At 63.8% G+C, this 54597-nt stretch carries 57 protein-coding genes and 1 pseudogene (1 of these 58 only partly in view); 25 read left to right on the top strand and 33 right to left on the bottom strand.

From position 1 onward, the window contains the following. A protein-coding gene (locus tag VK792_RS14930) for an alpha-D-ribose 1-methylphosphonate 5-triphosphate diphosphatase (protein ID WP_326298458.1) crosses the window boundary here: on the bottom strand, positions 1 to 946 show its 5' portion. It extends 197 nt beyond the left edge of the window; only the first 946 of its 1143 coding nucleotides appear in the window; its start codon is at positions 944 to 946; its stop codon lies off the left edge, out of view. On the opposite strand from VK792_RS14930, the gene VK792_RS14925 reads away from it, so the two are divergent. Next, positions 945 to 1670, top strand: a complete 726-nt coding sequence (locus VK792_RS14925) for a DUF1045 domain-containing protein (protein WP_326298457.1) — start codon at positions 945 to 947, stop codon at positions 1668 to 1670. The genes VK792_RS14930 and VK792_RS14925 overlap by 2 nt on opposite strands. On the opposite strand, the gene phnN is transcribed toward VK792_RS14925, so the two are convergent. The 8 genes from phnN to phnG all read right to left on the bottom strand — a co-directional run bounded on the left by phnN (position 1652) and on the right by phnG (position 7273). Next, entirely contained in the window at positions 1652 to 2194 is a 543-nt protein-coding gene (gene phnN, locus VK792_RS14920) for a phosphonate metabolism protein/1,5-bisphosphokinase (PRPP-forming) PhnN (RefSeq protein WP_326298455.1), read from the bottom strand. The genes VK792_RS14925 and phnN overlap by 19 nt on opposite strands. Continuing rightward, the gene (gene phnL / locus VK792_RS14915) at positions 2191 to 2874 is read right to left on the bottom strand and encodes a phosphonate C-P lyase system protein PhnL (protein ID WP_326298479.1); all 684 of its coding nucleotides are present in this window, start codon (positions 2872 to 2874) and stop codon (positions 2191 to 2193) included. Before phnL ends, phnN begins: the two co-directional genes overlap by 4 nt. A 60-nt stretch (positions 2875 to 2934) precedes the next feature. Beyond that, complete coding sequence (gene phnK, locus VK792_RS14910) at positions 2935 to 3789, bottom strand: phosphonate C-P lyase system protein PhnK (RefSeq protein WP_326298453.1); 855 nt, start codon at positions 3787 to 3789, stop codon at positions 2935 to 2937. After that, positions 3786 to 4643 (bottom strand): alpha-D-ribose 1-methylphosphonate 5-phosphate C-P-lyase PhnJ, encoded by an 858-nt coding sequence (locus tag VK792_RS14905; protein WP_326298452.1) that lies wholly within the window; start codon positions 4641 to 4643, stop codon positions 3786 to 3788. Before VK792_RS14905 ends, phnK begins: the two co-directional genes overlap by 4 nt. After that, on the bottom strand, positions 4640 to 4987 hold the full coding sequence (locus VK792_RS14900) for an endonuclease domain-containing protein (RefSeq protein WP_326298450.1): 348 nt from the start codon (positions 4985 to 4987) through the stop codon (positions 4640 to 4642). Before VK792_RS14900 ends, VK792_RS14905 begins: the two co-directional genes overlap by 4 nt. Before the next feature lie 164 nt (positions 4988 to 5151). Beyond that, positions 5152 to 6240 (bottom strand): carbon-phosphorus lyase complex subunit, encoded by a 1089-nt coding sequence (locus VK792_RS14895; RefSeq protein WP_326298448.1) that lies wholly within the window; start codon positions 6238 to 6240, stop codon positions 5152 to 5154. Next, positions 6240 to 6818 carry a phosphonate C-P lyase system protein PhnH gene (phnH, locus tag VK792_RS14890; RefSeq protein WP_326298446.1) on the bottom strand — a complete coding sequence of 193 codons (579 nt, stop codon included), beginning with the start codon at positions 6816 to 6818 and terminating at the stop codon, positions 6240 to 6242. The genes VK792_RS14895 and phnH overlap by 1 nt, the downstream gene beginning before the upstream one ends. Then, complete coding sequence (phnG, locus tag VK792_RS14885) at positions 6818 to 7273, bottom strand: phosphonate C-P lyase system protein PhnG (RefSeq protein ID WP_326298444.1); 456 nt, start codon at positions 7271 to 7273, stop codon at positions 6818 to 6820. The genes phnH and phnG overlap by 1 nt, the downstream gene beginning before the upstream one ends. 82 nt (positions 7274 to 7355) lie before the next feature. Between phnG and phnF the strand changes: the two genes are divergently transcribed. Next, complete coding sequence (gene phnF, locus VK792_RS14880; RefSeq protein ID WP_326298442.1) at positions 7356 to 8066, top strand: phosphonate metabolism transcriptional regulator PhnF; 711 nt, start codon at positions 7356 to 7358, stop codon at positions 8064 to 8066. 13 nt (positions 8067 to 8079) lie between these two features. On the opposite strand, the gene VK792_RS14875 is transcribed toward phnF, so the two are convergent. The 5 genes from VK792_RS14875 to phnC all read right to left on the bottom strand — a co-directional run bounded on the left by VK792_RS14875 (position 8080) and on the right by phnC (position 12815). After that, positions 8080 to 8727, bottom strand: coding sequence for an LbetaH domain-containing protein (locus VK792_RS14875; protein ID WP_326298441.1), 648 nt, complete (start codon positions 8725 to 8727; stop codon positions 8080 to 8082). Beyond that, entirely contained in the window at positions 8727 to 10046 is a 1320-nt protein-coding gene (gene phnE / locus VK792_RS14870; protein ID WP_326298439.1) for a phosphonate ABC transporter, permease protein PhnE, read from the bottom strand. Before phnE (VK792_RS14870) ends, VK792_RS14875 begins: the two co-directional genes overlap by 1 nt. Next, positions 10043 to 10915: a phosphonate ABC transporter, permease protein PhnE gene (gene phnE / locus VK792_RS14865; RefSeq protein WP_326298438.1), complete on the bottom strand. Its 873-nt coding sequence runs from the start codon at positions 10913 to 10915 to the stop codon at positions 10043 to 10045. Before phnE (VK792_RS14865) ends, phnE (VK792_RS14870) begins: the two co-directional genes overlap by 4 nt. A 132-nt stretch (positions 10916 to 11047) precedes the next feature. Further along, positions 11048 to 11953 carry a phosphonate ABC transporter substrate-binding protein gene (gene phnD / locus VK792_RS14860; RefSeq protein WP_326298436.1) on the bottom strand — a complete coding sequence of 302 codons (906 nt, stop codon included), beginning with the start codon at positions 11951 to 11953 and terminating at the stop codon, positions 11048 to 11050. 52 nt (positions 11954 to 12005) lie between these two features. Next, the gene (gene phnC / locus VK792_RS14855; protein WP_326298434.1) at positions 12006 to 12815 is read right to left on the bottom strand and encodes a phosphonate ABC transporter ATP-binding protein; all 810 of its coding nucleotides are present in this window, start codon (positions 12813 to 12815) and stop codon (positions 12006 to 12008) included. 277 nt (positions 12816 to 13092) lie between these two features. On the opposite strand from phnC, the gene VK792_RS14850 reads away from it, so the two are divergent. Further along, a complete protein-coding gene (locus VK792_RS14850; protein ID WP_326298432.1) occupies positions 13093 to 13350 on the top strand; it encodes a hypothetical protein in 258 nt (85 codons plus the stop codon). Position 13351: 1 nt separating this feature from the next. Here VK792_RS14850 and VK792_RS14845 read toward each other — a convergent pair whose 3' ends face one another. Further along, the gene (locus tag VK792_RS14845; protein ID WP_326298430.1) at positions 13352 to 15199 is read right to left on the bottom strand and encodes a bifunctional metallophosphatase/5'-nucleotidase; all 1848 of its coding nucleotides are present in this window, start codon (positions 15197 to 15199) and stop codon (positions 13352 to 13354) included. Between the two features lie 6 nt (positions 15200 to 15205). Next, on the bottom strand, positions 15206 to 15595 hold the full coding sequence (locus VK792_RS14840; protein ID WP_326298428.1) for a RidA family protein: 390 nt from the start codon (positions 15593 to 15595) through the stop codon (positions 15206 to 15208). A gap of 248 nt (positions 15596 to 15843) precedes the next feature. On the opposite strand from VK792_RS14840, the gene VK792_RS14835 reads away from it, so the two are divergent. The 9 genes from VK792_RS14835 to VK792_RS14795 all read left to right on the top strand — a co-directional run bounded on the left by VK792_RS14835 (position 15844) and on the right by VK792_RS14795 (position 24121). Beyond that, positions 15844 to 16845, top strand: coding sequence for an ABC transporter substrate-binding protein (locus VK792_RS14835; RefSeq protein WP_326298426.1), 1002 nt, complete (start codon positions 15844 to 15846; stop codon positions 16843 to 16845). A 110-nt stretch (positions 16846 to 16955) separates the two neighbouring features. Then, positions 16956 to 17657, top strand: coding sequence for an ABC transporter ATP-binding protein (locus VK792_RS14830; protein ID WP_326298477.1), 702 nt, complete (start codon positions 16956 to 16958; stop codon positions 17655 to 17657). Continuing rightward, entirely contained in the window at positions 17654 to 18520 is an 867-nt protein-coding gene (locus VK792_RS14825; RefSeq protein ID WP_326298424.1) for an ABC transporter permease, read from the top strand. The genes VK792_RS14830 and VK792_RS14825 overlap by 4 nt, the downstream gene beginning before the upstream one ends. Next, positions 18520 to 19782: a cytosine deaminase gene (locus tag VK792_RS14820; protein ID WP_326298422.1), complete on the top strand. Its 1263-nt coding sequence runs from the start codon at positions 18520 to 18522 to the stop codon at positions 19780 to 19782. Before VK792_RS14825 ends, VK792_RS14820 begins: the two co-directional genes overlap by 1 nt. 3 nt (positions 19783 to 19785) lie before the next feature. Continuing rightward, positions 19786 to 21198, top strand: coding sequence for an FAD-binding oxidoreductase (locus VK792_RS14815; RefSeq protein WP_326298420.1), 1413 nt, complete (start codon positions 19786 to 19788; stop codon positions 21196 to 21198). Then, positions 21195 to 21776: an NAD(P)H-dependent oxidoreductase gene (locus VK792_RS14810; RefSeq protein WP_326298418.1), complete on the top strand. Its 582-nt coding sequence runs from the start codon at positions 21195 to 21197 to the stop codon at positions 21774 to 21776. The genes VK792_RS14815 and VK792_RS14810 overlap by 4 nt, the downstream gene beginning before the upstream one ends. Position 21777: 1 nt before the next feature. Then, entirely contained in the window at positions 21778 to 22419 is a 642-nt protein-coding gene (locus VK792_RS14805) for an NAD(P)H-dependent oxidoreductase (RefSeq protein WP_326298417.1), read from the top strand. Beyond that, positions 22416 to 23336 carry an isopenicillin N synthase family dioxygenase gene (locus tag VK792_RS14800; RefSeq protein ID WP_326298415.1) on the top strand — a complete coding sequence of 307 codons (921 nt, stop codon included), beginning with the start codon at positions 22416 to 22418 and terminating at the stop codon, positions 23334 to 23336. The genes VK792_RS14805 and VK792_RS14800 overlap by 4 nt, the downstream gene beginning before the upstream one ends. Next, entirely contained in the window at positions 23333 to 24121 is a 789-nt protein-coding gene (locus tag VK792_RS14795; RefSeq protein ID WP_326298414.1) for a creatininase family protein, read from the top strand. The genes VK792_RS14800 and VK792_RS14795 overlap by 4 nt, the downstream gene beginning before the upstream one ends. A 31-nt stretch (positions 24122 to 24152) precedes the next feature. Here VK792_RS14795 and VK792_RS14790 read toward each other — a convergent pair whose 3' ends face one another. Further along, the gene (locus VK792_RS14790) at positions 24153 to 29141 is read right to left on the bottom strand and encodes a calcium-binding protein (RefSeq protein ID WP_326298412.1); all 4989 of its coding nucleotides are present in this window, start codon (positions 29139 to 29141) and stop codon (positions 24153 to 24155) included. A 12-nt stretch (positions 29142 to 29153) separates the two neighbouring features. Next, a complete protein-coding gene (locus VK792_RS14785; protein WP_326298410.1) occupies positions 29154 to 29693 on the bottom strand; it encodes a hypothetical protein in 540 nt (179 codons plus the stop codon). Positions 29694 to 29906: 213 nt separating this feature from the next. On the opposite strand from VK792_RS14785, the gene VK792_RS14780 reads away from it, so the two are divergent. From VK792_RS14780 to VK792_RS14765, 4 genes are all read left to right on the top strand, one after another. After that, entirely contained in the window at positions 29907 to 30584 is a 678-nt protein-coding gene (locus VK792_RS14780) for a response regulator transcription factor (protein ID WP_326298408.1), read from the top strand. Continuing rightward, entirely contained in the window at positions 30571 to 31947 is a 1377-nt protein-coding gene (locus VK792_RS14775; protein ID WP_326298406.1) for a HAMP domain-containing sensor histidine kinase, read from the top strand. The genes VK792_RS14780 and VK792_RS14775 overlap by 14 nt, the downstream gene beginning before the upstream one ends. Before the next feature lie 77 nt (positions 31948 to 32024). Beyond that, positions 32025 to 32669 (top strand): YfdX family protein, encoded by a 645-nt coding sequence (locus VK792_RS14770; RefSeq protein WP_326298404.1) that lies wholly within the window; start codon positions 32025 to 32027, stop codon positions 32667 to 32669. A 303-nt stretch (positions 32670 to 32972) separates the two neighbouring features. Beyond that, positions 32973 to 34343, top strand: a complete 1371-nt coding sequence (locus VK792_RS14765) for an aspartate aminotransferase family protein (protein ID WP_326298403.1) — start codon at positions 32973 to 32975, stop codon at positions 34341 to 34343. Positions 34344 to 34400: 57 nt separating this feature from the next. On the opposite strand, the gene VK792_RS14760 is transcribed toward VK792_RS14765, so the two are convergent. The 7 genes and pseudogenes from VK792_RS14760 to VK792_RS14730 all read right to left on the bottom strand — a co-directional run bounded on the left by VK792_RS14760 (position 34401) and on the right by VK792_RS14730 (position 40527). After that, a complete protein-coding gene (locus VK792_RS14760) occupies positions 34401 to 34601 on the bottom strand; it encodes a YgaP family membrane protein (RefSeq protein WP_326298401.1) in 201 nt (66 codons plus the stop codon). A 130-nt stretch (positions 34602 to 34731) separates the two neighbouring features. Further along, complete coding sequence (locus tag VK792_RS14755) at positions 34732 to 35376, bottom strand: Crp/Fnr family transcriptional regulator (RefSeq protein ID WP_326298400.1); 645 nt, start codon at positions 35374 to 35376, stop codon at positions 34732 to 34734. Further along, a complete protein-coding gene (gene mmsB, locus VK792_RS14750) occupies positions 35376 to 36248 on the bottom strand; it encodes a 3-hydroxyisobutyrate dehydrogenase (RefSeq protein WP_326298476.1) in 873 nt (290 codons plus the stop codon). Before mmsB ends, VK792_RS14755 begins: the two co-directional genes overlap by 1 nt. Before the next feature lie 33 nt (positions 36249 to 36281). Then, positions 36282 to 37295, bottom strand: a pseudogene (locus VK792_RS14745) (enoyl-CoA hydratase/isomerase family protein); the annotation flags it as partial. Between the two features lie 49 nt (positions 37296 to 37344). Then, positions 37345 to 38484: an acyl-CoA dehydrogenase family protein gene (locus VK792_RS14740; RefSeq protein WP_326298398.1), complete on the bottom strand. Its 1140-nt coding sequence runs from the start codon at positions 38482 to 38484 to the stop codon at positions 37345 to 37347. A 90-nt stretch (positions 38485 to 38574) separates the two neighbouring features. Continuing rightward, entirely contained in the window at positions 38575 to 39318 is a 744-nt protein-coding gene (locus tag VK792_RS14735) for a hypothetical protein (RefSeq protein ID WP_326298396.1), read from the bottom strand. Positions 39319 to 39399: 81 nt separating this feature from the next. Further along, positions 39400 to 40527, bottom strand: coding sequence for a carboxylate-amine ligase (locus VK792_RS14730; protein ID WP_326298395.1), 1128 nt, complete (start codon positions 40525 to 40527; stop codon positions 39400 to 39402). 163 nt (positions 40528 to 40690) lie between these two features. Here VK792_RS14730 and VK792_RS14725 point away from each other — a divergent pair, with 163 nt between their 5' ends. Further along, positions 40691 to 41122 (top strand): YkgJ family cysteine cluster protein, encoded by a 432-nt coding sequence (locus tag VK792_RS14725; protein WP_326298393.1) that lies wholly within the window; start codon positions 40691 to 40693, stop codon positions 41120 to 41122. Between the two features lie 7 nt (positions 41123 to 41129). Here the strand turns inward: VK792_RS14725 and VK792_RS14720 are convergent, their stop codons facing one another. After that, entirely contained in the window at positions 41130 to 41549 is a 420-nt protein-coding gene (locus VK792_RS14720; protein WP_326298391.1) for a hypothetical protein, read from the bottom strand. A gap of 203 nt (positions 41550 to 41752) precedes the next feature. On the opposite strand from VK792_RS14720, the gene VK792_RS14715 reads away from it, so the two are divergent. After that, positions 41753 to 42199: a DsrE family protein gene (locus VK792_RS14715; protein ID WP_326298390.1), complete on the top strand. Its 447-nt coding sequence runs from the start codon at positions 41753 to 41755 to the stop codon at positions 42197 to 42199. Positions 42200 to 42269: 70 nt separating this feature from the next. On the opposite strand, the gene VK792_RS14710 is transcribed toward VK792_RS14715, so the two are convergent. Further along, on the bottom strand, positions 42270 to 43769 hold the full coding sequence (locus tag VK792_RS14710; RefSeq protein WP_326298388.1) for a CoA-acylating methylmalonate-semialdehyde dehydrogenase: 1500 nt from the start codon (positions 43767 to 43769) through the stop codon (positions 42270 to 42272). Positions 43770 to 43873: 104 nt separating this feature from the next. Here VK792_RS14710 and VK792_RS14705 point away from each other — a divergent pair, with 104 nt between their 5' ends. From VK792_RS14705 to coaD, 3 genes are all read left to right on the top strand, one after another. Continuing rightward, on the top strand, positions 43874 to 44779 hold the full coding sequence (locus VK792_RS14705) for a LysR family transcriptional regulator (protein ID WP_326298386.1): 906 nt from the start codon (positions 43874 to 43876) through the stop codon (positions 44777 to 44779). A gap of 61 nt (positions 44780 to 44840) precedes the next feature. Further along, positions 44841 to 45275, top strand: a complete 435-nt coding sequence (locus tag VK792_RS14700) for a CBS domain-containing protein (RefSeq protein ID WP_326298385.1) — start codon at positions 44841 to 44843, stop codon at positions 45273 to 45275. Positions 45276 to 45355: 80 nt separating this feature from the next. Then, positions 45356 to 45856, top strand: coding sequence for a pantetheine-phosphate adenylyltransferase (gene coaD, locus VK792_RS14695; RefSeq protein WP_326298383.1), 501 nt, complete (start codon positions 45356 to 45358; stop codon positions 45854 to 45856). A 65-nt stretch (positions 45857 to 45921) separates the two neighbouring features. Here coaD and VK792_RS14690 read toward each other — a convergent pair whose 3' ends face one another. The 4 genes from VK792_RS14690 to VK792_RS14675 form a co-directional block, all read right to left on the bottom strand. Continuing rightward, on the bottom strand, positions 45922 to 46083 hold the full coding sequence (locus VK792_RS14690; RefSeq protein WP_326298381.1) for a hypothetical protein: 162 nt from the start codon (positions 46081 to 46083) through the stop codon (positions 45922 to 45924). A gap of 29 nt (positions 46084 to 46112) precedes the next feature. Beyond that, a complete protein-coding gene (locus tag VK792_RS14685; protein WP_326298379.1) occupies positions 46113 to 46274 on the bottom strand; it encodes a DUF1127 domain-containing protein in 162 nt (53 codons plus the stop codon). Positions 46275 to 46469: 195 nt separating this feature from the next. Then, positions 46470 to 47471 carry a type I glyceraldehyde-3-phosphate dehydrogenase gene (gene gap / locus VK792_RS14680; protein ID WP_326298377.1) on the bottom strand — a complete coding sequence of 334 codons (1002 nt, stop codon included), beginning with the start codon at positions 47469 to 47471 and terminating at the stop codon, positions 46470 to 46472. 136 nt (positions 47472 to 47607) lie between these two features. After that, on the bottom strand, positions 47608 to 47751 hold the full coding sequence (locus VK792_RS14675; RefSeq protein WP_326298375.1) for a hypothetical protein: 144 nt from the start codon (positions 47749 to 47751) through the stop codon (positions 47608 to 47610). A gap of 133 nt (positions 47752 to 47884) precedes the next feature. On the opposite strand from VK792_RS14675, the gene VK792_RS14670 reads away from it, so the two are divergent. The 3 genes from VK792_RS14670 to VK792_RS14660 are packed head-to-tail and all read left to right on the top strand — an operon-like array spanning position 47885 to position 51417. Then, entirely contained in the window at positions 47885 to 48697 is an 813-nt protein-coding gene (locus VK792_RS14670; RefSeq protein WP_326298374.1) for a TIGR00282 family metallophosphoesterase, read from the top strand. After that, the gene (locus VK792_RS14665) at positions 48694 to 49617 is read left to right on the top strand and encodes a DMT family transporter (protein ID WP_326298372.1); all 924 of its coding nucleotides are present in this window, start codon (positions 48694 to 48696) and stop codon (positions 49615 to 49617) included. Before VK792_RS14670 ends, VK792_RS14665 begins: the two co-directional genes overlap by 4 nt. Positions 49618 to 49638: 21 nt before the next feature. Further along, positions 49639 to 51417: an SLC13 family permease gene (locus VK792_RS14660; protein WP_326298370.1), complete on the top strand. Its 1779-nt coding sequence runs from the start codon at positions 49639 to 49641 to the stop codon at positions 51415 to 51417. A 25-nt stretch (positions 51418 to 51442) separates the two neighbouring features. On the opposite strand, the gene VK792_RS14655 is transcribed toward VK792_RS14660, so the two are convergent. Further along, positions 51443 to 52168: a glutamine amidotransferase gene (locus VK792_RS14655; protein ID WP_326298368.1), complete on the bottom strand. Its 726-nt coding sequence runs from the start codon at positions 52166 to 52168 to the stop codon at positions 51443 to 51445. Positions 52169 to 52291: 123 nt separating this feature from the next. On the opposite strand from VK792_RS14655, the gene VK792_RS14650 reads away from it, so the two are divergent. Continuing rightward, positions 52292 to 53032 (top strand): YebC/PmpR family DNA-binding transcriptional regulator, encoded by a 741-nt coding sequence (locus VK792_RS14650; RefSeq protein ID WP_326298366.1) that lies wholly within the window; start codon positions 52292 to 52294, stop codon positions 53030 to 53032. Between the two features lie 231 nt (positions 53033 to 53263). Here VK792_RS14650 and glpX read toward each other — a convergent pair whose 3' ends face one another. Then, positions 53264 to 54241: a class II fructose-bisphosphatase gene (glpX, locus tag VK792_RS14645; RefSeq protein WP_326298364.1), complete on the bottom strand. Its 978-nt coding sequence runs from the start codon at positions 54239 to 54241 to the stop codon at positions 53264 to 53266. Between the last annotated feature and the right edge of the window lie 356 nt (positions 54242 to 54597).

Here is a 54597-nt window from a genome sequence, read left to right as displayed (position 1 = left end):
CCGACATCAGCAGCGCCGAGGGCACGTAATCCGAAGAAATGATGTCCAGAAGGTCGAACTCTGCCAGCGCCAGCGCCGAGACATTGCCGGAATGCGACCCGCCCCGGATGATGTTGGGCGCGCCCATCATGATCGCGATGCCCTGTTCGCGGCAGGCCTCTGCGGCCTCGACCGTGGTCGGAAATTCCGCAAAGCCAACCCCGTTGCGATGCGAGGTGACGACCTGTTCGGCGGTGGTGTCGTCATGGCTGGCCAGCACCGCGCCCAGCCGTTTTGCTTCGGTCACCGCGCCGGTCTCGTGCCGCGCGCCGAATTTCTGTTGCAGCCCGGTCAGGTGGCTGACGTGGTCTGCAAATTCCGCATCGGTCATCCCGCGTTTCTTGGTGGCATAGACCTTGAGCTTGGAAATGTCGCGGAACTGCCGCTGCCCCGGCGTGTGATCCATCAGGCTGACGATGCCGACGCGGTCCTCGGGGCCGAATTCCGCCAGTTCCTCGAGCAGCGTTTCGGAACAGATCTCCGCCCGCAGGTGCAGGAAATGGCTGATCCGCAGCGCGCCGCTGTCGCGCACCTGCAGGATTTCCGACGCCACCGCGCGGGCGTATTTTTCATACTTGCCCTTGCCGGTGTGGATCGAGCCCACGCGCAGCGCGTCGAACACGGTGGTGATCCCGGTCGAGGCCAGTTCGCCATCATGGGCCAGGATCGCCGACAGATGCGGCCACGTCACCTCGGGGCGGGGCTCCATATGGCGTTCCAGGTTGTCGGTGTGCAGCTCGATCAGTCCGGGCGTGATGTGATCGCCCGCGCAGTCGATCGCGCCGGCGGGCACCGCGGTGCCCTCGCCGATCTCTGCGATCAGCCCGTCCTGCAACACGATCCAGCCGGGGCTGACCCGGTCGCTGAACACCAGACGGGCATTGGCAAGGCAGGTTGTCCCTGACATGAAACTGTCGTCAACCGGGTGCAAAGAGGCCGAAGAAATCGGAGAGTTCATGTCAGACTATTCCCGTTATGCTTTGTACTTCCTGCCTGAACCCGGCCCCTTGGCCGATTTCGGGGCAAAGTGGCTGGGCTGGGATGCGCAGGCCGCGCAGGTATGCAAGCCCTATGCTCTGCCCGACTGGGATGACATCACGATGACACCCCGCAAATACGGTTTCCACGCGACGCTGAAACCGCCGTTCCGGCTGACGCCGGGGCAGGGCGCCAAGGCCCTTGCCGCCGCCGTGGCCGATCTGGCGGCGCACACCGCGCCGGCACAGGCCGACGGCCTTGCCCTGACCCGTCTGGGCAGTTTCCTTGCGCTGACACCGCTGGGCGATGCGTCCGAGATCGGCCGCGTTGCCAGCGCCTGCGTCACCGGGCTCGACCGGTTCCGCGCCCCCCCGACCGAGGCAGAGCTGGAGCGTCGCCGCAAATCCCGCCTGTCCCCCGCGCAAGAGGCCCATCTGACACGGTGGGGCTATCCCTACGTGCACGACCAGTTCCGCTTTCACATGACCCTGTCGGGACGGCTTCCCGCCGACCGGCTGGCGGCGGTCGAAACCCACCTCAACGCCCATCTGCCGCCGCTGCCCCGGCCTTTCCGGCTGGACAGCGTCTGCCTGCTGGGCGAACGCGCCGACACGCGGTTCGAACTGATCCACCGCTACACCCTTTCCGGCTGAAGCAGGCGCAGCGCCCGCGCGACGGTGTCGTCCAGCGGGCCGTCGTTGGGCAGGTCCAGCGCCGCGATGCCGGCAGGCAGGCCATGGCCCGCCCGGTCCAGCCGGCGCGCGATCTCCTCGGCGCTTTCCCGTCCGCGCCCGGCCAGCCGCAGCGCCAGCGTTTCGGGCCGCGCGGTGACGTGCAGCACCGTCAACGCCGGGAACAGCGCCTGCGCTTCCGGCAGTACCGCGCGCGACAGGTTGACCATTCGCTCGGCGCCGTCCTGAACGCTGCGCAGCACCTTGACCGGAATGCCGTAAGACAGCCCATGCGCGTCCCAATGCAGGCAGAATCCGCCGGCGTCGCGCAGCCGCGCAAATTCCATTTCGCTGGCGGCGATATGGATTTCGCCGCCCATCTCGCGCGGGCGGGTGATGACCCGTCGAACCGGCCGGATACCCGGCGCTGCCGCCGCAATGCCGGCCATCACGCTGTCCTTGCCCACACCCGATGGCCCGACCACCGCGATCAGACGCCCGTTCATGCTGCGCACCCCGGGGTGAAACCGGTGACGTCGACCGTACGGTCGCACACCCGGTCCCGCGCCGCCGCGTCGTGGAAAATCCCCACGATGGCCGCGCCGCGTGCCTTCGCCGCCTCGATCAGCGACAGCACCACCTCGCGGTTTTTCGCATCCAGCGACGCCGTCGGCTCATCCAGCAACAGCACCGGGTAGGGATGGGCAAAGCCGCGCGCGATGTTCACCCGCTGCTGTTCGCCGCCTGAAAAGGTCGTCGGCGACAGCGACCACAGCGTTTCGGGAATGTTCAGTTGCGTCAAGAGCTCCGCCGCCCGCGCGCGCGCCGCCCCGGCCTCGACGCCCACCGCCCGCAGCGGCTCCGCCACCACGTCCAGCGTCGGCACCCGCGGCACCACCCGCAGGAACTGGCTGACATAGCCCAGCGTCTCGCGCCTGAGCCGGATGATCTCGCGCGGGGCGGCGCGGGCCACGTCGACGCCGGCCACCCGGATCGACCCGCGCTCGGCCAGGTAATTGCCATAGATCATGCGCATCAACGTGGATTTGCCCGCGCCCGAGGCCCCGGTCAGCGCCACGCACGTACCCGGCGACACGCGCAGATGCGCCCCCTCCATCACCCGGATCACCGCGCCACCCTGGTTGTGCAGGGTAAAGGTTTTCGACAGATCCTCGATCTCGATCATCATCTTGCTCCAAATATCCTCGGGGGGTGTGGGGGGCAGACAGCCCCCCACGGCCACGGCTCAAACCTGCAACACGCTGGACACCAGCAACTGGGTATAGCCGTGCTGCGGGTCGTCCAGCACCTGGTCGGTCAGCCCCTGTTCGACCACCCGGCCCGATTTCATCACCATCAGCCTGTCCGCCAGCAGCCGCACCACCGCAAGGTCATGGGTCACGATGATCGCCGACAGCCCCATGTCCCGCACCAGCCCGCGCAACAGGTCCAGCAGCCGCGCCTGCACCGAGACGTCCAGCCCCCCGGTGGGTTCGTCCATGAACACCAGCCGTGGCCCGGTCACCAGGTTGCGCGCGATCTGCAGGCGTTGCTGCATGCCGCCGGAAAAGGTGCGCGGCGCGTCGTCGATGCGGCCGGGGTCGATCTCGACCCGGCTCAGCCAGTCCTCGGCCGTGGCACGGATTCTCCCATAGTTGCGGGCCCCCACGGCCATCAGCCGTTCGCCCACGTTGCCGCCGGCGCTGACCCCCATCCGCAGCCCGTCGCGGGCATGCTGATGGACAAAGGCCCAGTCGGTGCGGCCCAGCATCCGTCGTTCCGGTTCGGACATCGCAACCGTGTCGCGCGGGCCATCGGCCCGGGTATCGAAAATCACCTGTCCGGTATCCGGCACAAGGTGCCCTGCCATGCAGTTCAGCAGGGTGGACTTGCCCGAGCCGGATTCGCCCACGATGCCCATGACCTCGCCGGGGTACAGGTCAAAGGACACCCCGGCGCAGCCGATATGCGCGCCATAGGTCTTCGACAGGTCCTGCACAGACAGCAGCGGGCGCGGGTCGCTTTCGTGCAGGGGGCCGGCCGCGCGCCAACCCTGCGGCGACGGCGCCGGCTGCGCGGTGTGATGGGAGGGGTGCGTCATGCGGCATCCTTTCCGCGAAAGCCCTGCGCCTGCCGGGCCTCGCAATAATCGGTATCGGAACAGACGAACATCCGGCCGCCCGCGTCGTCCACGATGACCTCGTCAAGATAGCTGTCCTCGGCCCCGCACAGCCCGCAGGGATGCGGCGCTTTCGACGGGTCGAACGGGTGATCCTCGAAATCGAGGCTGACCACTTGCGTGTGGGGGGGCAGCGCATAGATGCGCTGCTCGCGCCCCGCGCCAAACAACTGGATCGCGGCAGTGCCCGACAGTTTCGGGTTGTCGAATTTCGGGATCGGCGACGGGTCCATCACATAGCGCCCCTCGACCATCACCGGATAGGCGTAAGAGGTCGCGATATGGCCGTGGCGGCTGATGTCCTCGTAAAGCTTGACGTGCATCAGCCCGTAGTCTTCCAGGCTGTGCATCTTGCGCGTTTCGGTCTCGCGCGGTTCGAGAAACCGCAGCGGTTCCGGGATCGGCACCTGGTAGACAAGGATCTGTCCCTCGGCCAGATCGGTTTCGGGGATGCGGTGGCGGGTCTGGATCACCGTTGCCTCAGTCGTCTTCGTGGTTGTCGCCACCCCGGCGGTGCGTTCGAAGAACGACCGGATCGAGACCGCGTTGGTGGTGTCGTCGGCGCCCTGGTCGATGACCTTGAACCGGTCCTCGGGGGTCAGGACGGCCGCCGACACCTGCACGCCGCCGGTGCCCCAGCCGTAGGGCATGGGCATTTCGCGGCTGGCAAAGGGCACCTGGTAGCCGGGAATGGCCAGCCCTTTCAGGATCGCGCGGCGGATCATCCGCTTGGTCTGTTCGTCGAGATAGGCGAAGTTGTAGGCGTCATCGGTCATGGTCGGATCTCTTCTGCGATGCGCTGCAGGACGGCGGGCAGGTTGCACAGGATATCGTTTTTGCAGAACCGCAGGACGCGGTAGCCCCGGGAGGCAAGATAGGCGTCGCGGGGAGTGTCGTTGGCGTTTTCGGGGTATTGCGCGCCGTCTGCCTCGATCACCAGCTTTTGCGCCGGGATCAGGAAATCGACGATATAGGGGCCGATGGGGGCCTGTCGGCGAACGGAAAGGCCCAGGAAACGATGGGCGCGCAGCTGGTGCCAGAGGCATTTTTCAGCATCGGTCATAGCGTTGCGCAGGGCGCGTTCCCGGGCGGTCTGGATGCCGTCGCGAAAGCGGGCCATGGTTGTTTCCCCCTCCCTGACCCTCCCCCCGCCGGGGGGAGGGGATGCCTTGTGGCAATCTCCGGAGACTGAAAGGCCAGGAGTTAATCCCTGCTTAACCATCCTGCGCAACACGTTCCGTTCCCCGATCCGGGGGAGGGTCAGGGAGGGGAGATATGTCCCGTTCATTCCGCCGCCTCCGGCAACGCCTCTGCCGCCGCCTCGCGGCGCAGCTTGCGCACCAGTTCCAGTTCCGACTGGAAGTCGACATAATGGGGCAGCTTGATGTGTTCCAGGAACCCCGTCGCCTGGATGTTGTCGGCGTGGTAAAGGACGAATTCCGCGTCCTGGGCCGGGGCACCGGTGAATTCCTCGCCCAACTCCTCCCAGCGCAGCGCGCGGTCGACCAGCGACATCGAGATCGCTTTGCGTTCGGTCTGGCCAAAGACAAGGCCATAGCCCCGGGTGAACTGTGGCGGCTCGGTTTTGGAGCCCTTGAACTGGTTCACCGTCTCGCATTCGGTGACCACGATCTCGCCGATCTCGATGGCAAAGCCCAGTTCGGGGATTTCCAGTTCCACCGGCACCGTTCCGATCCGCAGCTCGCCCACGAAGGCATGCGTCCGGCCATAGCCGCGCTGGGTGGAATAGGCCATCGACAGGGTGAACCCTTCGTCGGCGCGGGCCAGCGCCTGCAGGCGCAAGGCACGGTCGGCGGGCAAAGACAGCGGCTCGCGCGTCAGGTCGGGCGGGGGCGTGTCGTCGCGCGGGGCGTCCTCGATCAGCCCTTCGCGGTTCAGGAATTCGGCGACATGCGGCACCGGTCCGGGCGTGGGGTCCCGTTCCGGCGCCGCCTCGGGCGCACCCTCTGCCGCGAGTTTGAAATCCAGAAGGCGGTGGGTATAGTCGAACGTCGGTCCCAGAACCTGCCCGCCCGGAAGGTCCTTGAACGTGGCTGAAATACGCCGGTCGCAGGCCATTTCGGCGGTGTCGACCGGGTTGGAATGACCAAAGCGCGGCAGCGTGGTGCGATAGGCGCGGATCAGGAAGATCGCCTCGATCAGGTCGCCGCGTGCCTGCTTGATCGCCAGCGCGGCCAGGTCGGGATCGAACAACGACCCTTCGGCCATGACCCGGTTGACGGCCAGTGCCAGCTGTTCGCGGATCTGGGCGATGGACAGCTCGGTGACAGAGGTGTCGCCGCGGCGTTCCTCGGCCAGCCAGGCATGGGCATTGTTGATGGCGCGTTCGCCACCTTTGACAGCGACATACATCAGGCGTCCTCCGCTTCGGTGACCCGCGTGCTGCGGGGCAGGGCGGCGAGCCTGTCGCCGCAGGTCAGGATGAAATCCAGCCCCAGCGGGAAGCACGCGGCGTTCTGCCGGAACGGCGTTATGTCAGGCAGGGACAGCGTGGCGCTGTCCTTGATGCCGGGGCCGCGCAGGATCGGGCCGGTGTTGGAAAGCTCTGACAGCGCGACGATCAGCGTGGCAGAGCGGTCGGGATACTCGGGCGTGCCGACGGGATACGCGGTCAGCGGCAACAGCGCCGCCCAGTCCCCCACCGCAAACGTGCAGTCTGCGGGGCCCACGACCGGCGCGCCGGTGTGGAAGGCCAGCCAGGTCCGGACAGCTGCGCAATCGACGTCGCCGGCCAGGTGCACCGGTGTTTCGGCGTCGCAGAGCGTCAGCAGCACGGCACCGGCGGCGGGCGAGAGCGGGGCGGGCGGCCTTGCCCCGGAAACGGCCGTGATCGTGCCCGGTTGTGCCATGGCGGTCATCACCGCGCGAAAGGCGTGCGCGGCGTCGATGGCCGGTGTGGCGAAGCCGCCGTCGAGGGCATCGTTTTGCATCAGTCCTCTCCCCGTACCATGGTGAAGAAATCGACCTTGGTCGCCGCGGCCTTGGCGGCGCGGGTCGCCTTGGCGGTTTCCTGTTCGGCGTGCAGCGGGTCCAGCACGGCTGCGCGCAGCCGCCCCGCGTGGTCGGTCTGCATCAGCGCATCGACCAGCGCCGCGGCCTCGGCGCAGGGTTTGCTGCGGCCCTGGATATAGGCGTGGCCGACCTCGCCTGTGATCAGCCGCAAGGCGCAGCGGGTCACGGTCATTTCCCCCAGGTTGAACGGCGCGCCGGTGCCCCCCGCGCGCCCCCGGACCATGACGCTGCCCACTTCGGGTGCGCGCAGCCAGTCGAAGCCGGGGCGTGCCATGGCAGCATCCAGCAGGGCGGCGACGCGCCCTGCCGGGGCCTTGGCCATCAGGCCCATCCATGCCTTGCGGGCCTCATTCGGGTCTGTCGTGTCTTTCATCTCGACAACTTTTCCGGATACTATACAACTATACACATTATGTCAGAAACGCCTTTGGGGCGCGAGTCGGGATTTGTGAATTTTGGGTAACAAGACGCCGCTTTGGGCCGCCATCGCGCGGGAGCTGAAAGAGGATCTCGCCGAGGGGCGCTATGCCCCCGGTGACAAGCTGCCGACCGAGGCGGCGCTGGCGGACCGGTTCGGCGTAAACCGCCACACGGTGCGGCACGCGCTGGCGGGGTTGGTCGCGGACGGGGTGGTGCGGACGCGGCGCGGATCGGGGGCCTTTGTCGCGGCAAGACCCACCGACTATCCCATTGGCCGGCGGGTCCGGTTCACCGAAAACCTGCGCCGCGCCGGGCGTTTGCCGGGGCGCGAGGGGTTGGGACTTGAGGTACGGGCCGCAACCGGTGGAGAGGCGACGGTGCTGCACATCGCCACCGGAGACCGGGTGCTGGTCAGTCATGGGCTGTCGACGGCGGATGGCCAGCCGCTGGGCCTGTCGGAATCGCTCTATCCGCTGGATCGCCTGCCGGGGCTGCAGGACGCCTTGGCCAAGGGGCAGGGCGTGACCCAGGCGCTGCAGTCGGCCGGGGTGGCGGATTACACCCGCGCCTCGACCCGGATCACCGCCGTCGTGGCCAGTGCGACGCAGGCGGTGCGATTGCAGGTGCAGGAAGGCGCGCCGTTGCTGAAGACCACGGCGCTGAACGTCGATCCCGATGGTGTGCCGGTGGAATACGGCCGGACGTGGTGGGCCGGGGACCGTCTGACCCTGACGCTGGAGGACTAGGCACGCGCCGCGCTCAGGCCGAGATTTCTTCGCCAGGGTCGGCCGCGACGCCTTCGTACTTTTCCAGGAATGCCTCGGCGCTCAGGCTGCGGAAATCCGGCAGGGCCTGTCGCAGCGCATCATGCGACCAGTCCCACCACGCCAGCGCGATCAGTCGGTCCGCGATCCGCGCCGGCTGCCGCAGGCGCAACACCTTGGCCGGGGTGCCCGCAACGATGGTGTAGGGAGCCACGTCCTTTGTTACGATGGCTCCCGAGGCGACAACCGCACCGTGCCCGAGTGTCACCTCTGGCTTGATCATTGCACCGTGACCGATCCAGGTGTCATTGCCGATAAAGGCCCGGCGCGACTGGCGATGGGCAAAGAACGCGTCGTCCCGCGTGGCATCGTCCCAATAGTCGTCCGAGCGATAGAGGAAGTGATGGCAGGCGGCGGTGTCCAGCGGGTGATCGGTGGCCCCGATCCGGGTCGCGCTGGCGATGTTGGCGAACTTGCCGACGCTGGTATTGGCGATATCGGCATTGCGGTCGCAATAGGCATAGTCGCCAAAGCAGGAATGCTGGATCCGGCTGCCCCGCCCGACGGCGCAATAGGCGCCAAAGGTGCTGTCGACAATCTGGCAATCGACGTCGATCACCACCTCTGGCCCAAGCCGAGCCATCACTGCCCGTCCTTCTTGCCGATCAGGCGACCGCGCAGTTTGCCCGAGGCCCAGTCCATCATCATTACCATCAGGATCACGAGGATAATGTAATAGGCGACCTCTTCCCAGTCCTTCTGGGTCTGCATCGCCTGCGTCAGCATCAGACCGATGCCGCCGCCGGTGATCGCACCGATAATCGTGGCGCTGCGGGTGTTGGATTCCAGGAAATACAGCACCTGGGACAGCAGCACCGGCACCACCTGCGGGATCACCCCGAACCGATAGCGTTGCAACGGTTTCGCGCCGGTGGAACTGACGCCCTCGATTTGCTTTTCATCCACGTTTTCCAGCGCTTCCGAGAAGATCTTGCCAAAGGTGCCGGTGTCGGTGACCAGGATCGCCAGCGCGCCGGTCAGTGGACCGGGGCCAAAGGCGCGGGCCAGCACCACGGTCCAGATCAGCGCGTCGACGCCTCGGACAAAGTCGAACAGGCGGCGCATGGCAAAGCGCAGCGCCATCACCGGGGCAAACCGTTTCGCCGCCATGAAGGCCAGCGGCAAGGCAATCATCGCCGCGCCCATGGTGCCCAGGAACGCCATCAGGATCGTTTCACCAATCGCCCAGGCCACGTCCTTGTGCCGCCACATGGCATTGTTCCAGAAATCGTGCCACGCGCCCACGATGTTGCTGCGGGTCGGGTCGATCCTGTCCCCGAACAGGATCGCGGTCAGGGACTGGCCAAGATAGGGGCTGTCGAAGGTGAAGAAGAACAGCTCCCACCCCGGGAAATAGTTGAAGATCTCGGTCTTGGTGCCGGTGATGGTCACGCGCCCTTCGGGCGTGGTGATCGCGACCCGGCGCGACGAGGCGTTGATCCAGTCCGGCAGGTCGTCACCCAGGTTGGTGGTGACGGTGCGGCCGTCGACCCGCGCGTCGATGGTGCCGAAGCCGGGCACGACGACTTCGGTCACGTTGTCCGGCAGCAGGGTGACGATATGACCCTTGCCCAGATCGACCGAGACCACCGCGTCGCCACTGACCCAATCGGGGCGCAGGCCCTCGGGGTAGGCGCCCTTGCGCTCGCCCTCGACGGCATAGGCGATCTGGCCCGAGCGGTTGTCGCGGGTGACATGGACCTTGTAGGACCAGCTGTCGGACGCCAGCGTGACCGCGTTGTTCCAGTTGGCGCGTTGCGCGAGGCCGGGAATGTCGAAGGCGAAGAAAATATAGAAGAAATAGACAAGGATCAGCGCGGGCAGGGCAAAGGCCACACGTTTCTTGCGGGAAAACAGCCGGTCGGCACCGGACTTGGCAAGGCTCAGTTCGGCGGTGCTCATGCGGTGTGTCCTTCGGTCAGCTTGTTGCGATAGCGGCTGGAGACCTGGTCGAACAGGACGATCGTGCCGAACAGCAGGATGAAGATTGCCGCCGCCTCGTCGAACCGGCCCGGCCCCCAGGCCATGGCGTTGCGCAATTCGTAGCCAAGGCCCCCGGCGCCGACGAAGCCCAGGATGGCCGAGGCGCGGATGTTGATTTCGAACCGCAGCAGCGCATAGCTGAGGTAGTTCGGCGCCACTTGCGGCAGCACGCCCAGCCACATCTTCTGGGTCCAGGTCGCGCCAGTCGAGGACAGGCCCTCCACCGGTTTCAGATCGGCGTTTTCGGCAACCTCGGAAAACAGCTTGCCCAAGGCCCCGGCCGTGTGCAGGGAAATCGCGATCATCGCGGGCACCGGCCCGCCACCCAGAACGAAGATCAGCATCAGCGCGATGACGATTTCCGGGACCGCGCGCATCACGTCCATCAGCCGGCGGAACAGCGGGATCAGGCGCGGCCAGCGCGCCAGGCCGCGCGTCGACAGCAGCGACAGCACCAACCCGGCCGCGGCCCCGATCAGGGTCGAGGCGGCGGCGATGTTGATCGTTTCGACCAGCGCGGGCAGGTATTTCAACACCAGCGCCGGAAGATCATACAGCTTTTCCCAGGCCTCGCTCAGCACATCGGCGGGATAGTCGCCGATCCGGTGCAGCCCGTCCCAGAACCCGCCGGCGTTGCGGTCGTCGGCGACCATGAAGCCCGACACCATCAGCAGCGCGAAAATCAGCAGGGTCATGCCACCGTAAAGACGACGGCGCTGGACCTGCGCCATATAGCTGGACTGGATGGCGTCCACGCTTTGCGGGCCGGAAAGGGAGGTGTCGGTCATAGGGAAATCCAGATGACGGCCGCCCCCTCACCCCGGCCCTCTCCCCCAAGACGGGGGAGAGGGAGCGGCGCGGGAGGGCGGCCGGAAGAATTTGCCCCCTCCGGTCGGGACGGGGCGCGGTTCGGTGCGGGATCAGCCGCCGATCTTGGCCTTGCGGGCGCCGATCACGGATTCATAGGTTTCATGCGTGACCGGGATGAAGCCCAGGGTTTCGCCTGCGGCGACACCATAGGTGCAGTCCGGATCCTTGGCATGCAGGCCTTCGACCAGCGCGGTCATGGTTGCCTGAACGTCCGCCGGCAGGGCCTTGCGCAGAACGACGGGGCCTTCGGGGATGACCTTGGATTTCCAGATTTCGACCAGGTCGTTCATGTCGATCAGGCCCGCGTCGACGGCCTTGCGCAGCGCGCCCGAGTTGTAGCCGTCTTCCCAGTTGCCCTGGCCGTCGGCCCAGGTCACGCCGGCGTCGATGTCGCCGTTGTAGACCGCGACGATGGTCTGTTCGTGGCCGCCGGTGAACTTGACCTCGCCGAAATAGTCGCCCGACTCCATCGAATGGCCGGTCAGCGCCGGGATCTCGATCGACGGGATCAGGTAGCCCGAGGTCGAGTTCGGGTCGCCGAAGCCGAACACCTTGCCCTTGACGTCCGACAGCGCGGTGATGCCGCTGTCCTTGCGGGCAAAACCGATCGAGTGATAGCCGATCGAGCCGTCCATGTTCTGCTTGACCAGCACCGGCACGACGGCCTCGGGGTCTTGCAGATAGGTGGCGGCATAGGACGACGCGCCCAGCCAGGCCATGTCGAGCGTGCCGCCCAGCAGGCCCTGGATCACGCCGTTATAGTCGGCGGGGGCGAACAGCTTCACCTCTAGGCCCAGGGCTTCCTTGGTATAGTCGGCCAGGCACTGGTAGCTGTTCAGACGGTCCTGGGCGTTTTCGCCGCCAAGGATGCCGATACGGAATTCGGTGATTTCCTGTGCCTGGGCCACGCTCACCAGAGCGGTGGTGGCCAGGACGAATGCGAGGGTCTTTTTCATCAGTTTCTCCGTCGATGAAGATGGCCCGCAAGACTTGCGGAGGGTTGCTGGATCAGGCCGGCACGAAGGCGGTCCGGGTCCGGTCCAGGGTTTCGATGGCGGTCGAGGTGGCGGCTTCGGAAAATTCCGCACCGGCGCCATAGATGTCGCGGGCAACGCCCGTGGTCAGTTGTTCGGGGGTGCCGTCAAAGACGATGCACCCATCGCGCATCCCGATCACCCGGTCGCAATAGCGCCGCGCGGTGTCGAGCGTGTGCAGGTTGGCAACAACCATGCGCCCGTCTTCTTCGTGGATGCGGCGCAGGGCGTCCATCACGATCTGGGCGTTCATCGGGTCGAGGCTGGCGATGGGCTCGTCCGCCAGAATCATCGCCGGGTCCTGCATCAGGGCGCGTGCAATCGCCACGCGCTGCTGCTGGCCGCCCGACAGCGCCTCGGCCCGTTTCGGGGCCTGTTCGGCGATGCCCAGACGGTCGAGGATCTCGATCGCCTTGTGAATGTCGTCCTGCGGGAACAGGTTGAACATGGTGGCCAGGGTCGAGCGGCGGTTGAGCGTGCCGTGCAGCACGTTCGACACCACGTCCATGCGGGGCACCAGATTGAATTGCTGAAAGATCATCGCGCAGCGCGACTGCCACTGGCGCTTTTCCGCGCCTTTGAGCTGTGTCACGTCCTGCCCGTCGAACACGATCCGGCCTTCGGACGCATCCGCCAGGCGGTTGATCATCCGCAACAGCGTGGATTTGCCTGCGCCCGACCGCCCGATGATGCCAACCATGGCCGGTTGGTCGATGGTGAACGTGGCCGTATCAACGGCCTTCTTGTCACCAAAACGTTTGGTCAGTTGTTCAATGCGCAGCATCAGTCACCCCCAGGATTTCTGCGGCGGTGCTATTGGCCGGGAGCATCAGTTTCGTGACGGTTGCGAGTCTGTTTGGTGACAGCTTCGCAAAGGTTCTGTGACAGTGTTCGGCGCGTGCCCGTTGGTTGTGCTGGGTGACAGGTTCGGACGCACGCCCGCAAGCGTCGGCAGTGGCGGGACATTTTTATCCGAAATGTCATAAAAGTGTTACAGGCGGGCGAATCTGCGCTACTCTGACCCCATGAAAGCGTTTCCTGCCCTCTGTTTTTCCGCTGCTTTGGCCACAGGTCCCGCCGTCGCGGACATCTCGGACGTCTATTGCGATGCACATGACCGGATCAAAAGCCAGTTGCAGATGCGCATGGGGGCGGAATTGCAGGGGCGCGGCATGCGCGGGCCGGATTCGGTGTTGGAGGTCTGGATCGTGCCGCGCACCGGCGACTGGACGATGGTGCAAAGCTATGCCAACGGTCGGTCCTGCGTTGTCGCCATGGGCGAGGGCTGGGAAGCGCTGACTTTGCCCGATCCGGCCTGACCTAGCCGTCGAGTGTCAGCCTGCCGTCGCATCGCGCGGCGATCCGGCCATGTCTGCGGATGTGGTCCACCAGCAGGTTGCGATAAATCAGCCCGGTGTTCCGTCGCGGCAGTTTCCGCAGGTCGTATCCGGGAAGATCGCCGGGAATGCCGCCCGACAGGGGATCGCCGGTCCAGCGTTCGCCGAAACTGCCCAGCGCAAGATAGGTCGTCATGGCGATGGGGAGCCGCCGGTCCAGCTGCACCGCGATCGGTTGGCCGAACAAGGTGATATCGGTCGCCCGCGCCTCTGCCGCCGTAGCCCCCGGGGCGATGCGATAGCGCAGCGCGCCTGACGTGTGCAGGAACCCGCGCGCGACAAAACCGCCAAGGTCGGTCTGGCCGATTTCCTCGGCGCGCAGCAGGCGTCGCGCGTTCGATTGCAGGATTGCGTACAGGTCTGCGCCGCTGGCCTCGACGATGAAGACCTCGTCGGAATAGGGCATCACGTCGAACCACTGGCCAAAACTGACCGGGCCGGGCGATAGACCCGACAGGATGCTGCCACCGTTCAGAAAGGCAAGCTCGGCCCTGTTCTCGTCGCAGGCGGCAAGTTCGGACACCAGCGCGTCGTTCATGAAATTGGCCAGCGCGCATTCCCGGCAATAGCGGTCGCGGCGGTTGGCCTGCCATGTCAGGTCCTGTCCGACCGCGGTGCCGATCACGTCCTGCATCCGGCGGGTCACCTGGGCGATGATCGGGGCGATGTGGGTGTCTGCAAAGGTCTTGTCGCCCAGCGTCGGATCGTCCGGGATGGCGTGCAGGCGCGCGGTGATGCGGCCGGTCGCCGTGTCGATGCCGATCTCGCCCAGGAACTTGCCGTTGGCCTCGGCCTGCGTGATCGGGATGCCGTGGCGGATGTTCTGCGGGTCCAGCCCGTGTTCGTTCAGCCGGGTATGGGTGTGGGCGCCGATGATGACGGTGGGTTTGCTGGCCAGCCGGCCCGCCGTTTCGGCCAGGGCAAAATCGGCCTCTCCGATATCGCGGGCGACGGCGGCCTTGCCCGACAGGTGGCTGCCATCGCCATAGCCGCAATGCGACAGGACGATCACCACATCCGCCAGTTGGTCGACCAGCGGCAGGATGTTGGTCAGCGCGGCAACCGGGCTGGCCACCTGCAACGTCGGGTCCGATGCCTGGCCGACCCGGGTTTCCACCCGCGTGGTCAGCCCGATGATGCCGACGCGCAGCCCGTTCACCTCTGCGATCAGGGCCGGGAAATAGTGCTGGCCGGGGATCAGGTGCGCCGAGGAATGCACATTGGCGCTGAGCAGCGGAAAGGCCGCGTCGCGCAGCCCCAGCGTCAGTTGCGCAGCCCCGCGGTCGAATTCGTGGTTGCCGATGGCCGCCACGTCCAGCCCGGCGGCCGACAGCGCGCGATAGCCGGGGTCGAGCGTGAAGTCGCTTGCGGTCCAGCCGACCAGTTCGTCCAGTACGGTGCCGGTGTGATCGTCGCCCGCCGACAGGAACAGCACGGCTTCGTCCGGGGCGGCCGCGCTGCGGGCGGCGTTGACACGTTCGACCATCTGCGCCAGCCGCTGCACCGGGGGCGCGTCGCCCGCCAGATCGCAGATATGAGTGTGCATGTCGTTGACATGGAAAACGCGCAGACGCCGGGCAGGGGGGCGGGCCGGCGGGATATCGTCGGGTGTGGTGGCAAAGACCCGTGTCACTGGCCCGGCGGTGAAATCCCCGTCCAGACCGTACAAGTTCCGGGCAGACCCGTCCGGATTGGCGGCGATCCGCCGGATCCGCGCGCCGGGGCCATCGGGGGTCAGGGCGATGACGCGGGTCAGGTCACGGTCCGGCATCGCTGGTCAGACCGCGGCGGCGGTCACTTCGACCTCGACTTTGAATTCGGGCCGGGTGAACCCCGACACGATCACCAGCGTCGAGGCGGGCGGCTGCGCCACATCGGCCAGCCAGGCATCGCGGGCGGCCATGTAACCTGCCATATGCGCCCGGTCGGTGACGAAGGCGTTGATGCGGATCACGTCGGCGGGGCCCATCCCGGCCTCTGCCAGGATGGCGGTGATATTGCCAAAGCAGATTGCCGCCTGGTCTTGCGGGTCGTCTGGGATTTGATCGTCGGGCGTGATCCCCAACTGCCCCGAGGTCACCACCAGCCGCGCCCCGGCGGGCGCTTCGATCCCGTGTGCATAACGGGCGAAAGGCGGGCGGATCGAGGCGGGCGTGAGGCTGCGCATTTGTTTGACTTTCCGGGGTTTGGTGGCTGGCAAACGGGCTTTGCACGATCTTGGCCGCGCCCGGGCATCGGGCCAAGGGCTTTCCCGGGCGCACGATTTTGTTGGCGCAGGATTGGGCGAATGCCGGAATTAATGGCGAAAAAACGGGCATTCAGCCTTTGCCAGACCCGCCGCAGCGTCGAATCGCGCGCAGGTTCAGTTTGGGTTTTTACCGTTTGGTCATCTGATGACCCATGGGGAGCCCATTCATGAACCGCGCCGTACTGACTGCATCTGTCTTTCTTGCCGCCTCTCCCGCGCTTGCGCTGGAAGAGGTGAGCTTTGGTACCAACTGGGTGCCCGAAGCCGAACATGGCGGCTATTATCAGGCCGCCGCCGACGGCACATACGAGGCCTGTGGCCTGAAGGTGACCATCGTTCCCGGCGGCCCGCAAGTGAACAACCGCGCCCTGCTGATGGCCGGCAAGCTTGATTTCAACATGTCGGGCAATCTGCTGTTGCCGTTCAACGCGGTCGAACAGGGCATCCCGTTGAAGGTCGTGGCGGCGCATTTCCAGAAGGAACCGCAGGTCATTCTGACCCATCCCGGCAAGGTGGCCAGCTTCGAAGAACTGACAACGCTGCCGAAGCTGTTCATCGGCGATAATGGCTATCAATCCTACTACCAGTGGATGATCACCGAATTCGGCTTCAAACCCGAAGCGCGCGTGCCCTATACCTTCAACCCCGGCCCGTTCATCGCCGACCCGGATTCGGGCCAGCAGGGCTATATCACCTCGGAACCCTTCGCGATCGAGCGGGAAGGCGGCTTCAAACCCGATATCTGGGTGATCGCGGACGAGGGCTTCAACACCTATGCCACGCTGGTCGAGGTCATGCAGGACACGCTGGACACCAAGCCCGAGGTGGTGAAGTGCTTTGTCGAAGGCTCTGCCATCGGTTGGGCGAACTACCTTTACGGCGATCCGACCCTGGGCAACGCGCTGATCCGCGAACAGAACCCGGAAATGAGCCAGGAGCAGATCGACTATTCCATCGTGATGATGCGCGACTATGGCATCGTCGACAGCGGCGACGCGCTGGAATACGGCATCGGCGCCATGACCGAGGCAACGATCACCAGCTTCTATGACAAGATGGTCGCCGCCGGTGTCGTGGCCGCGGGGCTGGACCTGTCCAAGGTCTATTCGCTGGATTACGCCAACACCGGCGCGGCGATCCCGGTCAAGAAGAAGCTGCTGGGCGAGTAACCCTTGTGACGACGCAAGAAACGGGCGCGGCGGATCCTTCCGCCGCGCAGACCGGTTCGGACACGGTTCTGTCGCTGCAGAACGTGACCAAGGTCTTCAATGGCAACCTGATGGCGCTGAAAGGCATGTCGCTGGACATCCGGCGCGGCGATTTCGTGTCGTTGCTGGGCCCGTCGGGCTGTGGCAAGTCCACCGCGCTGCGCCTGATTGCCGGGCTCAGCCACGCCACCTCGGGCCGGATCGCCTGGCATGGCGGGCAGGGGGCGGGCGACCTGGGCGTGGTGTTCCAGGAACCCACGCTGATGCCCTGGGCCACGGTGGCGCAGAACGTCTGGCTGCCGCTGCGCCTGCGCGGGAAAAGCTATAACGCGGTCAAGGACGACATCCGCGAGGCGCTGTCGCTGGTGGGGCTGGAGAATTTCCTGAACGCCTATCCGCGCGAATTGTCGGGCGGGATGAAGATGCGGGTGTCGATCGCCCGCGCCATCGCCACCCATCCGCGCCTGATCCTGATGGACGAACCCTTTGCCGCGCTGGATGAAATCACCCGGCACAAGCTGAACGACGACCTGCTGCAGCTGCGGGCCAAGACCGGCGCGACCATCGTTTTCGTCACCCATTCGGTGTTCGAAAGCGTGTTCCTGTCAAACCGCATCGTCGTCATGGCCGCGCGTCCGGGCCGCGTGATCCGTGAACTGACGGTGGATGCGGCCTATCCCCGGACCGACGATTTCCGCACCACCCCCGAATATGCGCGGTATTGCAGCCAGGCGACCGAAGCCCTGCATGCCGCGATGGGAGAACACGCATGAGCACCGACACCGAGGCGCAGGTCACCGCCGAAGACCTGGTGATGGACGAGGAAGAGGCCGCCCGCGCACGGGCGCGCCGCAACGAACGGATCGGGCGCTGGCTGCTGCCGCTGATCGTGGTGGCGCTGACGATCTATGCCTGGGACCGGATCTGCGTGGTCAACAACATCCCGCATTACCTGTTGCCGCGCCCCGGCCTGGTGGCGCAGACCCTGATCAAGGACTGGGTGCTGCTGTTCAACGCCCTGCTGATCACGCTGCAGACCACCGTCCTGGCGCTTGGCGTCGCGGTGCTGGGCGGGGTGGGGCTGGCGGTGCTGTTCACCCAGTCGAAATTCATCGAGATGTCGTTCTACCCCTACGCGGTGATCCTGCAGGTGACGCCCATCGTGTCGATCGCGCCGTTGATCTTCATCTATGTCGACAGCAAGACCGCCGGTCTGCTGATCTGCGCCTGGATCGTGGCGTTCTTCCCGATCCTGTCGAACACCACGCTGGGGCTGAATTCGGCCGATCACAACCTGCGCGACCTGTTCAAGATCTACGGCGCGACGCGCTGGCAGCGGCTGCGGTTCCTGCAACTGCCGTCGGCCTTGCCGTATTTCCTGGGCGGGCTGCGCATTGCCGGCGGGCTTGCCCTGATCGGGTCGGTCGTGGCGGAATACGTTGCAGGCACAGGTGGTGTCGGCTCGGGGCTTGCCTTCACCATTCTGGAAGCCGGTTACCGGCTGAACATCCCGCGCATGTTCGCGGCGCTGCTGCTGATCGCGGGGGCCGGGGTGGTCATCTTCATGAGCCTGTCCATCCTCAGCCACCTGCTGCTGCGCAAGTGGCACGAAAGCGCATTGAAACGGGAGGTTTGATGGATTTTCGCGCTCTGCCCAGCGGCCGCGTAACCCTTCGCAACCTGAAAACGCCCGCCTGCCTGTTGGTGCAGGACGGCGATCTGATCGCAGTGGACCTGACGCTGGACGGCGGGCTGATCACCGACGGGCCCGAAGGCAGGGTGGTGGACATGGGCGGGGCGATTATCCTGCCCACCTTCACCGACATGCACACCCATCTGGATAAGGGCCACATCTGGGCGCGGGCGCCCAACCCCGATGGCACCTTCCCCGGGGCGCTGGCCACCGTCGGCGCCGACCGCATGGCCAACTGGTCGGCCGAAGACGTGCGCGCGCGGATGGATTTCGCGCTGCGCACCGCCTATGCCCATGGCACCAGTGCGATCCGCACCCATCTTGACAGCCTGCCGCCGCAGGATGCGATCAGCTTTCCGGTGTTCCGCGAATTGCGGGCAGAGTGGGCCGGGCGGATTGCCTTGCAGGGGTCCTGCCTGGTTGCCATCGACAATGTCGGGACGGACACGTTTTTCCCCAACACCGCGCGGATCGTCGCCGAAAGCGGCGGGGTGCTGGGCACGGTCACCTATCCGGTGCCGAACCTGCGGGACCACCTGTTGACCTTTTTCGACATCGCGAGCCAGCACGGGTTGCAGACCGACATGCATGTCGACGAAACGCTGGATCCGTCCGTCGACACGCTGCGCACCATCGCGGAAATCGTGCTGGAAACCGGGTTCGACGCACCGCTGACCGTGGGCCATTGCTGTTCGCTCTCCGCCCAGGACGAGGCCGAGGCGATGCGCACGCTGGACCTTGTGGCCAGGGCCGGGATCAACGTGGTCAGCCTGCCGATGTGCAACATGTACCTGCAAGACCGCCACGCCGGGCGCACGCCGCGGATGCGGGGCGTGACCCTGGTGCATGAGATGCGCGCGCGCGGGATCAACGTCAGCTTTGCGTCCGACAACACCCGCGACCCGTTCTATGCCTACGGGGACCTTGATATGATCGAGGTGATGCGCGAAGCGACCCGCATCGCCCACCTGGACCATTCCGCCACCGACTGGCCCCGGGCCTTCCTGACCAACCCGGCAAAAGCCTGCGGCTTTGACCTGCCGTCGCTGGCCCCCGGTGCGCCCGCCGATCTGGTGATCTGCCGCGCCCGCAGCTGGACCGAACTGTTCGCCCGCCCGCAATCGGATCGCATCGTGATCCGGGGTGGTCAACAGATCGACCGCACGCTGCCCGATTTTTCCGAACTCGACCCCTTGATGAGCTGACCCATGAACCCAAATGTCGCCGCCGCCAAAGCCGCCCTTTCGCATCTCGAAATGGACGAAAACCCCGCCACGATCCGGTCGAAAAGCCGCGATTTCTTCTGGTATTCGCCGATCCTGAAGGACCGGATGGATCACCTGATTGCCGATTTCGTCGTCAACCCCGCGTCCGAGGCCGAGGTGATCGAGATCCTGAAAACCTGCTATGCCCATGACGTCCCGGTCACCGTGCGCGGGGCCGGGACCGGCAATTACGGGCAGTCCATGCCGATGTCGGGCGGCTGCGTCATCCACATGAAGAATTTCAACAAGGTGAAATCGGTCTACCCCGGGGGCGTGATCGCGGAACCCGGCTGCATCATGAAGGATCTCGATGACGAGATCCGGGCAACTGCGGGGCAGGAACTGCGCATGGTGCCCTCGACCTATGCCATGGCGACGGTCGGCGGGTTCATCGCCGGTGGCTCTGGCGGCGTCGGGTCGGTGCGCTGGGGCGCGTTGCGCGACCTGGGCAATATCATCCGTCTGCGCGTCGTCACGATGGAGGCAGAGCCCCGCGTGCTGGACTTCCGCGGCGACGAACTGCCCCGCGTCAGCCACGCCTACGGCACCAACGGCATCATCACCGAAGTCGAACTGCCCACCGCGCCGGCCTTTGACTGGGTGGGCGTGTTCATGCGCGGCAAGGATTTCGTCGAGGCGATGCAATTCGCCGCCGACCTGGCCAACCAGGACGGCATCCTGATCAAGCTCGCCTCGGTCTACGAGGCACCGATTGGCCATAGTTATTTCCAGCGGGTCAAGGCGCATGTAGAGCCCGACGACACGCTGGTCGGGCTGATGATCGCGCCGCAGGCGATGGACGCCTTTGCCGTCTTCGCCGCCCGCTATCCCGGCATGTCGCTGCTCTATCGGTCGGACGATCACGACTGGCCGCGCGACGCGGGCCCGCTGTATGAATTCGCCTGGAACCACACCACGCTCAGGGCGCTGAAATTCGATCCCACGGTGACCTATCTTCAGGTGCGATACAGCTTTCCCGATCATTTCGAACTGGTCGAGAAGGTGCGCGCCGAATTCGGCGCCGAGGTTCTGCAACACCTTGAAGTCATGCGCGAAAACGGCAAGGTCATGTTCGCGGGCCTGCCCATCGTGAAATACACCAGCGACGAACGGCTGGAGGAAATCGTGCGCCTTCACGAAGAGATGGGCTGCATGATCTTCAACCCGCACCGCTACACGCTGGAAGAGGGCGGCCGGCAATCGACCGACGCGCGCCAGCTGAATTTCAAGCGCGAGGCGGACCCGAAGGGCCTGTTGAACCCCGGCAAGATGATCGCCTGGGACGTGCCCGATTGGACATACGACAGGATTTACCACTACGCCGGGATCACGCCGAAACCAGAGGCGACGGAATGAGCCGAGTCCTGGTGCTTTTCGCGCACCCCTGTCCGGAAAGCTTCAACGCCGCCGTGCACCGGGTCGTGGTCGACACGCTGACCGCCAAGGGGTGGGAGGTCGACGACTGCGACCTGAACGCCGAAGGGTTCCAGCCGGTCCTGACCGAGGCAGAGCGGCGTGGCTACCACGACGCGCCCGACAATATCGGCCCGGTGAAACCCTATGTCGATCGGCTGATGGCGGCGGATGCGCTGGTGATGGTGTTCCCGGTGTGGAATTTCGGTTACCCGGCGATCCTCAAGGGCTTCCTTGACCGGGTATTCCTGCCCGGTGTCAGTTTCAAGCTGGTGGATGGCAAGGTGAAACCGAACCTGACCCACATCCGCAAGCTGGCGGCCTGCACCACCTATGGCGGCAACCGGCTTCGGGCGCTCTTGGTGGGCGATCCGCCGCGCAAGACGGTGACGCGCGCGGTCTGGCACGTCTGTCGCCCGGACAAGATGCGCTATCTTGCGCTTTACGATCTGAACCGGGCCACCGACGCGCAGCGTGCCACGCACCTTGCGCGGGTCAAGGCCGAGATGGAAAGGTTCTGACATGCGTGCGCTTGTGATCTATTGCCACCCCCGTCCGGAAAGCTTTACCGCCGCCGTGCGCGACGTGGTGCTGGAGCGGTTGCGCGCCGCCGGGGCCGAGATCCGGTTTCGCGACCTTTATGCGTTGGGGTTCGATCCGGCGATGGGCGCGCAGGAACACCGCGACTACGAAGACGCCAGCCTGAACCGCGTGCCTGTCATGCAGGATTGCGAGGACCTGCTGTGGTGCGACACGCTGATCTTTGTCTACCCTACCTGGTGGTATGGGCTGCCGGCGATGCTGAAGGGCTGGCTGGACCGTGCCATGGTGCCCGAGGTGGCCTTTCTGATGCCCAAGGCCGAGGGCGAAACCATCCGCCCGGGCCTGACTCACATCACAAGGCTGGGGGTGTTCACCACCTGCGGGGCCAGCCGTTGGCTGACCTTCCTTGTCGGCGCGCCGGGCAAGCGCACGCTGATGCGCGGGGTCGGGCTGTTGCTGGCGCCGCGGGCACGCAAGGCCTTTGCCGCGCACTACCTGATGGACAGTTCCACCGCTGAAAGCCGCGCTGCGCACCTGCGCAAGGTGGCGCAAAAGGTCGACCGGCTGTGCGCCGCCAAGGCGCCGACCCCCGTGCCGGTGGACAGAGAGGTGCAGACATGATCCCCGTTCTCGACTGGCAACGCTATGCCAGCGGTACCGACCGCGCAGGTTTTGTCGCCGATCTGGGCCACGCCTGCCGCGACACCGGGTTTTTCCTGATCTCGGGCCATGGCATCGCCGACGGGCTGATCGCCGATGTCTTCGCGCAGGCCGATGCGTTCTTTGCCTTGCCCGACGCGGAAAAGGCCCCGCTCGATATCCGCAACAACCCGCACAATCGCGGCTGGGCGGCCCAAGGGTCAGAGGCGCTGGACGAGTCCAGCGGGGTCATGGACCGGAAAGAGGCGTTCAACGTCGGGTTCGACCTGCCCGCCGACGATCCGCGCGTGATCGCCGGGGAAATGTTTCGCGGCGTCAACGTCTGGCCGGACCTGCCGGGGTTTCGTGACACGATGCTGGCCTATTACACCGCCGCGCTGGATCTGGGCGTGGCCCTGCACAGCGCGTTCGAAGAGGAACTCGGCTTGCCCGCCGGCTTTTTCGCCCCGCATTTCACCGAACCGATGGCAACGCTGCGCGTGCTGCGTTACCCGGCAGCGACGGAACCGGGGATCGGAGCGGGGGCGCATACCGACTACGGCTCGATCACGCTGCTGATGACCGACGGCGTGGCCGGATTGCAGGTCAAGCCGCGCGGGGGCGACTGGATGGACGTGCCACATGTGCCCGGCGCCTATGTCGTCAATATCGGCGATTGCCTGATGCGGTGGTCGAACGACACCTATGTGTCGACCCCGCACCGGGTGCTGGCGCCGCAGCGCGTGCGCCGGTCGATTGCCTTTTTCCTTGATCCGAACCCCGACAGCGTGATTACCGCGTTGCCCGGTACGGGGGCGGCGAAATACCCCGCGATCACCGGGGCCGATTACCTGCGGTCGCGGCTTGACGCGACCTATACCCCGAAGGAAACCGCATGAGACGGCTGGACTGGGCGCAGTACCGCACCACGGAATTTTCCGACATGAACCCGGCGACCACCATCGCCATCCTGCCGACGGCAGCCATCGAACAGCATGGGCCACACCTGCCCACGGGCACCGACACGATGATCGCCGAAGGCATGTTGGCCGAGCTGCGTGCCACCTGTCCCGACGCGCTGAACATCCTGATCCTGCCGGTGCAGGCGGTGGGCAAGTCGAACGAACATATCCACGCGCCGGGCACGCTGACGCTGAGCGCGGAAAACGCGCTGCGGGCCTGGACCGAGATCGGGCTTTCGGTGGCGCGGGCGGGTCTGCGCAAGCTGGTGATCGTCAACAGCCACGGCGGCAACCTTGACCTGATCTCGGTTCTGTCGCGGGAATTGAGGGTGCGGGCGGGGATGCTGGCGGTGAAATGCCAATGGGGCAATTTTGGCCACCCCGAGGGGATGTACTCCGACCACGAACGCGCCTTTGGGATACATGGCGGCGACGTGGAAACCTCGTTGATGCTGAATTTCAGTCCCGAAAGCGTCGACATGACAGCCGCGCAGGATTTCCGCTCGACCGCAGAGGGTGCGCCGATTTCCCCCATCGGACCGATTTCCTATGGCTGGGTCTCGTCCGACCTGAACCCGCTCGGGACCGTAGGCAATGCGTCGGTGGCCACTGCGGAAAAGGGGCGGGCCACCTGTGCCCATCAGGTTGCAGGGTTCATTGACCTGCTGTGCAAGGTCAGAGACCTGCCGCTGGACACGTTCGCGCCCACCCATCCCGGGTGACGGGGCCCGGGCGATGCCCGGGCGCGCGGGGCTACATCACGTCCCAGGCGGTGCCGGTCAGCAGGCCGTCGCCGTCGATGGCAAAGAGACTGGCCATCTCTGCAGAATGCACGACCTCGGCATCGGAGGAGGTGTCTTCCATCACGCGCAGATCAACCCCATCGGCAGTCAGGTTGCGATAGCGCAAGCTGGCCGCGTCAGCACCCTCGAAACTGGTCAGGCTCGCCAGCAGGTTGGGGGTGTTTGCAAAGCCCTTGGAGAACTGAAACGTGTCATAGGCGTCGGTCACGCTGGTGTCGGTCACCATCGCCTCGAAAAGGTTGCCGTCCCAACTTCCAATACCGGTTTCGATGGCGAACCAGCCGATGGTTTCGGTGGCATGTGTGCCAGCGTTGTTGGCTTCTTCCTCTTGCATGGTCAGCGAAAATCCATCGGTGTCCACGCTGTCCTGCCGCGTGACCACCCAATCGGTGCCGTTGTTGGTCTGGACCTGGCTGAAAACTGCGGGCGTTGTGTCGAATTCGTTGGGGAAAACCACGCCTTCGAACCCGGCGGTCGACAGCCGCGCGCTGTCAACGGTGCCAACCGAAAGCTGGGTGCCGTCGGACAACTGCCAGTTTCCGGCTTCGATCACCATGTAGCTGACGGTTTCCGTTGAATGAATCGCGTCTTCGTTTGACGGCTCCTGGATGAAGGCAGTGAAGCCAGTCGACGTGACCGACTTGAGCCGCACGGCTGCCGGGGCGGGACCATTGTCGGACGGTGGCAGCGCAAAGACGACAGGGTTGTCATAGACCCGGTCAAAGGTGACCACGGTGTCGGTGTGCGCCATGTTGACCGTGCCGATCTCGGCAATAGCTGGGGTATAACGTTCGCCGATAAGCTGGCCATCACCGGAAAGCGCCAGGAAATCAACCGTTTCATCGATGTGCCCGGTTTCGACGTCAAGGCTCGTTTCTTCTTGCGCGAAGACCTCGAACGTACCGCTGTCAACGGCGGTGACCCGTGCGCTGGTCGGGTCGCTGCCGTTCAGGGTGGACAGTTGCGTCAACAGAACGGGGGCAGAACCAAACGTGTTGGAGAACGCGATTTCTTGGCTGGCATCGGTCACCGTGTTGGCCGTTCTCGACGCTTCATAGACATCGTTGCCGGCCGTGCCCTGTGCTTGTTCGAAGGCAACCCATCCCAGGATTTCCGCCGCATGTGAGCCCGCGTTCCTGGCTTCCTCTTCCTGCATGGTCACAAAGAAGCCGGACGCATCAGAGGTATCTTGCCGGGTGATGACCCAATCAGCGCCGTTGTCGGTCTGAACCTGGCTCAGGATCGTTGGCGTGGTCTGGAACCCGCCGTGGCTGAAGCTGACATGTTCAGTGCCGCCAGTGCTGAGCAGGGCGCTTTCAAGCGTCCCCGCTTCCAGCCGGGTCCCGTCTGCCAATTGCCAACTGCCTGCTTCGACGACCATCCACGCGACGTCTTCAAACGAATGCACGCCGTCCTCGTTCGCGGTTTCCTGCAAACGGAACGTAAAGCTGTCGCTGGTGATCGACTCAACCCGGATTGCCACTGGTACAGGGCCATTGTCGGACATCGTGCTGGCAACGACCACCGGATTGAAAAAGTCGTTCTGCAGGGTCACCGAAACCGCGTTCTGGTTGACTTGCGCAACGCCATATTCGGCGATCACGGGGCTGGCGCGCCGGGCCGAGATCATCCCTTCTTCGGCGGCCAGAAAGGATACGGCTTCGGCGATATGGGTAATTTCTGCGTCGCGTGAGGTGTCTTCGTTGGCGATCACATAGAAATCGGTTGTGTCTGTCGCAGTGATCCGGGCAATGGCCGGATCCGAGCCGACAAAGGTGGACAGATTGGCAAGCGTGACAGGCGCGGGACCCGCGTCGAAGGCGCGCTCGAAGTTTTGAAAAGCACCGTCCTGCGTGATGGTTTGGCCGGTGGACCCGGCAACGAGTTGCTTGCCATTCCATTCATGCGTTCCGGTCTCGATCGCAAGCCAGCCGATGGTTTCCTGCGCGTGGCTGCCGGAATTCAGGGCCTCTTCTTCCTGCATCACGATTTCCACGCCCGTGGCGCTGGCGTTCTTCTGCCGGGTCATGACCCAGTCGGCGCCGTTGTTGGTCTGGACCTGGCTCAGCACCGCAGGGGCCGCGTCGAACAGGCTGTCGGTGAAATCGACCTGTTCGAAACCGGCACCGCTCAGGTTGCTACTGTCGAAGTTTCCGACTTCCAGGCGTGCGCCGTTTGCCAGTTCCCAGGTTCCAGCCTCGAACACCGCGTAAGAGATATCCTCGGGGCTGTGTACCCCGTCGTCGGCGTTGGGTTCCTGCAACATCACCGTGAACTGCCCGGGCTGGATGTCGGTGATCCTGACAATCACCGGGCCCGCGTCGTTCGAGGTGACGGTTTGCACGAAAATCACCGGATCGACGTAGTCCCGCTGAAGCGTGATGATCGACGGCACGACGCCGATATTGTCTTTTCCGAACTCTGCAAATTCGTAGTAGATGTCGTCGCTGCTGACCATGTTCGGATTCTGGCCAAGCAATTCAACCGTTTGCGGCCCAAAGTCCAGCACGGCATTGCCGTTGTTGCGCTCGACGGTCGGGAACCAGCCGTCGAAATCGACCACGATCCTGTCGCGCCCGTTTTCGAAGCCGATGATCTGGTCATCGCTGTGTTGTTGCGGGTCGAACAAATACGTGTCGCGCCCGGCACCGCCGTTCAGAGTGTCGTTGTCGTGGTCGCCGAACAGCGTGTCGTCGCCTTCGCCACCCGACAGAGAGTCGTTGTTGAACCCGCCAAGCAGGACATCGTTGCCGCCAGACCCCAAAAGCGTGTCATTGCCCTGACCGCCGTCAAGGGAATCGTCGCCGTTCTGACCGTTCAGGGAGTCGTCGCCTATCTCTCCGGTCAGGGTATCGTTGCCGTCGAAGCCATAGAGGTTGTCGTTGCCGTATCCGCCGATGATCAGGTCCGCGCCGATCCCGCCGTTGATCGTGTCGTTGCCGGTGTACCCATTCAGCGTGTCGTCGCCGTCATTGCCCCAGATATGGTCGGCCTGCGTGGTGCCGACGATGTTTTCGCTGATGTCATAGCCGACGATCTCGATTTTGTCTTCGTCCGCACCGTCCCAGTCGGTGAAGGTCCAGGTCGACAGGTCGAGGGCCGGAATGTTTTCCATCTGGACCATGATCACGTCCTTGCGCGTCTGGTCCAGGTCGATCACCTCGAGCCCTGCCGAGATTTCGGTGCCTGCGCCCTGATCGTTGTCCAGGTCGTCGGCATGCAGGGTCAGCCGGCGCACGCCTGCGCTGACCGTGGTGTCAAAGATCACCCGCTCGATCGACAGGATCTGGGCATTGGCATGCGACATGTCCGTCGACAGTTGCACCACAAGCGTGTCGGTGTCGTTACCGCCGTCAATCGTGTCCTCCGCATAGCTCTCGCCATTCAGAATAAACACGTCGTCGCCGTCGTTGCCGGAAACACGGTCGCGCAGGAACGAGGAAACAAAGGTCTCTGCGCTGCCATCGCCGGTGATGTCGAACCAGTCATGCAGAGCGTCGTAGCCAAAGGCGGTCCAGGGCGACAGATCGAGGCTGTCGTCGACATCCATCTCGATATTGATGCGATGCGACGCCGCGGTCGCCGAAAAGGTAAGTGTAGGCCCCCAATGTGCACCGAAGCCATCGTTCCAGGAATCCGCGTCAAAAGTGACGACGAAGTCCCCGGTCCCGCCGAGAAATCTCAGACCCTCCAGGTCGAGAAGGTCCAAGTTCCTCAGGTTATAGATGCCTGTGCCGTCAAAGACGAGGCTATCGGTCCCGGCCCCCCCTCTGATCGTGTCTGCGTCTGCTGCAAAGAAGAAGTTTTGCAGGACGAACTGGTCGTTGTCCCCGTTTCCGACCATCGAGTCATTGCCGAGACCACCATAGAGCACGTCATCGCCGGTATTTCCGAACAGCGAGTCGTCGCCAAACTGGCCAAATATCGAATCCTTTCCTGAATCCCCGGCAAGGTAGTCGTTCCCGTCTTCGCCGTAGATGGTATCGTTGCCGGCACCGCCGCGGATCGTGTCGGCAGAGTCGTCGGTTCCGCCAAACAGCAGGTCGTTGCCATCGTTGCCATAGATCTCATCCGATCCGTTATTGCCAACGAGCAGGTTGTCCACATTCGACCCGCGAATGGTTTCGTCACCGGAGCCGCCATAGACCGTTTCGAACCCGATAAGCGCACTGAAGGTGGCACTCCCATCGAACAGTTCCCAGCGTTCGTTCAACAGGTCGATTTCGCGGCCCATGTTGCTGATTGCACTGAGGTCGAAATTGTCTAAGCCGGTTCCACCGTTAAACGTGTCGTCGCCGACGATACTGTTCGATACAAAGACAGCATCATTGCCCGCACCGGCATCCACGTTGTCCGACCCGCTGCTGACGATGTTATCGTCGCCGGAGCCGCCGAACAGGTGGTTCGCGCCGGTGCCGCCTTGCAGGTCATCGTTGCCGCCGTTGCCATAAAGCGAATCGTTGCCCGCGCCGCCGTACAGCACGTCGTTGCCATCGGTGAAGCCCGGGGTGGCATAGTCCCCCAATAGGATGTCGTGACCGTCATAGCCGAACAACGTGTCGTCGCCCGCGATACCCTTGAGCGTGTCGTCGAACCCGCTGCCGTTCAGCGTGTCATTGCCATCGAACACTTCGCTCAGGAAATCAGAGCCATTGATCATTGTCGGCAGGTGGCCGGAAAACCCGCCGATTTCATAGTCGGCAAACCCGCCGCTGTTGCCGATGTCGATATAGACATGCGTGATCGTGCCGCTGATCGGAATGTCGCTGGCGTTGCGCGTGATCGACGTGCCGGTCACATAGACGTCAGACCCGTCCGGCGACAACCAGGAATAGTCGTTTGGCGTATATGCCAGCGGATCGTACTGGTCGAAAAAGAACTGGTCGCCGCTGGCCATGTTCAGGCCGAACAGGGCGTGGGTGGATGTAAGAACGGCCATGGTCTGGCTCCTTTAATCAATCATCGTGTCGACGCGCCGGTTGACGATCGTCACGGGACGGATCCGGCCATCGGAATAGATACGCCGCGCGGTCACGAGGCGTGTTTGCGAAAGTTCGCTGCGCAAGACGCGCAGGATATAGCTGCTCATGTCGGGCCCGTCCGAGACCCAGAAATTCACCACGGCCCCTTCGCCGTGGCGTCCGTCGCCCACCGTGCTGCCATCCCCGTCGCGCCATGCCAGCGCTGCGTCCGGGGTGGTCAGCGCCCATCCGACGAAACCCTTTGGTTGCCCATCGCGAAAAATGATGCGGTAATGCCCCCGGTTCACATGCCCCGCGATCAGCCGCGACATGCCACCGAAACTGCGGTCGGCAAAAGGCTTGTGCCCCAGCATCAGCGACAGGATCAGGCCCGCCGCCATATACGGGTTCTTGTGACGCAAGGCCTGCAAGCCCGTCGCAAGCGGTGCGGCCAGACCATCGCCATGCCCGGGACCGGGGTGGGGCACGTCCTTCATTGTTTGCGAAGGTACCGTCATCAAATCTCTCATCAACTCCGCATCGCGGAACCACGGGAACGCATTCAAATACACCCGCAGCGTAAAAAGGCTGCTGTCGCCAAACAAGTATGAAAAACCATGCCTCGAACGCGGCGGCGCCGCTGAGTTTTACAAATTCGTAAGTGGAGTTCGCGGCGGCTTTGGCCTTAGACTGGGTTCGGAAAGACGGCAGTCCAACGCCGCCGCAGAAAAAAGGTGCGTGACGTGAAAATCCTTCTGGCCGAAGACGATACCAAGCTTGCCGACTACGTCAGTGCAGGGCTGGAGGAAGAAGGCCACAGCGTTGAACATTTCGAAGACGGGCGGGATGCACTGACCTATTGCCTCTACAGTCCTTGCGATCTTGCGATCTTTGACCGCATGATCCCCGGGATGGACGGCCTGTCGGTGGTCAAGGCGCTGCGCGCCGCGGGATCGGAAATGCCGGTGCTGTTCCTGACCGGGCTGGCCGATGTCGACAACCGCGTCGAAGGGCTGGCGGCGGGTGGGGACGACTACCTGACAAAGCCGTTTCACTTTTCCGAACTGAAGGCGCGGATCGAAGCGCTGACCCGCCGACGAAGCACCCATGCCGAAGTCACCAAGCTGGTCGAGCATGACCTTGAACTGGACTTGCTGTCGCGGCTGGCGCACCGGCAAGGTCAGACTATTGAGTTGCAGACCAAGGAATTCATGCTTCTGGAAGTTCTGATGCGCAACGCGGGGCGGGTCCTGACCCGGACAATGCTGCTGGAACGGGTCTGGAATTTCAGTTTCGAACCCAACACCACTGTGCTGGAAACCCACATGAGCCGGCTACGCGCCAAGATCGACAAGCCGTTCGACATTCCGCTGATCCACACGATCCGCAACACCGGTTATTCGCTGCATGGACCGCGGTGACGTTCTGTCCGGCGCCGCCTTTGCGGCGGTGCTGCAGTCGTCGTTCGTGTTTCTGCTGGTCATGGCCGCAATGGCGGTGTTCAGCCTGACCGTGATCGACGGGTCGATGACCACCAGTGTCCGGCTGCGGGTGCTGGAAATGGAACAAAGCCTGCGCCAGATTGCCGAAGAGGAAGGCACCGAACAACTGCCCCAATGGGTCGCCACGGCGGCGCGGTCGACAGCGGGGGAAACGCTGGCCTATGCCGTCTATGATGCCGATGGCAGCCGCCTGTCGGGCAACATTTCCGCGCATCCCGACCCGGGCGTCTGGATGGAACTGAGCACGCGTCTGGAAACCTCGTCCGGGGAGCCGGCCAGCGCATCGCCCAAGCGCTATCTTCTGCACGCGGTGCGGATCGACGGGCTGACGCTGGTGACAGGGCGCAGCCTTGAAATCCTGTCGTCCGTCTGGGGGGCAACGCTGCGCGGTTTCGTGGCGACGGCGCTTGTCGTGGTGCTGGCGATGCTGGCGATCGGCTACCTGTTGAGCCGGCGCAGCCAGGTCAAGCTGGAACGCATCGAGGCCACGCTTGATCGCGTCGCCGAGGGAGAGACCGGCGCGCGCATCGGCTCGCAAGGGGCAGGTGATCAGATCGACCGGATCTCCCAGCGCATCGACGCCCATCTTGACCGGCTTGACCGGCTGGTGGCGGGGACGCGTCGTACCGCGGCCTCGGTTGCGCACGACCTGCGCCGCCCGCTTGCCCGCGCCACGCTGGATCTTGAAAAGGCACTGGCCCGGGCCGAGTCAGGACAGGACCCGCGGGCCGAGATCGAGGACGCTCAGGCCGATCTGGCGCGTCTGACAGCCATCGTGTCCACCATCCTGCGGATCGCCCGGATCGAAGGCGGTGTTGGCGCTGCGCTGGAACCCATCGACCTGCGCCCGTTGCTGGACGAAATCGCCGAGACCTACCACCCCGTGGCCGAGGACGCAGGCCAGAGCCTGGACTATCAATGCGACGGACCGCTGATGCTGCGCGGCGACGCCGACATGCTGGCGCAGCTTGTGGTCAACCTGATGCAAAACGCCCTCAGCCACGCCGGTTCAGGTGCGCGCATCACGCTGTCGGCACGGCAACTGGCGCAAGGCGTGGTGATCTGTGTTTCGGACACCGGGCCGGGCATTCCCGAAGGGTTTCGGCAGAAGGTATTCGAACCGTTCTTCCGGTCCGACGACGCCCGTACCGTCGAAGGCAGCGGGCTGGGTCTGCCGCTGGTCAAGGCCATCGCGGAACGCCACGGCGCCAAGGTGCGCCTGCAAGACGCGGCCCCCGGCCTGCGCGTCTCCGTCAGTTTTCCGGGCATTGCGGATTTGTAATCCGCAGGGCAGGCCCGTTTCGGGTTTGTCCGCCATGTTCGCTGCATCGCAACTCCGCGATGCAGGAGGACAAGACAATGAAACGACTGATCAAGACCCTGATGCTGACCACTGTCCTGGCCGGTGCGATGCTGCCTGCAACCCGCAGCTTTGCCGCCACGACAGAGCCGCGGCCGATGGGCTATGCGGTGCAGGACGAAATGCTGATGACCGCGCACAAGGTGCTTCAGGCGCTGGCGGATGTGGAATCCGCCCGCATGTCGCTGGCGATTCAGGATCACACCACCGCCCGCGAGCACGTTGACCGGGCGATCAACGAATTGGCCGAACAAGACGTGGTGATCAAGGACACGATGATCCCTGACACCACCAAGACCGACAGCGCCCCGGTCTACGCGCCCTTTACAGTCACGCTGGTGACCACCGACAAAGAGGGCGTCACCTATGAGAATGAACTGGCAATCCAAAAGGCCTATGGTGCGCCGCAAGTGGCCAAGCCCGGCGATGTGCTGGCCGAACCGCATCTTGAGGATCTGAAAGTCGCGATCTCGGCCGGGTTGTTGCCGGTGGATGACAGCTTGACCTTCCTTGTCGAGGCGCGGAGCTTCATGAAGCAAGGGGACTACAAGGCCGCGGATCGATCGCTGCAATCACTGGAAAACGCTGTGGTCTACCGGACCTACATGCTTGACGCGATTCCTCGGCAGGGCAATCTGATGTAACCCACCGTGCGCGGCCACCGAAAGGGGCCCTACGGCCCCTTTTGCGCTGGAAAGGGGCCATAACTGAAATATATCAGAAGCTTGCGGTATGACGCTCAGGTTGCGTCCTTACCGCAGGCAGGGGGATGCCACCGGGCTGTGCCAAATTCTGTCGGTCAGGGTGTTGACACTCGGCCCTCTATGGTCAGGCTTGGGGCGACGACATGCTTGAGAATTCAGATTAAGATCGCAGCTTATGTAATTGTCATAAATATGAAAATCTGAATTCCTTCCGGCGCCTGCAAGAACAAAGGACACACCACGATGTTGAAGAACGATCAGCTTGAACAATGGGACCGCGAAAATTTCTTTCATCCCTCGACCCATCTTGCAGAGTTTGCGCGGGGCAACCTGCCACACCGCGTGGTGACCGGTGGCCAAGGATGCCATATCGAAGACCGTGACGGCAACAGGCTGCTGGATGCCTTTGCCGGGCTCTACTGCGTGAATGTGGGCTACGGTCGTCAGGAGATTGCCGAAGCGATTGCCGATCAGGCCCGCGAACTGGCGTACTACCACGCCTATGTCGGCCATGGGACCGAGGCCAGCATCACACTGGCCAAGATGGTGCTGGACCGCGCCCCCGACCACATGAGCAAGGTCTATTTCGGCCTGTCGGGATCGGACGCCAATGAAACCAACGTCAAGCTGATCTGGTATTACAACAACATCCTTGGCCGGCCGGAGAAAAAGAAGATCATCAGCCGGTGGCGTGGCTATCATGGCTCGGGTCTGATGACCGGGTCGCTGACCGGGCTGGAACTGTTCCACAAGAAATTCGACCTGCCGCTGGCGCAGGTGGTGCACACCGAGGCGCCGTATTACTTCCGCCGGGCGGATACCGACCAGACCGAAGCGCAGTTCGTCGCCCATTGCGTGGCCGAGCTTGAGGCGCTGATCGAACGCGAAGGCGCCGATACCATCGCCGCCTTCATTGGCGAACCGGTGCTGGGCACCGGCGGCATCGTGCCACCGCCCGCGGGCTACTGGCCGGCGATCCAGGCGGTTCTGGACAAGCACGACATCCTGCTGGTCGCGGATGAGGTTGTGACCGGATTTGGCCGGCTGGGCACGATGTTCGGATCGGACCATTACGGAATGAAGCCTGACCTGATCACCATCGCCAAGGGCCTGACCAGCGCCTATGCGCCGCTTTCGGGGTCCATCGTCGGCGACAAGATGTGGAAAGTTCTCGAGCAGGGCACGGATGAAAACGGCCCCATCGGTCACGGCTGGACCTATTCCGCGCATCCGATCGGGGCGGCGGCAGGCGTTGCCAACCTCAAGCTGATCGACGCGTTGAACCTGGTGCAGAACGCGGGCGAAACCGGGGCCTATCTGAACAAGGTGATGGCCGAGGCGGTCGGCCATCACGCCAACGTGGGCGAGGTGCGGGGCGAGGGCATGTTGTGCGCCGTCGAATTCGTGCAGGACCGGGGCAGCCGGACGTTCTTTGATGCCTCGGAAAAGGTGGGGTACCGGATCGCCGCGGCGCTGCTGGAACAGGGGGTGATCGGGCGCGCCATGCCGCAAGGAGATATTCTCGGGTTCGCGCCTCCGTTCTGCCTGACCACGTCAGAGGCCGAAGAGATCGCGGACAAGACCGCCCGGGCGGTTGCCTCGGTCCTGGGGTAAGAGACCGAAAAAGGCGGCCCGTTTCCGGGCCGCCCTTTGGTTGCCGTGCGGACCGGGTTACTTGGTCTTGCAGGTGTTGATGCCCAGCAGCGCATAGGGCGGGCAGCTGCCGATCAGGCCGGTTGCCAGCGGGATGATGCCCAGCAGGTACAGCCAGCTGTAGGCGCCGCCGCCATTCAGGAAATAGCCGGCAATCAGGGCCAGGCCAACGACGATGCGGACAACGCGGTCCACGCTGCCAACGTTCTTCTTAAACATATCGATACTCCCGATATTCCTGGGGAAAAGCCCCCGCTTGATACCCATGCTATACCACGACTCTGACCTGAGTCGTCAGTGACCTTGTCACACTCCTGCGTGGGTTGCGGCAGGAAAGGCGGGTTTGGGCTCAGCTTTCGGCCAGAAGGCGCAGCGCATCGGCATCGCGAATTTGTACGGACCCGCGCTCCAACCGTACCATCCCGCGCCGCGCCAGGGCATCCAGGCGGCGCGACACCACTTCCCGGGCAGAGCCGATGATCACCGCCAGTTCCGCGTGGGTTGCGGTGACAGTGCCGTCTTGCGACCGTTCCAGTAAGGCCTCTGCCAGACGCGCCTCGATCCGCTGAAAGGCAACTTTTTCAATAAGTTGTGTCATGGATTTCATGCGTTGCGCAAAGGCGGAAAAGACAAACCCCCGGAACCCGGCCGAGCGGCCCATCAAGTCAAGGAACAGCGCGCGCGGGATCATGACCAGCCGACAATCGGTCTTGGCAATCGCTTCGCCCGAATAGCAGTCGTCGCCCAAAAGCCCCAGCGTGGACTGCACGCAGCTTTGACCCGGTTCGACGGCATAGAGCAGGATATCGCGCCCCGAGGGGCCGGTCAGGAACACCTCGACGCGGCCGGACAGCACGACGACAAAGCCCGTAACCTCTTCGCCTGGGTGAAACAGCGCAGTGCCCGCGGGAACCGCCATCGGCACCAGCCGGTCAAGCGTGGACGCGGTTGCCGCGTCCAGCCCGGGCAGGCACGCCGAGGCGGCCCAGACCATCAGCCGCGGCCACGTTTTTCGAAGCGCGGCAGCATGGCGGAAAAGTCCATTCCACGGCCGTCTTCGTCTTCGACAAACTGCCGGTAAAGCGCCAACGCGGCGGCTCCCATGGGCGTGTCGGCGTCCACCGCTTCCGCCGCCTGCTGCGACAGGCCCAGGTCCTTCAGCATCAGTTCGGCCGCGAAACCGGGCTTGTAGCCGTTGTCGGCGGGCGTTGTCGGCCCGACGCCGGGCGCCGGGCAATAGGCGTTCATCGTCCAGCTGTAGCCAGACGAGGTGCTGACCACGTCGAACATCTTTTGCCGGTCCAGCCCCAATTTGTCGGCCAGCGCGAAGGCTTCGCAGGTGGCGATCATGGTGACACCCAGGATCATGTTGTTGCAGATTTTGGCCGACTGACCCGCGCCCGCGTCGCCGCAATGCACGGCTTTCTGGCCCATGATGTCGAACAGGGGCCTGGCGGTTTCGAACGCGGCCTCGGGTCCGCCCACCATGAAGGTCAGCGTGCCGTTGGTCGCCCCGCCGACGCCGCCCGACACCGGCGCATCCAGTGCCGAACAGCCCGCGGAGGTCGCCTGGTCGGCCACGGCGCGCGCGCTGTCCACGTCGACGGTGGAACAGTCCAGCAGCACCGCGCCCTTGTCCATTGCAGGGATCACCTGTGCCGCCACCGCGCGCAGGATCGCGCCGTTGGGCAGCATGGTGATGACCACGTCCTGCCCGCTGGCCGCCGCCTCGGCGGTGTCGGCGGTGACAACGCCGTCAACAGTGACGCCCGCGGTGTCGAAGCCCGTCACCTGGTGCCCGGCCTTCACCAGGTTGGCCGCCATCGGCGCACCCATGTTGCCCAGGCCAATGAATCCGATCTTCATGCCCTTGTCCTCCCTTTCAAAACTCAGGCTGTCCTTGCCCAGCGGTCGCAGCATCTTAGACACGTCCACGGCGGGAACGCCATCGGGGCTGTGTTTCCACTGCGGGTTACGGTCCTTGTCGATGATCGCGGCGCGGATCCCTTCAAGGAAATCGCCATGTTCCATTGCCCGGAAGGTAAAGCGGTATTCCAGCTCCAGCGCCTTGCGAATGCTCGGGACGCCCTGCCGCAGCCGGTGGATCATTTCCAGCGCACAGGCCATGGCCAGGGGCGAATTGCGGCTGATCGCCTTGAGCGCCTGCGCCGCCAGTTCGCTGTCGGCGGCGTTCAGCAGGTTCAGCACGTCGGTCAGCGCCTCGCCGGCGAACAGCGCGTTGATCTCGGGCGCCTGGCCTTCCAGCAGCGATCCCGGGGCGGGGTGGGCGGCGGTGGCGATGGCCGCCACGTCGCCGCTGTCGATCAGCCGGGCCTTGAGCTCGTCCCACTCTGCCTCGGGGATGTAGGTGTCGGCAAAGCCGGTGTGGATCGCGTCGCCGGGCCCCATCCGAGACGCGGTCAGGCCCAGGTATTCGCCAAGCCGCCCGGGCGCGCGGGCCAACAGCATCGAGCCACCCACGTCCGGCACAAGCCCGATGCCGCATTCCGGCATGGCAATGCGACTGCTGTCACCGACGATGCGGTGGCTTGCGTGGCACCCGATGCCGACCCCGCCGCCCATGACGAAGCCTTGCAGGAAGCTGACGATGGGCTTTCCATATTCGGACATTTTTGCATTCAGTCGATACTCATCTCGCCAAAATTTTTGTCCATAAGCGAAATTCCCGGCTGTCCCGGTGCGATAAAGCTCGGCAATGTCGCCGCCGGCACAAAACGCCTTTTCGCCCTCGGCGTCGATCATCACAAGCGCGACGGCCGGATCATCGGACCAGCGGTCCAGCGCGGCCTCGATCGCCAGCGCCATGTCATAGGTCAGCGCATTCAGCGCCTTGGGCCGGTTCAGGGTGATGCGGCCCGCACGGCCTTCGGTGCGGATGTGGATGTCGGTCATGGTGTTTGCCTGTCCTCGTGGCCCTTGCGTCGATCAGAGTGGCCCGATCTCAGCCCTTCAGCAAATCCCGCGCCACGATCAGGCGCATGATCTCGTTCGTGCCTTCCAGGATTTCGTGCACGCGCAGGTCGCGGACCAGTTTCTCGATCCCGTAGTCGGACAGGTAGCCATAGCCGCCGTGCAGCTGCAGGCACTGGTTGACGACGTTGGACCCGGCCTCGGTCACGAATTTCTTGGCCATGGCGCAAAACTTGGTGGCATCGGGCGCGCCCTGGTCCAGCTTCCACGCAGCCTGGCGCAGGAAGGTGCGGGCGGCCTGCAGCTCGATCTCTAGATCCGCCAGCCGGAATTGCAGCGCCTGGAACTGGTCGATGGTTTTGCCGAATGCCTTGCGTTCGCCCATATAGGCAATCGTGGCATCGAGCGCCGCCTGCGCGGCCCCCAGCGAACAGGCCGATATGTTCAGCCGTCCGCCGTCCAGCCCCGCCATGGCATAGCGGAAGCCCTTGCCTTCCTCGCCCAGCAGGTTTTCCAGCGGCGCAAAGGCGTCGTCCATCTGCACCTGGCGGGTGGGTTGGGACCGCCAGCCCATCTTTTTCTCAAGCCCGCCAAAGGACAGGCCTTCGGCGCCGTCCTCGATCACCACGGCGGAAATGCCGCGCGGGCTGTCATCTCCGGTGCGGCACATGACGATATAGGCGTCGGAATACCCGCCGCCCGAGATGAAGGCCTTGGTGCCGGTCAGGCGGTAGCCTTCGTTGGTCTTCGACGCCCGTGTCTTCAGCGCGGCGGCGTCCGAGCCCGATCCCGGCTCGGTCAGGCAGTAGGACAGCACCGTGTCCATGCTGATCGCGGGCGTCAGGTAGCGGTCTTTCAGGTCGTCGCTGCCATAGGCGTCCAGCATCCGGGCGCACATGTTGTGGATCGACAGGAAGGACGCGACAGACGGGCAGGCCATCGACAGTGCTTCGAACACCAGCGTGGCATCCAGGCGCGACAGGCCCGCGCCGCCCGATTCTTCGCTGACGTAAAGCCCGCCGAACCCAAGTTCGCCGAACTTGGGCCAAAGGTCCTTGGGGATGATCCCGTCCTCTTCCCACTGCGCGGCAAATGGCGCGATATGGTCCTGCCCGAAGGCATGGGCCATATCGTAAATGGCGGTCTGTTCTTCGCTAAGTGCGAAATCCATCGGCTTCCTCCCAGAGCGTGACGTTCGGCGCATGAATTGAACGCTTGTTCATAATGCCGAAAGTGCCGGGGGATGCAAGGCCGGAACGGGTCAGATCGGCTGACCGACCGTGGCGGTCTTGAAGGCGTAGCTCAGGACTTCGCGCCCGACTTCGGGGTGCCCGCGGCGGGTGAAGCCGTGATAGATGGTTTCGTCGTAACGGTATTCATCCAGCCAGCCCTTGGCGCGCGGCAGGCAGACCGAGGTGATGCCCTTTTCAAAGCACCATTTCGCCAGCCGCACGTCGACGAATTTCTGGCTGTCCTTCATGTAGGCATAGGGCGGCATGTCCGAGCCGCGGATGAAGGAGGTGTTGGTGGCGATCTGGTCGACGATTGTTGGTTTTTCCAGCAACCGGGTGAAGACGAAATTCCGCCGCGACCGCTGGATCACCGTTTCAAGCGGCGAGAAATACTTGAACAGGCGCGACGGCGTCAGGCCGAACCGCGGCTTTTCGTAGATCGACCCGTGATAGCCGCAAAAGGTGCGGTCGGTCGGCAAGGCCTCGATCCGGGCGATCGAGGTCTGCATGTAGTCGGCGGGAAAGATGATGTCATCGTCGACAAAGGCGATCCATTTTGCCTCGGGCGTTTCGACATAGAACTTGCCCACGTCCTTCTGATCGCTGTCCGGGATCACGGCGTTGATCTTGTCCGCCGTTGCGGCCCAGTCGGGGATCGTGTCGTATTCGTTGAACACAAGGTTGATCCGGTCGACCTGGGGCAGCAGGCTGTCCACCACCTGGCGCAGATGCTGACCCCGGGCGGGGTAGGTGGCCATATTCGCGACGATCATGCTGCGCCCTCCGTTTGCTGGCCCTTCCAATGCCCCAGCGCGGGGGAAATGTCACCCCCCGGTGCGTCCGGGTGTCGAGGGTCAAAGCCCGTCGTGGAATTCCTCGATCAGGTGGCGCACCACGGCCTGCATGGCGTGGTCGTGGTCGTCCTCGGCAGCCAGCGCATCGCGATAGACCGCGCGCTGCCGCTGGGCCGAGGTGCCCGACAGCGCGGTGTCGCGGGCGCGTTCGATCTGGGTCAGGCAGCGCAGAACGCCGGCGTCTTCCTCGACCAGGTCGATGATCTCGTCCATCAGTTCGGGGAAGGGCACGATTTCGCCGCGACCGAAGTCGATCATGCCCTCGGTCACGCCATAGCGCTGCGCCCGCCAGCGGTTTTCGCCGACAAGGAAATTGTCGTAGATCCGCCAGCGCTGATTGCGGGTGCGCAACCGCCACAGCATGCGCAGCAGGCACTGGTTCAACGCCGCAAGCGTCAGCGCATCCTCGAGCCGGGGCTGCACGTCCATGATGCGGGTTTCCAGCGTCGGGAACCGGGACGAGGGGCGCAAATCCCACCAGATTTTCGAACTGTCCTCGATCACGCCCAGATCGGTCAGCGCGGCGACCGAGCGTTCGAAATCCTGCCAGGTGTCGAACTGCGGCGGCAGGCCGGTGCGGGGCAGGTTGTCGAAGACGCTGATGCGATAGCTGGCCATGCCGGTGTCGCGGCCCTGCCAGAACGGCGACGACGACGACATCGCCAGAAGGTGCGGCAGGAAATAGGCCATCTGGCGCATCAGGTCGACGCGCAGCGGGTCGTCGCCCAGCCCGACATGCACATGACAGCCGCAGATCAGCAGGCGGCGCACCACGCCGCCCAGGTCGCGGCTCAGGTCGTCATAGCGGTCCTTGCGGGTGTGGTGTTGGTCCTTCCAGTCGGAAAACGGGTGGCACGAGGCGGAGATGGGTGCGAGGTTATGGGTTTTCGCGTGTTTCGACACGGTGCCGCGCAGGCGTTTCAGATCTTCGCGGGCCTGATCGACCCCGGCGCAGACCTTGGTCCCGATCTCGATCTGGCATTGCAGGAATTCGGGGCTGACCTGGCCTTCCAGTTCAGCGGCACAATCCTCCATCAGCCCTTCGGGCGCCTCGCGCAGGGCCAGGCTGTCGAGATCGACCAGAAGGTATTCTTCCTCGATGCCAAGGGTGAAATCGGGTTCGGTCATGGCGTGCCTCCCTGCGCCTGTCGACAGGTATTTGACCCTCTGCGGACACGCCGGGCAAGCCCGCAAAATCACTGGACAGACGCCTTGCGTGGTTCTAATTGCCGCGCCAGCGCACGCGACGGGCAGAGAGTCGGCCCCGCCGGCGCCTTTTCGGACATACCAGATGACCCCTTCGGAGTTTGACTGCATCCGTTGCGGTGCCTGCTGTTTCGGCACCCATGCCAAATATATCGCCCTGTTGCCCGAGGACCGGGACCGCGCCATTCCCGACAGCGCCACGACCTCGGTCGATGGCAAGCGCTACATGTCGATGTGCGGCGGGCATTGCACGCAACTGACGCGAACGGCAGGTGCCGAACTGGTCTGCGCGATCTATAATCGGCGGCCAGAAGCCTGCCGGGCGTTCCGTGCCGGGTCTTTCGAATGCCGAAAGGCACGCCAGCACAGGATACACCTGGCGGACGCGATGCGCCTGCCAGTGACGATACCGCCCGCGATGCCACCACAGCCCGAGCCTTTGGTCGTGGCGCAAGAAACGACGCCCGCGCCCGTCTTCGGGGCGGCCTGGGGTGCGCCGGATCGCGCCGGGGCCTGACGGGCGTTCAGGGGGCCCTGGCGTAGAAGGTCATCAACCGTTTGTCGCGCAGGCCAAGTTCGGCCAGCGCCGCGGTTTCGTCGCGGTGAATGATGGTTGTCAGCATCGGAAGGCTTTCGGCCAGTTGCTGCATCATCCGCGCCATGCCAAAGGCCGTTTCATCGGGGGCGATATACACGCTGATAACCGGGGCGGATGTGTCATTGAAAAGGTCGGCCTTGCGGGTGTTCACCTGCATCATGCCTTTGAAATCTATATCGAATGTGTGGACCTCGCTCAGGTCGATCAGCTGTGATTGACCCGGGGCGAAGTGCGGGTCGCTGCTGTAATCGATCAGGGCCCGCATCATCTGTGCGTTGGTGATCCGCCCGCTGTAGCGCACGATGACAAGATTGTGGTGCGTGTAGATCGTATAGCTGGCGGTCATTCGGATTTGGCCTGGCTCAACAGTGGGGACAGTCTGAACACAACTTAGACGTTAGTTCGCGTCAGTCCACTTTATTCAACTCCAGGCTGAAGCCTTTTCCAGGTGCGACATTCTATCATTCCAGCGCTGGAATGTTTTGCTTGTGTTGACAATGTCCGCCGTCGCATTGCTGCAAACATGAATCCCAATTCAAGGAGTGGACAATGAAAACGTTTTTTAAGCAGATGCTTTTGGCGCTTTCTCTGGTAATTCTGCCGCTGGCGGCTTCGGCAGAGGATGGAAAGCGCGGGTTGTTTGTCAACCTGACCACCGACGACACCTGGTCTGCCGCAAAGGCGATCATGTTCGCGCATCAGAAATCGCTGAAGGGCGGGCACGACACCGCGATTTGGCTGAACGTGCGCGCGGTCTACCTGGCGGACAAGAAACGCCCAAGCAATATCCCCGGCGTGATGGCCGAACAAGGCACCACGATCCAGGATATGCTCAAGGCGTTCATGGCGGACGGCGGTACCGTCCTGATGTGCGCGGCCTGTTCACAGGCGGCGGGGCTGACCAAGGAGGACTATATTGATGGTGTTGTCATGGGCAGTTGGCCCGTGGTCGAAGGCTGGCTGTTCCGCGAGGACATGCAGACCCTGAGCTGGTAAAGCGCCCGCCGACAACGAAAACGCCCCGGTCCTGCGACCGGGGCGTTTTTGTTTTTCAGGGGCAAAACGATCAGTCCATTGCCTTGAAGTTGAACTGGCTGCCTTCCTTGATGCCAGAGAACCACCGCGCGGTGACGGTCTTGGTCTTGGTGTAGAACTTGAAGGCGTCGGGGCCATACTGGTTCAGGTCACCGAAGGCCGACTTCTTCCAGCCGCCGAACGAGTGGTAGGACAGCGGCACCGGGATCGGGAAGTTGATGCCGACCATGCCGACGTTGACCCGGTTGGCAAAATCGCGCGCGGTGTCGCCATCGGCGGTGAAGATCGCGGTGCCGTTGCCATAGGGGTTGTCCATGGTCAGCTTCAGCGCCTCGTCATAGGACTTTGCACGCACCTGGCTCAGGACCGGGCCAAAGATTTCCTCTTTGTAGATGTCCATGTCCGGGGTGACGTTGTCGAACAGGGTCGGGCCGACGAAATAGCCGTCCTCGTAGCCCTGCAGGCTGAAGTCCCGACCGTCGCGGACCAGGGTCGCGCCCTGATCGACGCCGCTGGTGATCAGCGCCTTGATGCGTTCCTGGGCCTGCTTGGTGATGACCGGCCCGTAATCCACGTCTTCGCCCGCGGTGTAGGGGCCGACCTTCAGCTTTTCGATGCGCGGGATCAGGCGTTCGACCAACGCGTCCGCGGTCGCGTCGCCCACTGGCACGGCCACCGAGATCGCCATGCAGCGTTCACCGGCCGCGCCGAAACCGGCACCGACCAGCGCGTCTGCGGCCTTGTCCAGGTCGGCATCGGGCATGATGATCATGTGGTTCTTCGCGCCGCCGAAGCACTGCGCGCGCTTGCCGTTGGAACAGGCACGGCCATAGATATATTGCGCGATCGGGGTCGACCCCACGAAGCCGACAGCGGCGATCGTGTCATTGTCGAGGATCGCGTCCACGGCTTCCTTGTCGCCGTTGACCACTTGCAGCACGCCCTTGGGCAGGCCGGCTTCCTCGATCAGTTCCGCAAGGCGGATCGAGGTCGAGGGGCAGCGTTCGGACGGCTTTAGGATCATGGCGTTGCCGGCGGACAGGGCCGGGCCCATTTTCCACAGCGGGATCATGGCGGGGAAGTTGAAGGGCGTGATGCCCGCAACCACGCCCAGCGGCTGGCGCATGGAATACAGGTCGATGCCCGGGCCACCGTCATTGGTGAATTCGCCCTTGAGCATGTGCGGCGCGCCCATGCAGACCTCGATCACCTCAAGGCCGCGCTGAACGTCCCCGCGGCCATCGGGAATGGTCTTGCCGTGTTCGCGGCTGACCAGCTCTGCCAGTTCTTCCATGTGTTCGTTGATCAGGGCACCGAACTTCATCATCACGCGGGCGCGGCGCTGCGGGTTGGTGGCGGCCCATGCGGGCTGCGCGGCTGCGGCGGCGGCGATGGCGGCGTCCATCTCGTGCTTGCTGGCCAAGGGCACACGCGCCTGAACTTCGCCGGTGGCGGGGTTCATGACATCGCTGAAACGTCCCGACGTGCCTTTGACGTGTTCGCCGTTGATGTAATGTGACAGCTCTTTCATGGGGGCTCCTCCTAGAAACTCTGGCGGCAGATTAGTCTTGCAGAATTGTGCGGAAAAGAGGCAATGTCCCAAAGGTGTTTTGCAATTTTGCAAAGGAAGGCGCGATGACCAACTGGGAAGACATGCGGATCTTCCTGGCCGTGGCCCGGGCCGAGGGTCTGTCATCTGCGGGCCGGGCCTTGCGGATGGATCCGGCCACCGTGGGTCGCCGCATCGCCCGGCTGGAGGCCGCGCTTGGCACGCCGTTGTTCGTGAAGTCGCCGCAGGGATATGCGCTGACGGAACCCGGAAGCCGGATGATGCGCCACGCCGAAGAAGCCGAGCAGGCGATGCAGGCCGCGTCCGAGGCGGTGGCGGGTGCCCCCGGAACGCTGTCCGGGCAGGTGCGGATCGGTGCGCCGGACGGTTGCGCGAATTTCCTTCTGCCGCAGGTCTGTGCGGCCCTGTCCGACGACAACCCCGACCTGGAATTGCAGATCGTGGCGCTGCCCCGCGTAGTAAACCTGTCCAAGCGCGAGGCCGACCTGGCCATCGCGGTCAGCGCGCCCACCGCTGGGCGGCTGACGGTGCAGAAGCTCACCGACTATCGCCTGACACTGGCCGCGACGCGCGGCTATCTCGACCGCCATCCGCCGATCCGCACCTTGGCCGACCTGCGCGCCCACCGGATCGTCGGCTATATTCCCGACATGATCTTCGACAAGGAACTCGACTACCTCGCGCAGCTTGGGTTGGACCGGGTGAATCTTGCGTCGAACTCGGTCGCGGTGCAGTTCCACTGGCTGCGACAGGGGGCGGGGCTGGGGATCGCGCACGCCTTTGCCATGCCGCTGGCGCCCGATCTGGTTCCGGTGCTGCCGGAAACAGTCTCGCTCAACCGCAGCTTTTATCTTGTCCGCCACGCCGATGACCGCCGCTCGGACCGGATGAATCGGCTGATCGAGGCGCTGAGCACCGGATTGCGGCGCGAAGTGCAACGGTTGGAGGCCTTGGTTCAAGGTCTGGCTTGACAGAATGTCGCACCCCCATCACGCTGGGACCGGAGCGAGGACAGCGGGAGGACCGACCGACATGAAAGTAGCACAGATCCTGAAGAGCAAGGCCGACGATACCGTGTTCACCGTCAAGCCGGATGCGACGATCTCTGAGGTGACGCGGATCCTTGCAGAGAAGCGTATCGGGACGGTGGTCGTCTCTCAGGATGGCAAGACACCGGACGGGATCCTGTCAGAGCGCGATATCGTTACGGCATTGTCGCAGACGGGGTCGGGCTGCCTGATCGGAACGGTGGACGATTTCATGACCACCAGGGTGGTGACCTGTTCGCTGGATGCGACCGCTGACCAGATTCTCTCGATGATGACCGAACGCCGCTTCCGTCACATCCCGGTGGTGGAAAACGGCGAAATGGTCGGGCTTATTTCGGTCGGGGACGTCGTCAAGGCCCGCCTGTCAGAGCTTTCGATGGAAAAGGATGCGCTTGAAGGCATGATCATGGGGTTTTAACGACCGGAATGGCCTTGCATTCTGCGGCGCAATAATGTTGCGTGCGCCGCGAATGCGGACCACCACGAAAGGGGCATGCGATGCGCATTGGCCTGTATCCCGGCACTTTTGACCCGATCACCCTGGGCCATATCGACATCATCAGCCGCGCCGCGCTTCTGGTCGACCGGCTGGTGATCGGCGTTGCGATCAACCGCGACAAGGGGCCGTTGTTTTCACTGGAAGAGCGCGTCGCCATGATTGAGGCGGAGTGCGCTGCGCTGTCGGACAAGTCCGGGACAGAGATTGTCGTGCACCCGTTTGAAAACCTGCTGATCGACTGCGCCCGCGATGTCGGCGCATCGCTGATCTTGCGAGGGCTGCGCGCCGTGGCCGATTTCGAATACGAATTCCAGATGGTCGGCATGAACCGTGCGCTGGATTCCAGCATCGAAACGGTTTTCCTGATGGCCGACGCACGGCGGCAGGCGATTGCCTCGAAGCTGGTCAAGGAAATCGCCCGGTTGGGGGGCGATGTCAGCAAGTTCGTGACCCCGCCGGTGCATCAGGCGCTGATCCGGCGCTTTGCTGAAATGGGCTGATCATCCGGCCCTGAAAATGCAAAAGCCGCCCCGAAAGGCGGCTTTGTCGTCAGTATCGCCCGCGTTCAGCGTCCGTAGACGGCGAGATGCGCAACCTTGTCTTCAATCCCCGAAATATCGAGGTCGAGCTTTACATCAAGCGGGAGCGCGCGCAGTTCGTCGCGGGTGCGGGCGAAGGCGCGGCGCTTGGCGATGGCGGTGCTGAAGGTGTTCAAAAAACCCGTCATGTGTCAGATCCTTTCAACGTTCGAGTGGATTACAGGCCGTAGACCGCGCGATACGCCATGCGGCGTGCGTCACCGGGATAGATCCCGAGGTCGTCGGCCACGTCTTTCGGCATGCGCCGGATTTCGTTCACCGTACGGCGGTAGGCTGCGGCTTTTGCCATGCGGCTGCGGAGGTTGGTAAACAGGGTCATCGTTGTCTCCTGTGTGTCTCTGTTTCGTTTCCTTGTAGCGCTAACATAGCAATGCTGCGGCGCAGCACAATTTCCGAAAACGCGAGGTCGCCATGCATATTTTGCAAGGGCTGGGGTCTTGAACCGGCGCGGACACGAACGAAAAAGGCCCCCGGTTCGTACCGAGGGCCAAAGTGTCGTAGTTTTTTCTATTTTTTACAGGAACTTGCCCATATGCGCCGCGGTGTCCAGCATCCGGCAGCTGAACCCCCATTCGTTGTCATACCAGCTGAGGATGCGCACCATCGTGTCGTCCATCACGCGGGTCTGGTCGGTGTGGAACACCGAGGAATGGCTGTCATGGTTGAAGTCGATGCTGACGTTCGGGCGGTCGGTATAGCCCAGGATGCCCTTCAGCGGGCCGTCGGCGGCGGTGCGGATGGCATCGTTGATTTCCTCGGCGGTTGTCGCGTGGCTGGCTTCGAAGGTCAGGTCGACGGCAGAGACGTTGGGTGTCGGCACCCGGATCGCAACGCCATCAAGCTTGCCCTTGAGTTCCGGCAGAACCAGCCCGACGGCCTTGGCCGCCCCGGTTGACGTCGGTACCATGCTGACCGCAGCCGCACGGGCGCGGTACAGGTCGGAATGCAACGTGTCCAGCGTCGGCTGGTCGCCGGTATAGGCGTGAACCGTGGTCATGAAGCCGCGCTTGATGCCGATCGTGTCGTTGAGCACTTTGGCGACCGGCGCCAGGCAGTTGGTGGTGCAAGACGCATTGGAAACGATGATGTGATCGCCGGTCAGCGTTTCGTGGTTCACACCGTAAACCACTGTATTGTCGACACTCTTGCCAGGGGCCGAGATCAGGACCCGGCTGGAGCCGTTGTCGAGATAGGCCTGCGCGGCGTCGCGGCTTTTGAATTTGCCGGTGCATTCCAGCACGATGTCCACGTCGCCCCAGGGCAGGTCGGCGGGGTTGCGTTCCCCGGTGGTGCGGATCTTGCCGCGGCCGGCGTCGATCCATCCGTCACCAAAGCTGACATGATGCGGAAAGCGCCCGTGCACGCTGTCGAATTCCAGCAGGTGGGCGTTGGTCTCGACCGGGCCAAGATCGTTGATCGCGACCACCTCGATATCGGTGCGGCCGGATTCGACCAGGGCGCGCAGGATGTTGCGGCCAATGCGGCCAAAGCCATTGATTGCAACGGTCAGGGTCATGGAAACGGTCCTTTGTCGGTCAAAGCAGAACTGCGGGTAGAATTGTTATCGCTAACAATCAGAGGCTCTGCAAAAAGTCAAGGAGTCTTTCTGCAACGGCAAAGAGAGGTTCTGCGGGCGCGAAGGTGCTAGGCGGTCAGCGCCAGAACGCCATCCATTGCAGCAGATCGTAGAATTTCTTGCCCAGAAACACGAGGTTCTGCCCCTCGAACAATGTCAGGTCGGCGGCGATTCCCGCCACGATCAGAAGGCCCAGCACGATGGCAATGGAATTGGTCATGGCGGTGCTCCGGCCCTTGGTCCGCTTTGGCATTGCGTATCCGCCATGCTGCCGGAAGGCTGCAGAGGTTGCAAGCGGTGCCGGCTGCGCTTTCTGCTTTGCAATCTGGGGCTTTGGCACTAGGGCTGAAATCATGAAGACATTATTTCTGGGCGACGTCGTGGGCCGTGCCGGACGTCAGGCAATTTCTGAAAACCTGCCCCGCCTGCGGGACGAATGGAAACTGGATTTCGTCGTTGTGAACGGCGAAAACGCGTCGAACGGGATGGGGCTGAGCGGCGAACACGCCAAGCTGATCCTGGATGCGGGCGCCGATGTGGTGACGCTGGGCGATCACGCCTTCGACCAGAAGGACATGCTGACCCATATCGAGAAAGAGCCCCGCATCATCCGTCCGCTGAACTTTGCCAAGGGTGCGCCGGGTCGGGGCCACGCACTGTTCAGCGACCGGCGCGGCCGCAAGGTGCTGGTGTTGCAGGTTCTGGGGCAGGTGTTCATGAAACGCGCCTTTGACGATCCGTTCTCGGCGGTCGATGCGGTCTTGCGCGCGCATCCGCTGGGTGGGCAGGCGAAGATGATCCTTGTCGATGTGCATTGCGAAGCAACCAGCGAAAAGATGGGCATGGGCCATTTCTGCGACGGTCGCGCCAGCCTTGTCGTCGGCACCCATACGCATGTGCCGACGGGCGACGCACAGATCCTGCCCGGCGGTACGGCGTTCCAGTCCGACGCGGGCATGTGCGGCGACTACAATTCTGTCATTGGCATGGAAAAAACCGAACCGATGCGCCGCTTTGTGACCGGCATGGCCAAGGGCCGTTTCCAGCCAGCCTTGGGAGAGGCAACGCTGTCCGGGGTCTATGTCGAAACCGACGACCGTACCGGCAAGGCAACAACCGTCAAGATGATCCGCCTTGGCGGTCGGCTGGAGCAATCCACGCCATGACACGGACACCGGTATTGCTGGCGCTGCTGGTGGTGGCCGGGGCCGCCTGGGGTGCGTCGCAGCCCTTGACCAAGACCGCGGTCAGCGAAGGCTACCGCCATTTCGGTCTGCTGTTCTGGCAACTGACGCTGGGGGCCGCGTTCCTGGGAGCGGTCATGGCAGCGACTCGCCGCCGTCTGCCGCTGGCGCCCCGCTACCTTGGTTTCTATGCGCTGATCGCGTTGATCGGCACGATCGTCCCCGGCATCGTCTATTACAACACCGCGCGGCACCTGCCGGCGGGGATCCTGTCGATCCTGCTGAGTTCCATTCCGATGCTGTCCTTTCCGTTGGCGCTGGCGATGGGCAACGACCATTTCCGCTGGCGTCGGGTGATCGGCCTGTGGCTGGGGTTTGCCGGGGTGCTGATGCTGGCGCTGCCCGATGCCACGTTGCCCGACCCGGCACAGTCGGTGTGGATCCCCATCGCGTTGCTGTCCTCGGCCTGCTACGCCATCGAAGGCAACATCGTTGCGCGCTGGGGCACGATGGGGCTGGGGTCTGTTCAGGTCTTGACTGGCGCGTCGCTTGTGGGGGCGCTGCTGACACTGCCGATGGCGCTGGCGTCGGGTCAGTTCATCGACCCGCGTGGCCCCTGGGGGGCACCCGACTATGCGCTGATTGCCTCGTCCGTGCTGCATGTGCTGGCCTATACGATGTATGTCTGGCTGGTGGGGGTGGCCGGATCGGTCTTCGCCGTGCAGGTCAGCTATCTTGTCACGTTGTTCGGCCTTGTTTGGTCGATGATCTTCCTGAACGAAGCGTATGCGGGGCCAGTCTGGCTGTCGCTGCTGCTCATGTTGGCAGGACTGTTCTTTGTGCAGCCGCGCCCGCGTGCCGCGCTTGTCAGTGCCGCGCCGCTGGGACAAAATTCCCCCTGACCCGCGATCCCGAAGGACATCATGAACCTGTTTGAACTCAGTCAAAACGGCCAGGCCGCTGTCACATTGCTGACCGTGGTCGCGATGTTTGTGCTGTTCGTGCGCGAAGCCTACCCGACAGAGGTGGTCGCCATCGGTGGGGTCGCGGTGCTTCTGGTGCTGGGTATCCTGCCGTATGATGCGGCGCTGAACGTGCTGTCGAACCCTGCACCCTGGACTATTGCCGCGATGTTCCTGGTCATGGGGGCGTTGGTGCGGACAGGTGCGCTTGATGCCTTCACCAACTTTGCCCAGGATCAGGTTCAGCGCCGCCCGCGTCGGGCGGTTGCGGGGATCATGGTGGTGGTCATCGTGGCGTCGGCCTTCATGAACAACACACCGGTTGTTGTGGTGATGCTGCCAATCTTCGTGCAGATCGCCAAGGTTCTGGGGGTGCAACCGTCGAAACTTCTGATCCCGCTCAGCTATGCGTCGATTCTGGGCGGAACCACGACGCTGATCGGGACCTCGACCAACCTGCTGGTCGACGGTGTTGCCCGCGGTCAGGGGCTGGAACCGTTCACAATCTTCGAGGTTACGCCGCTGGCGCTGATCCTTGTGGCCTGGGGGATGGCCTATCTGGCGTTGTTCGGGCGGTTCCTGCTGCCAGAACGCAGCAGCATAGCGGGGATGCTGTCCGACAGATCGCGGATGAAGTTCTTTACCGAGGCGGTGATCCCGCCCGAATCCAACCTGATCGGACGAGAAGTTCTGGGCGTGCAGTTGTTCAAGCGCGAAGGGGTTCGCCTGATCGACGTGATCCGCGGCGATGAATCACTGCGCCGCAACCTGTCCGACGTGAAGCTGCAAGTGGGCGACGTGGTGGTTCTGCGGACCCAGATGACCGAACTGCTCAGCCTGCAACGCAACAAGGAACTGAAGCGCGTCGACCAGTTGTCGGCCAAGGAAACCACCACGGTCGAGGTGCTGATCACGCCGGGCTGCAAGATGGTGGGCCGCAGTCTTGGCGCGCTGCGCCTGCGGCGCCGGTTCGGGGTTTATACACTGGCCGTGCACCGCCGGAATCAGAACATCGGCCGCCAGTTGGACGAACTCGTGGTGCGCGTCGGCGACACGCTGCTGCTGGAGGGCGCGTCGGAAGACATCAAGCGGCTGGCCGATGAAATGGACCTTGTCGACGTCAGCCATCCCTCTGCGCGCGCCTTTCGTCGCGGCCATGCGCCCATCGCGCTTGGGGCGCTGGCCGGGATCGTGGTGCTGTCTGCGCTTGGCGTGGCGCCGATTCTGGCGCTGGCGGTCGTTGCCGTGGCCGCCGTGCTGTTGACCCGCTGCATCGACGCGGACGAAGCTTTTTCGTTTATCGAAGGCCGCCTTCTTGCGTTGATCTTCGCCATGCTTGCCGTCGGCGCCGCGCTGGAGGCATCGGGCGCCGTTGCCTTGCTGGTGGGCTGGATCGCACCGTTGATGGCGGTGCTGCCCGGGCCGGTGCTGATCTGGGCGGTGTTTTTGTTGACCTCGGTCCTGACCGAGGCGGTCAGCAACAATGCCGTGGCGGTTGTGGTCACGCCTATTGCCATCGGACTGGCCCAGGCGCTGGGCGTCGATCCACGCCCACTGGTGGTGGCGGTGATGGTCGCGGCGTCCTGTTCGTTTGCCACGCCCATCGGCTACCAGACCAACACGCTGGTCTATGGGCCCGGCGGCTATCGGTTTTCGGATTTCCTCAAGGTCGGTGTGCCGCTGAACCTGTTGATCGGGCTGCTGTCGGCGCTGCTGATCCCGTTGTTCTGGCCGCTTTGACCGTCACGCGCAGGGCGCCTGGGCCTCAGCCAAAACGCTGCACGAAGTTCCGCAACACGACTTCTGGCCAGACCACGTTCGACGCGCGGCACATGTCGATCAGCGTTTCTGCCTCGTCTGGGTGGAAATAGCCCTTGTGGCGATAAATGCGGATACGGGTTTCGAACCCCGCCGCGTCGGCCTCGGGGTGGAACTGGGTGGCGTAGACGTTCGACTTGTAGCGGATCATCTGGAAAGGGCAGGGACCCGACCGCACCAGGTGCACCGCCCCCCCGGGCAAGTGCTGCACCGCTTCCTTGTGGCCTACGAAGGCGTCGAACCGGTCGGGCAGCCCGTCCAGCATCGGGTCATCGGCCGCCTTGGTGCAGGTGACAGCACCCACCGGCTCGCCAAAAGCCTTCTTTGACACCTCGGCGCCAAGGTGATGCGCCAGGATTCCGATGCCATAGCAGCATCCCATGAAGGGCACATCCCGATCGGTGATGCGCGGCATCAGGCCCAGGATTTCAGCCTCGATCCGGGCCTCGACCGGGTCTTTGGTTTCGGGCGCGTCAGATACGCAGCCCGGCCCACCGCCAACGATCACCCCGGCATAGCTGGCCGGATCCAGGTCGGCCGGCAGCGGTGTCTGATCCAGCCGGATGCGCTCCACGCGATCTTCGGTCAGACCGCCCTTGCGCAGGAAAGCCGCGTATTCGTCGTCTGACGCCTCGGTCTCGGGGCGCAGTTGCAGGATCAGGAACCGTTTCATGCTGCCGCTTTAGCGTGGCTTCGCGCGCCGCGCCAGTCCCTGACGCGCCGCAAGGCTTGCCCTTGTCAGGGCGCCTGCCGTATAGAGACGCCGGATTCACACAATCAAAGAACAGGGGTCACCATGGCCGGCCATTCCAAATGGGCAAACATCCAGCACCGCAAGGGCCGTCAGGACAAGATCCGGGCCAAGATCTTTTCGAAGCTGTCGAAGGAAATCACCATCGCGGCAAAGATGGGTGATCCCGACCCGGACAAGAACCCGCGCCTGCGCCTCGCGGTGAAAGAAGCCCGCGGGCAGTCCATGCCGAAAGACAACATCGAACGCGCGATCAAGAAGGCCGTCGGCGGCGACGGTGAGGATTACGAAGAAATCCGCTATGAAGGCTACGGCCCGAACGGCGTGGCCGTGATTGTCGAGGCGATGACCGACAACCGCAACCGTACCGCGTCTAATGTGCGGTCGACCTTCACCAAGAACGGCGGCAACCTTGGCGAAACCGGCTCGGTCGGCTTCATGTTCGAGCGCAAGGGCGAAATCGTCTATCCCGCTGACGCCGGCGATGCCGATACGATCATGATGGCCGCGATCGAGGCCGGTGCCGAAGACGTCGAAAGCGGCGAGGACGGTCACACCATCTGGTGCGCCGACACCGATCTGAACGATGTGTCCACCGCGCTGGAAGCAGAGCTCGGCGAATCGGAATCGACCAGGCTGGCCTGGAAGCCCACCACCACGACGGAACTTGACCTTGCGGGAATGCAGTCGCTGATGAAGCTGGTCGAGGCGCTGGAAGACGACGACGACGTGCAGCGCGTCACCACGAATTTCGAAGCCTCGGACGAGGTCATGGCGCAGCTGTAAACCAGCCCTTCGAACACCCATGAAAGGCCCGCAAACTGCGGGCCTTTTTCTGTGTACGCCGCGGCTTTTGACCCCTTCGTCCCGGTCCTGCCGATCAGTTCGCCATCCAGTCCGGGACACGGCCGATAGCCAATCCCGGCGCTTGTCTTCTTCTGGCTGAAAATATCCCGGGGGGTGTGGGGGGCTGGCCCCCCACCTGTGTTGCGGTGCGGGGGCTGGCCGCCGCTCCGGTTACCCGCGCGGCTTGGTCGGGTTGCGATAGGTCATCCGACGCACCGACCCGGTCTTGGACCGCATCAGCAGCGTTTCGGTGGTCAGCCAGCCGACCTCGTCGCGCTTGATTCCGGGCAAGAGCGAGCCGCTGGTAACGCCCGTGGCGGCAAAGATGACATCTTCGGTGACCATTTCGTCGCGGGTATAGATCTTGTCCAGGTCGGTGATCCCGGCCTTGGCGGCGCGGCCGCGCTCGTCATCGTTGCGGAACAGCAGCTTGCCCTGGATCTGCCCACCCATGCATTTCAGTGCCGAGGCCGCCAGAACGCCTTCGGGCGCACCGCCGGACCCCATGTACATGTCGATCCCGGTCAGATGCGGTTCGGCGCAGTGCATGACGCCGGCCACGTCGCCATCGGTGATCAGGCGGATCGCGGCGCCGGTGGCGCGCACTTCGTCGATCAGGTCTTCGTGGCGGGGGCGTTCAAGGATGCAAACGGTAATGTCAGACGGCAGGCAGCCCTTGGCAGTGGCGAGCGCGGACACGCGCGTCGCCGGCGGCATGTCCAACGATACGATGCCTTCGGGGTAGCCCGGGCCAATTGCCAGCTTTTCCATGTAGACGTCCGGTGCGTGCAGCATCGACCCGCGCGGCCCCATCGAGATCACGGTCAGCGCGTTGGGCATGTCCTTGGCGGTCAGCGTTGTGCCTTCCAGCGGGTCCAGCGCGATGTCCACGCCCGGACCATTGCCGGTGCCCACCTCTTCACCGATATAGAGCATCGGGGCTTCGTCACGTTCCCCTTCACCGATGACGACCACGCCCTTGATGTCGAGCTTGTTCAGTTCAGTCCGCATCGCGTTCACGGCGGCCTGGTCGGCGGCCTTTTCATCGCCGCGCCCAATCAGCTTGGCGCTGGCGATCGCCGCCTGTTCGGCCACGCGGGCCAAGCCCAGCGACAGCATACGATCGTCGAAAATGGAGGGGGTGCTCATGTCCAGTTCCTGAAATTGGTTATTGTTGCGTTAGTCCTATCGCGGTTGCGGGGCTGGCCACAACCTCTTTGCGTTGGCTGAGGGGGCTGATGGACCGTTTGGCCCGGTATCGCCACGAGGGTGCGCGCGAAACCGGGCCGCCCGTTCCTGGGGCCCGCGACACGGACAAACCGGAAAGACAGTTGCGCCGCGCGGGACAGGGGCGGCGCAGATCAGAACAGGGGAACCCAACGAAACGGACAAAAGCGTGGGTCACCCCTGACTTTCCTCATGCAGCGGACCTAGTGGATTGATCGCGACAAACGAGTCCGAATTGGGATTCCCATTTGGTGCTGGCCGTGCGAGTCATGCTGATG

The sequence above is a fragment of the Mesobacterium hydrothermale genome (assembly GCF_035818635.1).
In the GTDB taxonomy this organism is placed as follows: Bacteria; Pseudomonadota; Alphaproteobacteria; order Rhodobacterales; family Rhodobacteraceae; genus Mesobacterium_A; species Mesobacterium_A hydrothermale.
The sequence above is the reverse complement of the archived record's forward strand: the minus strand, read 5'-3'. Positions and strand labels throughout refer to the sequence as shown.

What these genes read in the sequence shown, in the direction of transcription:
- VK792_RS14775 (WP_326298406.1), top strand. Translation starts at nt 30,571, where the DNA reads ATGGACCGCGGTGACGTTCTGTCCGGCGCCGCCTTTGCGGCGGTGCTG.
- phnH (WP_326298446.1), bottom strand. Translation starts at nt 6,818, where the DNA reads ATGCAAAACGATGCCCTCGACGGCGGCTTCGCCACACCGGCCATCGAC.
- VK792_RS14805 (WP_326298417.1), top strand. Translation starts at nt 21,778, where the DNA reads ATGCGTGCGCTTGTGATCTATTGCCACCCCCGTCCGGAAAGCTTTACC.
- VK792_RS14760 (WP_326298401.1), bottom strand. Translation starts at nt 34,601, where the DNA reads ATGTTTAAGAAGAACGTTGGCAGCGTGGACCGCGTTGTCCGCATCGTC.
- VK792_RS14740 (WP_326298398.1), bottom strand. Translation starts at nt 38,484, where the DNA reads ATGGATTTCGCACTTAGCGAAGAACAGACCGCCATTTACGATATGGCC.
- VK792_RS14900 (WP_326298450.1), bottom strand. Translation starts at nt 4,987, where the DNA reads ATGGCCCGCTTTCGCGACGGCATCCAGACCGCCCGGGAACGCGCCCTG.
- VK792_RS14925 (WP_326298457.1), top strand. Translation starts at nt 945, where the DNA reads ATGAAACTGTCGTCAACCGGGTGCAAAGAGGCCGAAGAAATCGGAGAG.
- VK792_RS14820 (WP_326298422.1), top strand. Translation starts at nt 18,520, where the DNA reads ATGGATTTTCGCGCTCTGCCCAGCGGCCGCGTAACCCTTCGCAACCTG.
- mmsB (WP_326298476.1), bottom strand. Translation starts at nt 36,248, where the DNA reads ATGAAGATCGGATTCATTGGCCTGGGCAACATGGGTGCGCCGATGGCG.
- gap (WP_326298377.1), bottom strand. Translation starts at nt 47,471, where the DNA reads ATGACCCTGACCGTTGCAATCAATGGCTTTGGCCGCATTGGCCGCAAC.
- phnG (WP_326298444.1), bottom strand. Translation starts at nt 7,273, where the DNA reads ATGAAAGACACGACAGACCCGAATGAGGCCCGCAAGGCATGGATGGGC.
- coaD (WP_326298383.1), top strand. Translation starts at nt 45,356, where the DNA reads ATGCGCATTGGCCTGTATCCCGGCACTTTTGACCCGATCACCCTGGGC.
- phnN (WP_326298455.1), bottom strand. Translation starts at nt 2,194, where the DNA reads ATGAACGGGCGTCTGATCGCGGTGGTCGGGCCATCGGGTGTGGGCAAG.
- VK792_RS14720 (WP_326298391.1), bottom strand. Translation starts at nt 41,549, where the DNA reads ATGACCGCCAGCTATACGATCTACACGCACCACAATCTTGTCATCGTG.
- VK792_RS14665 (WP_326298372.1), top strand. Translation starts at nt 48,694, where the DNA reads ATGACACGGACACCGGTATTGCTGGCGCTGCTGGTGGTGGCCGGGGCC.
- VK792_RS14815 (WP_326298420.1), top strand. Translation starts at nt 19,786, where the DNA reads ATGAACCCAAATGTCGCCGCCGCCAAAGCCGCCCTTTCGCATCTCGAA.
- phnK (WP_326298453.1), bottom strand. Translation starts at nt 3,789, where the DNA reads ATGACGCACCCCTCCCATCACACCGCGCAGCCGGCGCCGTCGCCGCAG.
- VK792_RS14765 (WP_326298403.1), top strand. Translation starts at nt 32,973, where the DNA reads ATGTTGAAGAACGATCAGCTTGAACAATGGGACCGCGAAAATTTCTTT.
- VK792_RS14795 (WP_326298414.1), top strand. Translation starts at nt 23,333, where the DNA reads ATGAGACGGCTGGACTGGGCGCAGTACCGCACCACGGAATTTTCCGAC.
- VK792_RS14700 (WP_326298385.1), top strand. Translation starts at nt 44,841, where the DNA reads ATGAAAGTAGCACAGATCCTGAAGAGCAAGGCCGACGATACCGTGTTC.
- VK792_RS14710 (WP_326298388.1), bottom strand. Translation starts at nt 43,769, where the DNA reads ATGAAAGAGCTGTCACATTACATCAACGGCGAACACGTCAAAGGCACG.
- VK792_RS14705 (WP_326298386.1), top strand. Translation starts at nt 43,874, where the DNA reads ATGACCAACTGGGAAGACATGCGGATCTTCCTGGCCGTGGCCCGGGCC.
- VK792_RS14655 (WP_326298368.1), bottom strand. Translation starts at nt 52,168, where the DNA reads ATGAAACGGTTCCTGATCCTGCAACTGCGCCCCGAGACCGAGGCGTCA.
- phnE (WP_326298438.1), bottom strand. Translation starts at nt 10,915, where the DNA reads ATGACCGACACCTCCCTTTCCGGCCCGCAAAGCGTGGACGCCATCCAG.
- VK792_RS14770 (WP_326298404.1), top strand. Translation starts at nt 32,025, where the DNA reads ATGAAACGACTGATCAAGACCCTGATGCTGACCACTGTCCTGGCCGGT.
- VK792_RS14715 (WP_326298390.1), top strand. Translation starts at nt 41,753, where the DNA reads ATGAAAACGTTTTTTAAGCAGATGCTTTTGGCGCTTTCTCTGGTAATT.
- VK792_RS14905 (WP_326298452.1), bottom strand. Translation starts at nt 4,643, where the DNA reads ATGACCGATGACGCCTACAACTTCGCCTATCTCGACGAACAGACCAAG.
- VK792_RS14845 (WP_326298430.1), bottom strand. Translation starts at nt 15,199, where the DNA reads ATGCCGGACCGTGACCTGACCCGCGTCATCGCCCTGACCCCCGATGGC.
- VK792_RS14800 (WP_326298415.1), top strand. Translation starts at nt 22,416, where the DNA reads ATGATCCCCGTTCTCGACTGGCAACGCTATGCCAGCGGTACCGACCGC.
- VK792_RS14670 (WP_326298374.1), top strand. Translation starts at nt 47,885, where the DNA reads ATGAAGACATTATTTCTGGGCGACGTCGTGGGCCGTGCCGGACGTCAG.
- VK792_RS14810 (WP_326298418.1), top strand. Translation starts at nt 21,195, where the DNA reads ATGAGCCGAGTCCTGGTGCTTTTCGCGCACCCCTGTCCGGAAAGCTTC.
- VK792_RS14735 (WP_326298396.1), bottom strand. Translation starts at nt 39,318, where the DNA reads ATGATCGTCGCGAATATGGCCACCTACCCCGCCCGGGGTCAGCATCTG.
- VK792_RS14685 (WP_326298379.1), bottom strand. Translation starts at nt 46,274, where the DNA reads ATGACCCTGTTTACCAACCTCCGCAGCCGCATGGCAAAAGCCGCAGCC.
- VK792_RS14840 (WP_326298428.1), bottom strand. Translation starts at nt 15,595, where the DNA reads ATGCGCAGCCTCACGCCCGCCTCGATCCGCCCGCCTTTCGCCCGTTAT.
- VK792_RS14785 (WP_326298410.1), bottom strand. Translation starts at nt 29,693, where the DNA reads ATGAGAGATTTGATGACGGTACCTTCGCAAACAATGAAGGACGTGCCC.
- VK792_RS14675 (WP_326298375.1), bottom strand. Translation starts at nt 47,751, where the DNA reads ATGACCAATTCCATTGCCATCGTGCTGGGCCTTCTGATCGTGGCGGGA.
- VK792_RS14835 (WP_326298426.1), top strand. Translation starts at nt 15,844, where the DNA reads ATGAACCGCGCCGTACTGACTGCATCTGTCTTTCTTGCCGCCTCTCCC.
- VK792_RS14755 (WP_326298400.1), bottom strand. Translation starts at nt 35,376, where the DNA reads ATGGTCTGGGCCGCCTCGGCGTGCCTGCCCGGGCTGGACGCGGCAACC.
- phnE (WP_326298439.1), bottom strand. Translation starts at nt 10,046, where the DNA reads ATGAGCACCGCCGAACTGAGCCTTGCCAAGTCCGGTGCCGACCGGCTG.
- VK792_RS14875 (WP_326298441.1), bottom strand. Translation starts at nt 8,727, where the DNA reads ATGGCTCGGCTTGGGCCAGAGGTGGTGATCGACGTCGATTGCCAGATT.
- VK792_RS14660 (WP_326298370.1), top strand. Translation starts at nt 49,639, where the DNA reads ATGAACCTGTTTGAACTCAGTCAAAACGGCCAGGCCGCTGTCACATTG.
- VK792_RS14895 (WP_326298448.1), bottom strand. Translation starts at nt 6,240, where the DNA reads ATGTATGTCGCTGTCAAAGGTGGCGAACGCGCCATCAACAATGCCCAT.
- phnD (WP_326298436.1), bottom strand. Translation starts at nt 11,953, where the DNA reads ATGAAAAAGACCCTCGCATTCGTCCTGGCCACCACCGCTCTGGTGAGC.
- VK792_RS14725 (WP_326298393.1), top strand. Translation starts at nt 40,691, where the DNA reads ATGACCCCTTCGGAGTTTGACTGCATCCGTTGCGGTGCCTGCTGTTTC.
- phnL (WP_326298479.1), bottom strand. Translation starts at nt 2,874, where the DNA reads ATGATCGAGATCGAGGATCTGTCGAAAACCTTTACCCTGCACAACCAG.
- VK792_RS14830 (WP_326298477.1), top strand. Translation starts at nt 16,956, where the DNA reads ATGGCGCTGAAAGGCATGTCGCTGGACATCCGGCGCGGCGATTTCGTG.
- VK792_RS14730 (WP_326298395.1), bottom strand. Translation starts at nt 40,527, where the DNA reads ATGACCGAACCCGATTTCACCCTTGGCATCGAGGAAGAATACCTTCTG.
- VK792_RS14825 (WP_326298424.1), top strand. Translation starts at nt 17,654, where the DNA reads ATGAGCACCGACACCGAGGCGCAGGTCACCGCCGAAGACCTGGTGATG.
- VK792_RS14650 (WP_326298366.1), top strand. Translation starts at nt 52,292, where the DNA reads ATGGCCGGCCATTCCAAATGGGCAAACATCCAGCACCGCAAGGGCCGT.
- glpX (WP_326298364.1), bottom strand. Translation starts at nt 54,241, where the DNA reads ATGAGCACCCCCTCCATTTTCGACGATCGTATGCTGTCGCTGGGCTTG.
- phnC (WP_326298434.1), bottom strand. Translation starts at nt 12,815, where the DNA reads ATGCTGCGCATTGAACAACTGACCAAACGTTTTGGTGACAAGAAGGCC.
- VK792_RS14690 (WP_326298381.1), bottom strand. Translation starts at nt 46,083, where the DNA reads ATGACGGGTTTTTTGAACACCTTCAGCACCGCCATCGCCAAGCGCCGC.
- VK792_RS14790 (WP_326298412.1), bottom strand. Translation starts at nt 29,141, where the DNA reads ATGGCCGTTCTTACATCCACCCACGCCCTGTTCGGCCTGAACATGGCC.